The organism is Verrucomicrobium sp. BvORR106 (assembly GCF_000739655.1).
Classification (GTDB): Bacteria; Verrucomicrobiota; Verrucomicrobiia; order Verrucomicrobiales; family Verrucomicrobiaceae; genus Verrucomicrobium.
The window spans coordinates 115,343-173,013 of record NZ_BATR01000114.1; the positions used below are offsets into that span (position 1 = coordinate 115,343).

Genomic DNA, 57,671 nt, shown 5'->3' on the forward strand with positions numbered 1-57,671 from the left:
TTCGCCGTGCTCGTACGGGTTCATGGTGCCGGGATCCACGTTCAGATACGGATCGAACTTTTGCAGGATCACTTTCAATCCACGGTGCTCAAGCAGGGTGCCGAGCGAGGCGGCGGCCAGGCCTTTGCCCAGCGAACTGACGACGCCACCGGTGACGAAGATGTATTTCATTAAGGAGAGAGTGTGTGGGATGTGGGTGTTAAGAGGACTGTAAAGCTTTCTCGATGGCGATGGCCTGCTCAGGAGTATCTACGCCGGGAGAGGTCTCGTGGGTGAGCACGACCCGGATGGAGGCTCCGTTCTCCAGAGCGCGAAGCTGTTCGAGGGACTCGGTGCGCTCCAGCAGCGAGGGCGGCCAGTTCACGAATTGGAAGACGAAGTCGCGCTGGAAGCCGTAGATGCCGAGGTGACGGTAGTGGACGATGCCGGTATCGGGATTCCGCGGATAGGGAAGCAGCGAGCGGGAGAAGTACAGAGCATCGCGCCGGTTGTTGAGCACCACCTTCACGACATTGGCGTCTTGAAGCAGGGCTGCATCCTCGATGGGGGCGGCTGCGGTGATCATCGGCACGTTTGGCTCCTGCACCAGCGTCAGGGCCAGTTCATCGATGAGGGCAGGGGAGATCAAGGGCTCATCTCCCTGGACATTGATCACCACCTGATGATTGGGGAAGGAAGCGGCGGTCTCCGCGACCCGGTCGGTGCCGCTGGGATGGTCCGGATCCGTCATCACCACCAAGGCGTTGAAACGACGGGCCGCGTCAGCAATCCGCACGTCATCGGTCGCGATCACAACGCGATCCACCTGTTGGCACTGGAGACAGCGCTCCCAGACGTGCTGGACGAGCGGCTTTCCGGCGATGAGGTGCAAAGGCTTGCCAGGGAACCGGGTGGACCCCCAGCGCGCAGGAATGACAACGAGGACTTGCGGACGTGATGAGGACAAAGCAGGCGGCGCGGTTTCATGTTCATGGCGCGAAAGGAATGCAGAAGCAAACATTTTCCGCACCTTCCTCCCCGTGCCAATTCGGGGTGGACGGACATCCTGCTTGCGGGGAACGGTTTCCCCGGCAAACTCAGCGCATGTTTCGTGCGTGGCCTTGGTGGATCTCCCTCATTCTGATTGCGGTCAGCCTGGGATGGTTCTGGCTGCTCAGCCTTGATCTGCGGTTCGTCAGGGTGGAGCCTGATGTGCGCCCCGCGACCGCTGAGGCGAAAAAGTAATGGCTCTGTCAGCCCGGCTCTCCCTACTGGTCAAATGAATACCATTGCTTGACGTCGGGGGGAATCGGGTTAACGAAATGTTTAACCCCTCCCACTTTCCCCCCCTCCTTCTCTCATGGCTGACCACGGATATACCGAAGACTCCATTCGTTCACTCGACTGGCGGGAGCACATTCGTCTGCGCCCCGGCATGTACATCGGCAAGTTGGGTGACGGTTCCGCACCGGAAGACGGCATCTACGTGCTGCTCAAGGAGGTGATCGACAACACCATCGACGAGCACGTCATGGGTTACGGGAAGGAAGTTGAGATCACCATTGAGGACAACGTCTGCACCATCCGCGACTACGGCCGTGGGGTTCCGCTGGGCAAGTTGATGGAGTGCGCCGCGCAGATCAACACGGGTGCCAAGTACGACAGCGAAGTCTTCAAGCGGAGCGTGGGTCTGAACGGGGTGGGTATCAAGGCGGTGAACGCCTTGTCTGACCGCTTTGACATCCAGGCCTTCCGCGAAGGCAAGACTCGGGCCATCGAGTTCTCCCAGGGGCTGGTGGTGAAGGAGATGAAGAACCCGGTGGCCTCCACGGATCGTGACGGTACGAAGATCACGTTTCACCCGGACCCGACTTCATTCGCTGGCGACTATGCCTTCCGGCTGGATTTCATCCGGGAGATGCTGCGTTTCTATGCCTGGCTGAACCCGGGGCTTACGCTGACGCTCAATGGGGAGAAGTTCCGGAGCAAGGATGGTCTCATCGACCTGCTCAATGCCAAGCTGACGGAAGAGCCGCAGTATCCCATTATCTATCTCTCCTCGAAAGAGGTCGAGGTGGCCTTCACCCATGGCGTGGGCTACGGGGAAGAGTGCTACAGCTTCGTGAACGGTCAGCACACCACCCAGGGGGGCACGCACTTGGCGGCCTTCCGCGAAGCGCTGGTGGCGGAGGCCCGGGAGTTCTTCAAGAAGCAGTTCGATCCCAATGACGTGCGCGGCAGCCTGGTGGCGGCCGTCAGTGTGAAGGTGCAGGAACCGGTGTTTGAGTCTCAGACGAAGACCAAGTTGGGCAGCACCAGCATGGAGCCGAACGGTCGCAGCCTGCGCACCACGATCGTCAACTTCGTCACTTCGCAGCTGGACAATTACCTGCACAAGCACGGTGATGTGGCCAAAGCGATGCTGGAGAAGATCCAAGCCAACGAGAAGGAGCGCAAGGAGATCAGCGGCATCCAGAAAATTGCCCGCGAGAGCGCCCGCAAGGCCAAGGTGCACAACAAGAAGCTGCGCGACTGCCGCGTGCATCTGGACACCAAGCATGCCGACCGCGCAAAAAGCACCCTCTTCATCACGGAAGGGGACTCCGCGAGCGGCAGCATCACCAAGAGCCGGGATGTGAACTTCCAGGCTGTGTTCAGCCTGCGGGGCAAACCGCTCAACTGCTTCGGGCTTACCCGCAAAGTCTGCTATGAGAACGAGGAGTTCAACCTCCTGCAGAATGCCCTGAACATCGAGGAGGATCTTGAGGAGCTGCGCTATCAGAATGTGGTGATGGCCACCGATGCGGACGTGGACGGCATGCACATCCGGTTGCTCATGATCACCTTCTTCCTGCAGTTTTACCCGGAACTGATCCGGCGAGGGCACCTGTACATCCTGCAGACACCGCTGTTCCGCGTGCGCAACAAGAAGGAGACCTTCTACTGCTATAGCGACGAAGAGCGCTTCAAGGCGATCGCGAAGTGTGGCAAGGCCGCTGAGATCACCCGGTTCAAAGGTCTGGGCGAAATCTCGCCGGACGAGTTCAAGCATTTCATCGGTCCCAAGATGCGGCTGGAGCCCGTGCTGATGCCGGAGCACAAGAGCATCAAGGAGCTGCTGACCTTCTACATGGGGAAAAACACGCCTGACCGCCAGGAGTATATCGTGAAGAACCTGCGGGTGGAGCACGACATCGAGTTGGAAGACAAGGCTCGTGATGAGGAAGAGCGCAAGAAGAAGCAGAAGCAGGTAATCTCCCTGGAGGCTCCCTTTTGATCCTCGTTCTCCCCTTCATGCTGAAGTTTGCCCGTTGAGTATTGATTTTTGATTTCTGCCTTCTGTTCCGAGCGTGACTCCTGACTCCCTTCCTCCCACCTCCGGCCCCACCCATCCCGGAGAACTGCATACCAAGCTCGTGGATGAGCTCTACGGTGACTGGTTCCTGGACTACGCCTCGTACGTGATCCTGGAGCGCGCCGTGCCGCACATCAACGATGGGTTGAAGCCGGTGCAGCGCCGCATCCTGCACTCCATGCGTGAGCTGGAAGACGGCCGTTACAACAAGGTGGCGAACGTGGTGGGGAACACCATGAAGTACCACCCGCATGGTGATGCATCGATCGGGGATGCCATGGTCCAGCTGGGCCAGAAGGAACTGCTGGTGGACACGCAGGGGAACTGGGGGAACATCCTCACCGGCGACGGCGCGGCTGCCTCGCGTTACATTGAATCCAGGTTGACCAAGTTCGCGCTGGATGTGGTCTTCAGCCCCAAGGTCACAGACTGGGCTTCCAGTTATGACGGACGCAACAAGGAGCCGGTGACACTGCCCGTGAAGTTCCCGCTACTGCTGGCGCAGGGCGTGGAAGGCATCGCGGTGGGGCTCTCCTGCCGGGTGCTCCCGCATAATTTCAATGAACTGTGCGATGCCTGCATTGCGTCACTGCGTGGTGAACCGTTCCAGATCTTCCCGGACTTTCCCCAGGGCGGTACCATGGACGCGGCTGACTACAATGACGGTCAGCGCGGCGGCAAGGTGCGGGTGCGGGCGACGATCGAGACGGTGCCCAAGCGCAACATGGTGAGGATCACGGAGATTCCGTTTGGAACGACGGCGGGCAGCATCCAGGAGTCCATTGTTGCTGCCAACGAAAAGGGCAAGATCAAGATCCAGAAGGTGGAGGACAACACGGCGGAGTTCGTGGAAATCCTGGTGCACCTGCCCAGCGGCACCGATCCTGATCAGGCCATCCAGGCGCTCTATGCCTTCACGGATTGTGAAGTCAGCATCTCAGTCAATGCGGTGGTCATCAAGGATGACAAACCTCATTTCCTCTCGGTCACAGACATCCTCAAGGCCAATGCGGAGCACACCCGCGAGGTGCTCAAACGGGAGTTGGAGATCGAGCTCGGGGAACTGGAGGAGAAATGGCACTTCAGCTCGCTGGAGAAGATCTTTATCGAGAAGCGCATCTACCGCGACATTGAAGAGTGCACCACCTGGGATGGGGTGATCGGAGCAATCTGGAAAGGGTTGAATCCGTACTTGGGCCTGCTGAGGCGCGAGATCACGGAGGATGACATCACCAAGCTCACCGAGATCAAGATCAAGCGTATTTCCAAGTTCAACTCCTTCGAGGCGGACGAGATGATTCGCGAGCTGGAGAACGACATCGACCAGGTCCAGCGCTATCTCAAGGGGCTGACCAAGTATGCCACGGACTACTTCAAGAAGATCAGGGATACCTACGGCAAGGAGAAGAAGCGTCGCACTGTGAACACGGGCTTTGACCGGGTCGCGGCTTCTGATGTGGCCATTGCCAACGAGACGCTTTACCTTGATGCGAAGGAAGGCTTCGCTGGTTACGGTTTGAAGAAGGAAGGCGAGCCGGTGGGCAAGTGCTCTACCATGGACGAAGTGCTCTTCATCACCCGAGAGGGCGCGATGTGCGTCGTCAAAGTGGCCCCCAAGTTCCACGTGGGCAAGAACCCGGTCTATCTCGCGATCTTCAAGCGAGACGAGCAGGCGGTGTACTCCCTCATCTACCGCGATGGCAAGCAGGGGCGTGTGTACGCGAAAAGGTTCCGCGTGGGCGGCATCACCCGCGACAAGGAGTACCCACTCACGCAGGAGTCGCCGGGTACGAAAGTCATGTTCTTCTCCCGCCATGAGACGGAAGAGGAAAGCAATGCCCAGATTCTGAACATCAAGCTCAAGCACGAGCTTCGCATGCGGGTGGACGCCTTTCCCTACAAGTTTGGAGACCTCGCCATCAAGGGACGTGACTCCAAGGGCAATCTCGTTACCGAGAAGTCAGTGGAGAAGATCACCAGATTGCGCAAGAGCGCCACAGGGGAAGCGGAGGAAGAGGAAGTGGTGGAGTAGGATTTTGGGTGGGGTGCCTGCGGGTGAGATATCTCTGGCACCCTTTCAGGGTGCAAAATTTCCTATACCTTCCAGGGGCAGGGCTCGTTTAACTCGCCCGGCCCCTGGCTACCTTCTGAGATGCCTTCGGCATGGCTGGGTGCTGGTAGGTGGCGCGAAATTGGTGGGCCGGGCAATCGCCTTGGCCGTGATGGCTCGCGGTAGCTTCCCACACGCGTCGAAGTTCCATTCCGTGGATGAGTTCACCTTAAGGTGGTCAGGGGGCGTGGTTCGGCCGGTGCGTGGGAAGTGAAGTGGGGAGGCCATTTGGGCGCTTTCGCGTTTTGACAAACGCAGCCACGACTGAGGGGGGGACTGCGTTTGTGGGAACGAGGTTAGGGGCCTGGTTTGGTCGGAGCGTGGGAAGTGGAGCGTGCTGGCCATTTGGGCGCTTCCGCGTTTTGACAAACGCAGCCACAACTGAGGGAGACAGGGTGTGTGATTGAGGCGACGGCCCTTCTGCATTCGACGAATTCAAACACGTCCGTCTCTATGCCGAAGGCATTTCAGAGGGTAGCCAGGAGTGGGCGAGTTCTGCGAGCCCTACCCCTGGATGGCAAAGGAAATGTATGCATCCTGAAGGGATGCCAGGATGGTTGTTTCCTCTTTGGAAATGCAACCACGGCATTGGCTCTCGACTCATCTACCCTTTGCTGGATCCAGTTTCCGGCCCTGCCCTGAATTCCAAAGACAACGAATTCACGCAGTACCTCAATCCGGTGGGTTTAGGGCCATCGGGGAAAACGTGTCCCAGGTGAGCGCCGCACTTCCCGCAGACGATCTCGGTGCGGCTCATGCCGTGGCTTTCGTCCTCGTGCATGGAGACAGCTTCTTGGTTCACCTGACTCCAAAAGCTGGGCCAGCCGGAGCCTGAGTCGTACTTGGTCTCGGAGTCGAACAGGTCTTCACCACAACAGACGCAGATGTAGGTACCGTCTGCCTTGTGATTGCAGTATTTGCCGGTGAAGGGGTATTCGGTCCCTTGTTCCTGAGTCACGCGCCATTGTTCTGGGGAGAGGCGCTCTTGGAGATCAGCTTTGTTCATGCTGAAGGATACGAAGAAATCAGAAGGTTCAACGAAGCGACTTCTACTTCGTCAACTCGGGGTGCATTGGCTCGAGAAGGAGGCCTGGCATTACGCCTGGTTGCGTTCCATCAGCTCGCGAATCATGCGCAGCTGTTTCTTGTCGGGCTTGGCGGCCGCCGCGTGCGGTGTGAGCATGACTTTGTCCCGGCGCGCCTCGGCTGCCTTCTGGTAGTTTTGCACGGGTGTGAGGTCCTCCATATAGAGCTTCACCAGCGGTGCGCTTACGCGTGTGGCAGGGAAATCGAGCACGCGGACGACCAGGCTCAAATCGCCGCGCTGGATATCGAGGACTTCGCCCAGTTTCAGCTCGCGGGCCGGCTTCATGGGCTGGCCACCAATTTGCACCAAGCTACGAGTGCAAGCCTGCGTGGCGAGGGAGCGGGTCTTGAAGATGCGAACGTGGTGCAGGTAGAGATCGGCGCGCATGAAGGGGGAATTCAGGCGGAGAGAGAAGCTCCGCCTGATCCTATTCTACGTCAAACCGCCTCAACTTTTCAACAAAAGCGCTGCAAACGCGCCGTCGAATCCATCGCGCCAAGGCAGAGAACTCCGCGTTTCCACGAGTTTGAAATCCGGATGCTTAACCAAGAAGGCCGCAATGATGTCCTCGTTCTCCTCACGATCCAGGCTGCAAGTGCTGTAGACCAAGCTTCCTCCGGGTCTCAAAAGCGGGGCAAGGGTTGAAAGGATCTGGGTCTGTAACTGGGCCATCTCGACGAAGACCTCAGGATCGAGGCGCCAGCGGACGTCCACGCGGCGACGCATCACTCCCGTATTGCTACAGGGGGCATCGAGGAGGATGCGATCGACCTGGGTCTTGTTCCAAATCGACGGCAGGGGCTTGGTCCAATCCACCTGCCGGTTCTCGGCGATGGTCACGTTCAGGCGCTCCAGATTCTGCTGCATGCGCTGGAGGCGCCGTGCCACGGAGTCACAGGTCAGGATGCGACCCTGATTCTGCATCTTTTGCGCCAGATAGGCGGCCTTGCCTCCTGGAGCGGCGCAAGCATCAAGGATAGTCTCACCCGGCTGAGGAGCGAGGAGATCACAGGCGACTGCGGTGCTGGGATCCTGGGCGTAGCACCGGCCGCTGGCCAGCCACTCGCGCGGGAGGGTGTCGGCACGGTAGAACCCTGGGAAAGAGATGGGATCCAGGGGGAGCACCTCTTCAGGCTTGAGCGGCTGCGGGTGCAGCTGATTCACTCGCACATAGGTGGAAGCCGGTTGCTGGTCCCAGTCGCAAAGTGACTCGGCGGCAGACTTCCCGAATTGCTTGGTCCATCTGTCCACGAGCCACGCCGGGTGTGAGGTGCGCTCGGCAGGGGTGAGGCGATCCATGCGGGCGAGGAGCGGGATTCGCTCCCGGTCCACCCGGCGAAGCACCGCGTTAACGAGTCCTCGGGCTTTGCCGGCCTGGTTCACCGTCTCGTTGACCACTGCATGAGCTGGCATCTCCAGCAGCAGAAGCTGCGCGATGCCCAACCGGAGCAACCAATGGACGCCGGTCTCAAGGTGCCGGTTGTCGCAAACGCGCTCCAGCAAGATGTCCAGCAGGTCAATGTTGCGAAGCGTGCCCAGCACCAAAGTTTGGAGAAGGGCGGTGTCGCGATGATCGAGCCGGTGCGTGGCAGCGGCCTTTTCAATCAGCTCCGCTGCATAGACTTCACTGCGCTCCCAATCGACGAGGATCTGAAGCGCGAGTTGCCTGGAATTAAGGGCGATCACACTCATTCTGCTGCAAGGGTGCCGCGGCCGATACCACGATACTGGAAGCCATAGCTGGCTGCCGCGGTGGGGTCGAGCAGATTGCGGCCGTCAAAGATGAGCGGGGTGCGCATGGCGTCCCGAAGCTCCTGGAGATCTACCGTGGCGAATTCCGGCCATTCGGTGGCCACAATCAAGGCCTCGGCGTCACGAGCGGCTTCGATGGGGTTGTCGGTGAGCGTCACCTTGCTGGCGATGGGCAGTTCCCGGAACTTGTCCATGGCCTTTGGATCGTAGGCCGTGACTTCCGCGCCTTCTTTGACCAGAGTCTCCACCAGGTTGATGGCCACACTGGAGCGAACGTCGTCGGTGTTGGGCTTGAAGCTCAGGCCCCACACGGCAATCTTCTTGTCCTTCAGCACCCAGAGCGCTTCACGCACGCTGTCCAGGAACCGGTTAAGCTGGCGCGCATTGATCTTCTGAACCTCTTTGAGGAGATCAAAAGGGGTGCCAAGCTGATCTGCGATGGCGATGAAGGCGGCGATGTCCTTGGGGAAGCAGGAGCCGCCATAACCCAGACCGGCATTGAGGAAGCTGCGGCCGATGCGCTTGTCCATGCCAATGCCTTCGGCAACCTTCTCCACGTCTGCACCGCTGACTTCGCAGAGTTCAGACAGAGCGTTCACATAGGAGATCTTCAGGGCCAGGAAACTGTTCGCGGCGTGTTTGATGAGCTCGGCGCTGTTGATGTCGGTGACGAGCACGGGAGCAACAAAGGGCTCATAGACCTTCTGCATGACCGCCAGGGCGCGGTCGCTGTTGCCGCCGATGACAATGCGGTCGGGGCTCATCAGGTCCTCCACGGCGCTGCCTTCACGCAGGAACTCAGGATTGCTGACGACATCGAACTCGACGCCAGGCTTGGCATAACGGCGGATGGTCTGGGCGACGCGCTCTCCAGTCTTCACGGGCACCGTGCTCTTGTCCACGATCACCCGGTAACTGCCGAGGCAAACGGCGATTTCCCGGGCGACCTTCTCAATGAAGCTGAGATCCACGCTGCCATCAGCCTGAGGCGGGGTGGGGACGGCGATGAAGATCACTTCACCGTGATCCACGCCTTCTTCGGTGTTGGTCGTAAACTGCAAACGCTTGGAGACAACGTTCTTGCGGACGATCGTTTCCAGGCCGGGCTCATAGATCGGAATCTTGCCTTCCAGCAGGCTCTTGATTTTGCGTTCGTCATTGTCCACGCAAACAACGTGGTGGCCCACTTCTGCGAAGCAGGCGCCTGTGGTGAGTCCAACGTAACCGGAACCAATGATCGTGAGTTTCATGCAAAGAGTGGGAAAATGCATCCGGCCTTGGCCCGGAGCAGGACGGGACTAATGCGGAGGTTGGGAGAGGGCACAAGCGCGAAGGACGGGAGAAAAGATACCAAAACACGGTGCGGATGTCTGAATATCACAAATTGGCGGGGATTGCAGCGGTGCGATGATGTCATTTTTGCCGGAGGTTTCGCCCTGCCAAGGGTTCGAGCCGTGTGGACGAATGCGTGGGTGATTCGGTGAAGGGCGGCAAATGTATGAGCGGCGGGTTGATTTGAGTAAGCTACTGAATAGAAGCCAACAAAAAACCCGGCATCCGAAGATGCCGGGTTTGTAAGGTATTCGGTGTCAGGCAGCGGTTGGCCTATTCGCGTCCGCCTTGACCGGTCGGATTCGGGTCGAGGTCAAGCGGGATGCTGACCTGGGGGAAATCCTTGAGGGTGAGGGAGAGTACCAAGCCGTACTCGTTGTCCTTGCCGTTCTTCTGGCCGCGGTTTTCGCGGATCAGGCCGCCCAGAGACATCGTCCAGCTCGCAAGGTCGCGGTGGATGCTGTAGCTCTGGTACTGAAGCGTGCTGTCCTCCATCTCGTAGATGTGGTTCATGGAGAAGCCCCAGTTGGAGTTGATCTTGGTGTAGATGCGGGAGTAGATCAGGCTGCTGTCCACGAAGATCGGGTTGTCGGTCAGCAACTGGTGACCCAAAGACCAAGAGAAGTTCTTGGTGGGCATCCAGGTGATGTTCGAGTTGACCTCGGTGAAGTTGTAGTCGCTGCTGCCGATGGGGAGCTGGCTGTCGATCGAGAGGGCCAACCAAGGGAGGGGAGCCCAGAAGATATCGTTGTAAAGGTTGGATACATCACGATCAAACTCGGGGTCCTCAAGGAAGAGGTCCAGGTAGGTGTTGATGCCAGCGTAGTTGTGGGTGCCGCCGTCGCGCTTGGTCTGGAAGAGGTTGCGCACACCGATACGGGCGATGTTCCAGCTCTTCAGGTCGTCGATAGCGGTGAAGAAGGGAACGTCGATCGGACGGGGGCGGGTGGACGGGGTGAGGCGATCGATGGTGCCGAGGCCTTCGATGGAGTCAGCCTCAACATAGGAGTAGTTGAGGTAAGGCTGAATGATGTGACGGAGTCCATCCAGACCGATACGGCGGTTCTGCACATCTTCCCAAGTCTTGCTGAACTTCGCGGAGAGGTCGAAACCAGCGGCGAAGATCGGGCGGGTGTCGTTGCCGACATCCGAGACCCCACCTTCGACGTCGTTGTAGTAGGTCACGCCACCGCCGATGCGGGGAACGAAGTTGATCCAGTCACCCTGGCCGAAGCTGAGGGGATAGAGGAACTCGTGGTAGGTGTGGGCGCGAAGGAACTTGTTCTCGTTCAGTTCAGCCTGAAGGAGTTCAAGGTCGTTCTCAACGTCGTCACGAGTCAGCAGCTGCTTGGGAATGGCGCGAACGACGGCGGCGTCGTTGCTAACCAGCGTGGTGCCAGCGAGCCCGGTGGCGGTGGAGGGAAGGGCGTTGCCGTCTGAATCGAGCAGGCCGGTGGTGCCGCCGTTGGCACCGTAGGTGGTGCTGAGGTAGCTCTCCTGCTGTGCAATCTTGCTCTGAAGCCGGGCGCGCTCGCTGTCGGATAGCTTGTCACGGTAGGAGCCGAGGCTCGTCTCACCCTGATAGTAGATGTTCGTGTTCAGGATGCGGGAACGGGTGAAGTCGAAGGCCAGTTCGACGCGCTCGTCTGCATGGTAGAACTCGTTGAGCTGCATCCGGGCCAGAAGGGAGGCCGTGAAGCGGTCATCGCGTTTGACGAGATTGATGATGTTGTCCGGCTGGGGCTCAAGACGGAAGTCGTTGAGGAAATAATCCTCCAGCATGAATTCGTCGCTCAGCTTGGTGAGGTCGAAGTCGAGGTACCAGGTGCTTTCCTGGGGGCCGGGGATGTAGATGCGGTGCTGGAAGCCGATGCGATAGCGGTTCTCATCGACCAAGGCGTCCGAGCGGGTCGAGTCATTGACGCCGGTCAATGGGTCGGTGTCATAAGCATAGTAGAGCTTGAGTTGCCCGATATGCGGGTTTTTGCGCCACTTTTCCGAATAGAAGTCAGCACCGATGCCGACGCCGCGGGAGCTGCGGAGGTCCAGGTGGTACTTGGCGAGGGTGTGGTCGCCATGCATCACTCCGTACTGGTTGAGAAGGAAGGCGCCCCACTGGCTGGTGTAGCCGGGCTGGAAGAAGTAGCCAAGCTCGTCATCGAGCGGCTGGACGATGTAGGGGAACCAGAAGACGGGAGTCTTGCCAGCATAGACCTTCACGCCCTTCATGATGACGCGGTCACCAGGATAGATCGTGATGGACTTGGCGCGGACCCGGTAGTTCTGCACCTGGCTGTCGTGCGTGGTGAACCAGGCGTTGGTGCCGTCGATGCGCTCAACCTTGCCGGAGTTGGTCTTGAAACCTTCCGTCTGGTAGAAAATGGGGGGCAGGGAACTGCGGACGCTGTTGGCCTTCAGTTCTTCGGTCTTGACGTTATAGATGATGTTCTCACCGCGAAAGATCTCCCCGTCCTTCACGACTGTCACATTCTCCCGGGCTACGACGTCGCCAGTGTTGGCGTTGTACTCGGCGGAGCCTGCTTTGATTTCCACATCTTCATATTTGATGTGTACGTCTCCCTTGGCCGTGGCCACGCCCGTCATCGGGTCGAAGCCGGTTTCCATACCCTCAATGTTGATGTTGCTGGTCAGCGCGCCCAGCACATCGGCCTGGCCGTGGGCATTGGCGGAGAGCAGTAGGGCGCAACTGGCGAGAGATAGGGCTAGCTTCATGGCGCGGGGAGTCGTGAGAGGTCTCATGCGGGCGCTGGACAGGGGGAGTGGGAGAGGTTGTTAAAACGTATGAAATAGGCGATGCCAGCCGGGGCAGCAAGGAAAAGGAAAAGAAAAATCTGGGCCAACCACCCCGCCTCTTTGGCCGTTCTTGTAGGTAACCAGCCAGGCGGTGTTACTCTTTGACGCCGTTGCAGATTCGTCAGGGAGCCACCCTTGGTTTGGCACAAGGCATGCTTTACGTTTTCTCACATGTCCATTCACGTCGCCCTTCACCATCGCACGACCTATTCTTATGATCGTCCCATCTCCCTTGGGCCACAGACGATCCGGCTGCGACCGGCGCCGCATTGTCGGACCAAGGTTTTGAGCTACTCGCTCAAGGTTGAGCCCGCTGACCAGTTCCTCAACTGGCAGCAGGACTCTCATGCCAACTATCTGGCCAGGCTGGTCTTCCCTGAGAAGACGGAGAAACTCGACATCATCGTCGATCTGGTCGCCGAGATGGCGGTGTACAACCCCTTCGACTTTTTTCTGGAGCCCTCTGCGGAAAACTTTCCTTTCCAATATGAGCCGTGGTTGTTCCGTGACTTGTCCCCCTACTTGCAGACGGAGACCGTCAGCCCGGAGGTGCATCAATACGCCCTCGACTGGCAGGGCAAGCAGATGCGGATGATCGATTTCCTGGTCGCGCTGAACCTTCAGGTCAGCCAGGACGTGAGCTACACCATCCGGATGGAGCCGGGTGTACAGACGCCGGAGGAGACTTTGAAGATTCGGAGCGGGTCCTGTCGGGATACGGGATGGCTTCTGGTCAATGTGTTGCGGGCTCTCGGATTTGCGGCTCGGTTTGTGAGCGGCTATCTCATTCAGCTTAAGGCAGATGTTAAGGCTTTGGACGGCCCAAGTGGGGCGGAAAAGGACTTCACGGACCTGCACGCCTGGTGCGAAGTTTATCTCCCCGGGGCGGGGTGGATCGGGCTGGACCCGACATCAGGCCTCTTCGCCGGAGAGGGGCACCTGCCGGTGGCCTGCACACCGGAGCCAGGCACGGCCGCCCCGTTGACCGGGGCACTTGATGAGTGCGAAAGCACCCTTCATCACGAGATGGAGGTCACGCGCATCTATGAGTCTCCCCGGGTGACGAAGCCCTACTCTGAGGAGGAGTGGAAGAAGATCGTGGAGCTGGGTAGGTCAGTGGATGACAAGCTGCGCCGGGGCGATGTCCGCCTGACGATGGGGGGAGAGCCCACCTTTGTCTCGATTGACGATCCAGACGGTGACGAGTGGAACTTCACTGCCAACGGGATCCGCAAGCGGGAGCTGGCGGGTGAATTGCTGAAGCGGCTCCGGACGAAGTACGCCTCTGACGGCGGATTTTTGCATTACGGACAGGGCAAGTGGTACCCTGGGGAGAGCCTGCCGCGCTGGTCCTTGGGCTGCTGGTGGCGCAAGGATGGGGAGCCGATCTGGAAGGATCCGGCTCTGATTGCGGACGAATCCGTCAACTACGGTCACGGAGTGGAAGATGCGAAGAGGCTCTTCGACCGGATCATTGAAGGGCTGGGGGTGGATTCCCAGTGGCTTATACCGGCTCACGAGGATGTATACTACTACATCTGGCGGGAGCGCCGACTGCCCTCCAATGTGGATCCTCTGAAGACCAATCTGGCGGACAAGGAGGAACGGGAACGGATCCGTCGCATCTTTGAGCGCGGGCTGGGATCGGTCACAGGGTATGCCTTGCCGATCGAGCGTGCCAAAAAGAGTGGCGAGGCAAGCTGGGTCAGTGGCCCGTGGTTTCTCCGTCGGGAAACGCTCTATTTGACCCCTGGTGATTCGCCCATGGGGCTGCGGCTACCGTTGGATTCGCTCCCGTGGGTGGAAGAGCGGGAGTATCCCTGGGTTTACGAGAAGGATCCGATGGAGAAGCTGTCGCCGCTGCCGTCCCGGAAAGATCGTTCGGGGCAGATGTTCATCGGTCGCGACCCCGAAGTTTCCGCTGCATTGGGCAGCGGGCCGCAGTATCGGTTCCGCACCAACGTGTCTGACGCGACGCATCCAGCAAGCGTTTCCGGTGGCCCGGCAGGTGGGGCTGCAACTGGGGATGCTGCAGCCGGGAAAGAGTCCAGTCCAGGGGAGTTGGATGAGCTGGTGGCACGTCAGAAGGCGGCTGATCTGAAACATACCCGTCGTCCCGATGATCAGGAGAGTGCTCCATGGATCATTCGCACGGCCCTTTGCGTTGAGCCGCGCAACGGTCGTCTGCACATCTTCATGCCACCGGTGGAGACCACGGAGGATTATTTGGAACTCGTGGAGATCATTGAAGCGGCCGTGACGGATTTGGGCCTGCCCGTGATCTTTGAGGGCGCGCCGCCTTCCTATGACCCGCGGCTGCAGGTGCTAAAGGTCACACCTGACCCCGGGGTGATTGAGGTCAATCTGCACCCCTCCGCGACTTGGGATGAGCTGGTGGATAAGACGGAGACTCTCTATGAAGAAGCCCGGCTCACTCGACTGGGGACGGAGAAGTTCATGCTCGACGGTCGTCACACCGGGACTGGCGGGGGGAATCACATCATCATTGGTGGCGAAACCCCGGCGGACTCCCCGGTACTGCGTCGGCCAGACCTGTTGAAATCTCTGCTCGGTTACTGGCAGAATCACCCGTCGCTCAGTTACCTGTTCACGGGCCTGTTCATCGGTCCGACCAGCCAGGCTCCACGGGTGGACGAGGCGCGGAATGACTCCCTGTATGAATTGAACCTCGCCTTCCAGCAAGTGCCGGAGAAGGGGAAGGACCTGCCGCCGTGGCTGGTGGATCGTCTGTTCCGGAATCTGCTGATCGATTCCACGGGGAACACTCACCGGGCGGAGTTTTGCATCGACAAGCTCTTTAGCCCCGACAGCTCGACCGGAAGGCTGGGCTTGGTGGAGCTGCGCAGCTATGAGATGCCTCCGCACAGCCGCATGAGCCTGGCACAGCAGCTTCTGCTGCGGGCGCTGGTGGCGAAGTTTTGGGACAATCCGTACTCAAACGCTCCCGTCCGCTGGGGGACGGACATTCACGATCGCTGGATGCTCCCGCACTTCCTCTGGGACGACTTTGCGGATGTCATCAATGACCTGCGTGACGACGGGATCGAGATGAAGGCAGACTGGTTTGCGCCCCATCGTGAATTCCGGTTCCCGCTCATCGGGGAGTTCTCCCAGCGGAACGTTCACGTGGAGCTGCGTGCGGCCCTGGAGCCGTGGCATGTGCTGGGGGAGGAAGGTTCCGCAGGCGGGGCGGTCCGCTATGTGGACAGCTCCCTGGAGCGGCTTCAGGTGAAGGTCTCCGGCATGGTCGATGAGCGGCACATCGTGGCCGTGAATGGCCGGAAGCTGCCGCTGCATTCTACCGGGGTGAACGGTGAGTACGTGTGCGGGGTGCGGTATCGCGCCTGGCAGCCGCCAAACTGCCTGCAGCCGACCATCGGCGTGCATACGCCGCTGACCTTCGATCTGGTGGACACGTGGAATCAGCGTTCGCTGGGCGGATGCCGCTACCACGTGGTGCATCCGGGTGGTCGCAGCTACGAGACCCTCCCGGTGAATGCCTATGAGGCAGAGAGCCGCCGTCTCTCCCGGTTCGAATCCATCGGGCACACCTGGGGCATGTTGAATCTGCCAGAGCCACTTCGCTCGCGCGAGTTTCCATTCACGCTGGATTTGCGTACCCAAGGTTAGCGTTCTAGATACGGCGTGCCTCACGCCGTATCAACTGCCCCTATGGATTCCTCACCTGACAGCGTGAGCATTGCTGAAATGCTCGCGTCCGCCCGGGCGGCTGGCGACGGTTTTCACGAAGTCTGGCAACCGGACGGAGCCATGCGCCCCGCCTGGTCTGGATTTCTGGAAAGCGTGTCCCGATTGCAGACGGCTGATCTGGCGCAGAAGCGCGAGTCTGCCAATCAGCTGCTCCGGGATCACGGGGCAACCTACACCATCTACAACGACCAGCAGGCGCTGAGCCGGCTGTGGCAGCTGGACATCTTCCCCCACATCATCGGGGCGGAGGAGTGGCGCTTGCTGGAGGCGGGTCTGAAGCAGCGTTCCCGGCTGCTCCGGCAGGTGGTGAATGACCTGTACGGGGAGCAGCGTCTCCTCAAGCAGGGCTGGGTTCCTCCGGGGCTGGTGTTTGCCAACCCGGGCTTTTTGCGGGCGAGCCACGGCATCAAGCCGGCGGGTGGTTCGTTTCTCTTTCACCATGCGGTGGATCTGGCGCGGGGCGCAGACGGCCGCTGGATCGTGCTGGCGGATCGCACCCAGGCGCCTTCCGGAAAGGGGTATGCGCTGGAGAACCGCATCGTGCTGACCAGCCTGTTCCCAGATGAGTTTCGGGACATGAATGTGCAGCGGCTCGCCTCCTTCTTCCAGATGGAGCGGGATTCTCTGCGGGACCTGGCTCCCCAGCATCGGGGGGACCCCACGGTGGTGTTGCTCACGCCCGGGCCGCTCAATGAGACCTATTTCGAGCACGCTTACAAGGCGCGGTACCTGGGTTTCCCGCTGGTGGAAGGCGCGGACCTGACGGTGCGGGGGCGCAAGGTGTTCCTGAAGACCCTGGAAGGTCTGCGGCAGGTGGACGTGATTGTGCGTCGTGTCGATGACACGTTCTGTGATCCCCTCGAACTCCGCACGGACACGTGGTTGGGCGTGCCGGGGTTGATGGAGGCCTGGCGCGCGGGCACGGTGGCGATCGTCAATGGCATGGGGGCCGGGGTGGTGGAGACGCCTGCGCTGCTGCCCTTCCTGCCTGGTCTTTCCCGGCATCTGCTGGGTGAGGATCTGAAGCTTGCCAATGCGGTGACCTGGTGGTGCGGCCAGCCGAAGGAGCTGGCGCACGTCGAGAAGCATCTGGACCGCTTCGTGTTGAAGCGTGCCTTTGTCGGTGGCGCAGGGCAGCCTGTGTTCGGTGCCGATCTGACAGAGGCTGAGCGTGAGGCGCTGCTGGCAAAGGTGCGGATGGCCCCGCACGAGTACGCCGCCCAGGAGGTGCTCTCCCTGTCCTCGGCCCCGGTGTTTGACAAGGGGAAGATCGAGTCGCGTCCGCTGGTGCTGCGTTGTTACATTGTACCCTGCGGGAATGATTTTGCCGTGATGCCTGGCGGGTTGACCCGCGTGAGCCCGTCGCCCAAGGGGCTGGTCGTGTCCATGCAGTCCGGGGGCGTGAGCAAGGACACCTGGGTGCTGGCTGACGGCCCTGTGGAGCAGCTGACACTGTTGCTTTCACCCACGGTGGCCATCCGGCCAGAGCGTCAGGCGGGGGAGGTGCCCAGCCGAGTGGCCGACCATTTCTTCTGGCTGGGGCGCTATGTCGAACGTCTGGAAGACGGCGTGCGCGTGCTCCGTGCCGTGGTGCAGCGGTTCGCCGGGGAGGGGAGTGAGGAGCAGGCGCGGGAACTGGCTGCGCTGGTGCCGTGGATGGTTTCCCTGGGAAGGCTCCCAGACCGGTTTGGCAAGAAGGTGGTGCCGGGTGAACTGCGCGGTGAACTGCTGGCCCTGCTGGAAAATTCCCGCCGTGAAGACAGTGTGAGAGACCTGCTTAACCGGGTCCGGTACAATGCGACTGCGTTGCGCGACCGGCTCTCTGACGACACCTGGCGGCTGTTCAACCAGCTGGAGCGCCATACCCGGTCCCAAGCCACCCGCTTGAAGGTGCCCGAGGTGCTGGAGATGCTGAATGCCGTGGTACTAGACCTGGCGGCCTTCTCGGGCATGGAGATGGAGAACATGACTCGCGGGCACGGGTGGCGTTTCCTCGATCTCGGTCGACGTCTGGAGCGAGCCCGCGGCCTGGTCCGGCTCATTCACGCGACGATTCACCCCTCACCGCGGAATGATGCCGTGCTGAGTCCGCTGCTGGAGATCTGCGATAGCGCGATGACCTACCGGCGGCGGTACCACGCCCGTCCCCAGCTGGGTCCGGTGCTGGATCTGCTGATTGCCGATGATTCCAACCCGCGTTCCCTGATCTGGCAGCTTTACCAGCTCACCCGGCATGCGTCCCAGCTTCCCCGCGACGGAATGGAAGGCATGACGGGAAGTGAGAAGAAGCAGGTGGACATGATGCTCTCCGAGCTGGCGGGCGTGGATCTGAACGCGCTGGCGGGCGCTGAGGATCGCAGCCCTGGCCTGCTGGTCCGTCTCTGCACCCGCCTGCAAGCTGGCCTGGAGTCTCTCTCTGACACCATCAGCCAGCATTACTTCAGCCACGCTCTCCGTCGTGTCAGCTGACCCGCGGTCGACCACCCGGGTGGCACTTGTGCATTCCTAGTTCCCCATCCTTTCTTCATCCCAACCACCAGAGCTTTGCGCTACGAAATCCACCATCGTTCCACTTACACCTACGATGAGTCCGTCAGCATCGGGCACCATCTGGCGCGTCTCGCCCCCAGGGAGCTGCTGCATCAGCATTGTGAGTGGCACGGCGTGGATGTGGAGCCGGAGCCGATGAGTCTGGCGGGTCATCGGGACTACTTTGGCAACCAGTGTCTGTTCTTTGCGCTGCATGGGGCGCACAAGACCCTGACCGTGACGGCACACAGCTTCGTGGTGGTGCATCCGCCCGTGCTGGCGGCACCAGAGGAGACTCCTGCATGGGAGACGCTGCGGGAGGCTGTGCGAGGTGATTTCCTGACGCCTGATGTGGCGGCGGGGGAGTATGCGTTCGCCTCGGCGATGGTGAAGCCGGGAAAGCAGTTCGCGGAGTATGCTCTGGAGTCTTTCAAGCCCGGGGTGACGGTGCTCAAGGCGGCGCTGGATCTCAATGAGCGGATCTTCCGCGACTTCAAGTTCGATCCGGCAGCCACCGATGTGGCGACGCCGGTGCACGAGGCGTTCGAGAAACGTCGCGGGGTGTGTCAGGATTTTGCCCACATCCTGATCGCCTGCATTCGCTCTCTAGGGATCCCGGCCCGCTATGTGTCGGGCTATCTGGAGACTCTGCCTCCTCCCGGGAAACCCAAGATGGTGGGGGCGGATGCCTCCCACGCCTGGGTGAGTGTGTGGTGTGGACCGGTGCATCAGTGGCAGGACCTGGATCCTACCAACAAATGTCGGCCTCAAGAGCGCCACATCACCGTCGCCTATGGGCGGGACTTCGCCGATGTGTCGCCGCTGCGCGGGGTGGTCTATGGCAGCGGGGAGCAGAGCCTGAAGGTCGCGGTGGATGTGACGCCGCGGTAGGCCCGGGCTGGCGCGGTGACGCGCTGGATTACTCGTCGTCGGCCTCGGAGCGCACACGCAGGGTGCCCACGCCCTTTTTGCTGGGGGCCTCAAAGAACTGGAGGAATCTTTCGGCGTGGTCGGGCCAGGTACGGGTGCGAGCCTCCGCCACTGCCTGCTTGAGGTTCCGTCCGCTCCGGTATATGAGATCGAAGAGCTCCTTGATGTGCTTCCGGTCTTCGGTAGTGAACCCCTGGCGCCGGAGGCCGATGACGTTCATCCCCGTGATCAGGTTGGTACGGCCGGCTGAGCAGTAGTGGGGAATGTCCTTGCTGAAGGAACTGTTCCCCTGCACGACGCAGTAGTCGCCGATCCGGAGGAACTGGTGAAAGACGGCACCGCCGCCGAGGAAAGTGTTGTTTCCCAGATGGACGTGCCCGGCGATCAGGGCCGCATTGGCGATGATGTTTTTGTTCCCGAGCTTCACGTCGTGGCCCAGATGTGCGCCCACCATGATGAAGTTGCCATCGCCCACCTCTGTGAGGCCGCCGTCCTTGGAGCCGCGGTGGATGGTGACGTGCTCGCGGATGACGTTGTTCCGACCGATGCGGACTCCGCTCTGAATGGCGGGGGTGAATCCGATGTCCTGGGGGAATTCCCCAATGACAGCGGCCCGGCCGATGGAGGTGCCCTCGCTAATCACGGTGTCACCGACGATTTGGGCGTGCGGGGCGATCCGGCAGGCGGCTCCGATCTGGACGGGACCCTCAATGATCACGTAAGCCCCAATTTCCGCGCTCGGGTCAATTTTGGCTTCAGCGGAAACGAGGGCAGTCGGGTGGATCATGGTTGGCGGATGAGTCGGAAACAGCGACTAAAAGTTTAGGCGGGAGCGCTGGGAGCGCAACCTCGAGGTGCTCCCGGGCAGGGGAGGCGTTCCAGGTGATTGAGGCCGGGGTGATCTTGGTCACATGGCAACGGTGGGCGGTTTTGTCGGAACTTTTGCGGAAATTGGATAGAAATCTGGCTCATGGTTGGGATATGATTCATAAATTGAAGCAACCCTAAATGTGCATCGGGGGAGCTTCTGGCCCGTCTCAGCCAAATGAATGCGGAAAAACAGATTGCCAGGGGAGCGGGCTTGGGGGTGCCCGTGCGGCAGACGATGCCTGGAGATCCAGGTCTTTTGGGAGGGCTCTTTGAGCGCCTCCAACTGCTAGGGGCAAGCGGGAGTGTGTCTCTCTGTCGGCTTGATCGGCAGGGGAATGTCAGGAGATAAACTCAAGACGTCAACGTAAACTAAAAACCATAGAGAAAGGAACTCAACTCATGTCCATTGCGAAGAAAGCCATCGTGGAATTTCTGGGCACCTTCTGGCTCGTGCTGGGAGGCTGCGGTAGTGCAGTGCTGGCTGCTGCCTTCCCAGAGGTGGGGATCGGGCTGGTAGGGGTGTCGTTTGCCTTCGGGTTGACGGTCTTGACGATGGCCTACAGCATCGGGCACATCTCCGGTTGTCACCTGAACCCGGCCGTGTCCATCGGCCTGCTGGTCGGGGGGCGTTTTCCGGCCAAGGATCTGATCCCCTACGTGGTGGCCCAGGTCGCTGGGGGGATTGTGGCAGGCTTCACGCTCTACACGATCGCCAATGGCAAGGCTGGCTTCAGCCTGGAAGGCGGATTCGCCTCCAACGGTTTCGCGGAACATTCTCCCGGGGGCTACAGCCTCGCCGCGGGATTCCTGACTGAGTTCGTGATGACCTTCATGTTCTTGATCATCATCCTGGGGTCCACAGATGAGCGGGCTCCGGCCGGGTTTGCGCCCATCGCCATCGGCCTGGGCTTGACGCTGATTCACCTGATCAGCATTCCGGTCACGAACACATCCGTGAATCCCGCCCGCAGCACCGGCACGGCCGTGGTGGTGGGTGGCTGGGCTCTTTCACAGCTCTGGGTTTTCTGGCTGGCTCCCATTCTCGGGGCGGCAGCGGCAGGCATCTTCCACAAGGTGGTTTGCGCCAAAAACTAGCAATCGAAGTCTGGCATGAGGGACCGCGTTCGTGAGAGCGCGGTCCCTTTTCGTTTCGGCAAGGGGGCCGAGACTCAGATCATGCCGCTCTCTTTGAAGCTGAAGTAGGGCTTGGCCCCGGGTCTGGGGGCGCCGATGATGACGTGGTCGAGGAGCTCGATCTGCATGAGCTGTGCGGCCTCATTGATGCGACGGGTGAAACGGCGATCTGCATCGCTGGGGGCTGGGTCACCGCTTGGGTGGTTGTGCGCGAGGATAAAAGCGTGAGCGCGGTGGATGAGGGCGGCACGAATAATTTCACGAGGGTGCGCGGGGCTTTCGTTGAGCGTGCCTTGAAAGACCACCTCGTCATGCACCAGGCAAAGTTTGGTATTGAGCACCAGGATGCGAAGGGTTTCATAGCCCTGTCGTGCCATGTCGGCACCGAGGTAGCGGTACACCAGCTCTGGAGAGTCCATCTTGTCCTCCAGCACCTCTTCCTGCGCGGCGCGGCGCCCCAGCTCGAAGGCGGCCACGAGATGGGCCGTCTTGGCGGGTCCCAGGCCCTTGAACTCTTTCTGCAATTCTTTGGCAGAGCGCCGGGACAAATTGCGCAACGTGCGGTAAGTCTTCAGCAGCCTCTGCGCGACCTGAACAGCATTCTCCCCCGGAAGACCCGTATTGATGAAGATCGCCAGAAGCTCAGCATTGGTGAGGGAGTCCGCCCCGGTGTTGAGGAGGCGCTCGCGAGGGCGGTCGTTTACGGGGAGGTCCTGGATGCGCAATTGCATCGGACAAACAACGCCGGGAGGACTGGCCCGGTCAAGCGGCACCTTACCTCAACTTTTGCCTAGCTTTATATTATCATGAGCCGATTCAACGTCGCCAGCGAGCTGGAATACACTGCCACCCAACCCGTCACGTTTCTGCTGAACATCCGGGCAGGCGAATGTGAGCGCCAGCGGGTGGAGCAGGAACGGTTTGTGATCACCGGGGGCATCCCTTTTGAAACGCAGGTCTGTGCCAGCACCGGCAACCGGTTCGATCTCATCACGCTGGAGGTTCCGGGAATCTACCAGATCCGGTACGAAGCCACGGTGGAGGTGTCTGTGGAGCGGCTGGACGGTCGGGTGCTTCCTGAAACCGACCCAGGGCATTTTGATCTTGAGCTGCTGAATTACCTTTATCCCAGCCGGTACTGCCAATCTGACCGGCTGGGTGATTTGACCGCCAGTGAATTCGATGGGGCGGCTACTCCGTACGAGAAGGTTCTGGCCGTCTGTGACTGGATCCGAAATCATGTGAGCTACACCAGTGGCTCCACTCACGCCAGCACCTCGGCGGTGGACACGCTCGTGGAGCGGGCAGGGGTGTGCCGGGACTTTGCGCATCTGGGGATTGCTCTGTGTCGGGCCATGAACATCCCCTCACGGTATTTCACCGGGTATGCGTATGAGCTGGAGCCGCCGGACTTCCACGCCTGTTTTGAGACCTGGATCGGAGGTCACTGGTTGGTGTGGGATGCCACGGGACTGGCCTCCCCGGACGGGATGGTGCGGATCGGCACCGGGCGCGATGCGGCGGACGTTTCCATTTCCACCTCCTTCGGCCCGCTCCAGCTCAACCACCAAAAGGTGAGCTGTCTGGCTGTAGACGACCTTTACCAGAAGATGAGTCCGTCAGAGATCCGGGAGCAGGCAATCTCGCTCACCTCGGCCGAACCGGGTAGGGGACCGCGCAGCGTGGCCGCTTAGGTGGCTGCAATCCGGGCAGGTTTGCCGCTGGCCCATCGATCCTTCAAGTCAATGCCATGACGAGGTTTCACATCGTTCACCGCACGGAGTACCGCTACTCCGCCCCGGTGAAGTTTGGCATCCACCGGCTGGTGCTCAGGCCCAGGGAGGGGCACCGCACGACCGTGCTTCAGCATCAACTGGCGCTCACACCCAAGGCGCGGTTCTTCTGGATGAATGACCTGTATGGGAACCATGTGGCCTTGGCTGAGATCGAGGAGGAGTCTGACAGGCTGGAGATTGTGAGTGAGGTGAAGATGGATGTCGTGGATGCCCTCAGTGACGAGGCACCGATGGAGGGCAGTCGTTGTTCCATGGTGGCGCTGCCGGTGGTGTATCCGCTCATTGAAACCGCTGTGGTGGACGGCTATCTGAAGCTGACCTATCCCGACGAGTCTGAGGCGGTCAGAGGGTGGGTCAACGAGGTGTTGAGAGTGTCTCCGGCGGCATCCGCGATGGGGGCAGTGGTGCAGATCAACCAGGCCATTCATTCGGGAACGGGATATCGACGCCGTGAAGAAGCGGGCGTGCAGAGTCCTTCCCAGACCTTGTCGCTCCGTACCGGGTCATGTCGAGACATGGCCACCCTGATGATGGAGGCCTGTCGCACGCTGGGCATCGCTGCCCGGTTCACCAGCGGGTACCTCGATACCCGGGCATCCACGGCGGGACACGGAGCCACGCACGCCTGGATTGAGGTGTATTTGCCGGACTGCGGTTGGTGCGGGTTCGATCCCACACTTGGAGAGCAGGTTTCCAGCAAGCATATTGCGCTGGGCGCGAGCGCCCACCCCCGCGGGGTGATGCCGGTAAGCGGCATTTTCTCCGGTCCTCCCGGCAGCTACGCTGGCATGAAGGTCAGCGTGCTGATTCAGCGGGAGGTCCTGGGCACGGCGCAAGAACTGAAGCCGAGTGAGGTGCCGGCGCCGGCGGGAGTTGTTTCCTGAACGAATCGACGGTCATCGCCTGGTGCGGCGAGAGCAGCGATCAGACAGAGGTACGGCACTGGTCCAGAAGTCCGTCGAGGTACTGGGTGATCGTGACCAGGGCTTCCTTGTGCGGGGAGGCGTCGAGGCAGATGAGGTCTTTCCTCGCTTCTTCCAGCATGTCCTTGGCGGTATTTACCGCATGCTCGATGGCTCCGGCGTAGTCGGCAATGCTGGCGAGGATGGTGGTGTCCATGGGCTCGCCTTTGAGCACCATCCGCTGCAACTTCGTGCGCTGGGCCTCCGTGGCGTCGCGCATGAGGAAGAGCATGGGAAGGGTCAGCTTCCCCTTGGCGAGGTCTGTGCCGAGCGTCTTGCCGATTTCCTTCTCGTCGCCGACGAGGTCAATGCAGTCGTCGTAGATCTGGTATGCCGTGCCCAGACGATTGCCGTAGTTGTACATGGAGGTCACGACGGAATCGCTGCATCCGTTGAGGCGGGCTCCAAGCTCCGTGGCGCTGGCGAACAGGGCCGCCGTCTTCATCTCGATGATCTTGAAGTACTCCTCCATCGAGAGGCTGAAATCAAAGCGCCGCTGGGTCTGGAGGATCTCGCCGCAGGCGACATCGCGGGAAGCGCGGGCAATCTTCCGGCAGATGGAGGATTCATCAAACTGGGTGGCCAGTTCCAAGGCGTAGGCGAAGAGGCTGTCGCCGAGCAGAACGCTGAGAGCATTGCCCCACTTCGCTGCAGCGGTGGGCATCTCACGGCGGATGGTGGCACCGTCCATGATGTCATCATGCACCAGGGAGGCGATGTGGATCATTTCCAGAATGATCGACAACTGGCGATGCTCGTGAGTCACGCCGCCAGTGGCGCCGCCTGCCAGCACGGTCAGGGCGGGGCGGATGCGCTTGCCTGAAGTGTTGCAGACATAGGAGATGTAACCTTCGACATTGGGATCGAAGGCGCGGGCCTGCTCCATCAGGAGTTCCTCGACCCGTTCGATCTCCGGTTTGACAAGCTCAAATGGAAACGCCGGGCGGGGTTTCAAGAACGAGGGAAGCTTCATTTTTCCGGCGTAAGAATCTGATTGTGAAAACTTTCACAAGGAGCGCGAGGCTCGCTCGAAGTCAACTTTCGCGGCAAGGAAAGTTTGGTTCATTTTACCACGGGCTGGTCGAGGTGTCCCACCTGTGCGTCCCTTCAACTTCAGTACGCTTGGACTGGGCCAATGAGCCCCTAAAAGCGAATTGATCGCGCGAGCGGGGAGGTAGTCGCCACAAAAAAGCCGGTCTGGCGTGAGCCGGACCGGCTTGTGGGATTCTGAAAGACCAGCGCTACTACTGGGGAGTCGGGGCCGGAGTGGCCGGGGCTTCCGGAGCAGGAGCGGGGGCAGGTGCCGGAGCCGCGGGCGCTTCCTGAGCGGGAGCCGGGGCGGGTGCCGCCGGGGTCGGGGCAGCTGGAGCCTCCGTTGCTGGTGCTGGTGCCGGGGTTGCAGGGGCTGGCGCTGGAGTCGGAGCCGGAGTGGCTGGAGCTTCAGGGGCAGGTGCTGGCGTCGGGGCTGGAACCGGAGCGGGGAGCGCAGGGGAGGCGGAAGCCTCTGGAGCGGGAGCCGGTGCCGGGGTGGGAAGGCTGGGGACCGCAGGAGGCGCGGAGAGAGAAGGCACGGAAAGCGGACCGCCAGGCAGGCCGGGGAGACCTGGGATGGTGGGCATCGGGAGGCCAGGAATCTCAGGTGTCTTGGGTGCTGGCGGTGGGTCCACCTCGGTCTGAGGAAGGCCGGCGTCGATCATCTTGACGCGCTCGTCCACCTGGTTGGTGAAGGCGGTCATCTTGCCGGGGTAGCGGCTCAGCATGCCTTCCAGGAGGGCCTTGGCTTCGGCGGACTTGCCATCCGCCCAAAGGATGTCGGCGTTGTAGATGTCAGCAGCCGGCAGCAGTTCGGTATCGGGGTGGGACTTCTTCAGGGTCTCGAAGGACTGGGTCGCGCCGGCCTTGTCGCCCAAGGTCATCTGCTTGCTGCCGAGAGCAAGCAGGGCGTTGGCGTGCAACGGGTGCTGGGCGTGGGATTTGACGAACTCGTTGAGGGCTTCCGTGGAAGACTCTTTCTTGCCTTCCTTCCAGAGCAGCTCGGCCTTCAGCAGCAGGGCATTGCCTGCTGCTGTGGAGCCGGGATACTTGGCAATTACCACGTCGCAGTCCTCAATCGTCGAGGCGGAGGTGAACCGCTCGGCTGCTTCCAACTCGGTCTTGTGTTTGAAATGACGCGAGATGGCGACAGTCGAAAGGACCACAGCCCCCAAGGCCACGCCCACGAGGATCTTCTTGATATGTTGCTCCAGGAACTCTTCAACCTTGCCTTGAGGAGGAGGGTTGAGATCAATCTCGGGAGCCGGTTTGGGCGTGAATTCTGACATGTTGAGGTGACTGGCTGGGGATGCGTGCGGCGGACTGAAAAAAGAGCGGGGAAGCGGATCAAGCGCCCACTTTGGCGCGAGCCTCGTCCGCCAGAGCGGTGGAGAGGTAGCGCTCGCCGGTGGAGCAGGCAACTGTGACGATCAGTTTGCCCTTGTTTTCGGGGCGCTTGGCGAGCTCGATGGCGGCGACGACGTTGGCACCGGTGGAGATGCCGACGAGGATGCCTTCTTCCTTGGCAAGACGGCGGGCCATGGCAAAAGCGTCGTCGTTGGACACTTTCAAGCACTCAACGATCTGGGGATTGCCAGCGCTGTCCTTGAGGTGGAGGTTCTTGGGGACGAAGCCTGCGCCGGTGCCCTGGATCTTGTGCGGGCCGGGCTGGAGGGGCTCTCCTGCGAGAGTCTGGTTGATGACCGGGGAGGCCTCGGGTTCCACGGCGATGGCCTGGAAGGATTCCTTACGGGGCTTGATCACTTCCACGCAGCCGGAGATGGTGCCGCCGGTGCCCACTGCGGACACGAGGATGTCCACTTTGCCGTCCGTGTCGGCCCAGATTTCTTCGGCCGTCGTTTTCTGGTGGATGGCGGGGTTGGCCGGGTTTTCGAACTGCTGGGGCATCCAGGCGTTCGGCGTGGAGCTCACGATTTCCTCAGCCTTGGCGATCGCGCCCTTCATGCCTTGCGGGCCAGGGGTCAGCACGAGGTCCGCGCCAAGCAGGGCGAGAAGCGTGCGGCGCTCCAGAGACATGGTCTCGGGCATCGTCAGGATGAGCTTGTAGCCCTTGGCGGCGGCCACGAAAGCGAGGGCGATGCCGGTGTTGCCGCTGGTGGGCTCAACGATCACCGTGTCCTTGGTGAGGACGCCGCGATTTTCGGCGTCTTCAATCATCGCCATGCCGATACGGTCCTTCACGGAACCCAGCGGGTTGAAGAATTCGCATTTCAGAGCAATCGTGGCGTCAAGACCTTCGGTGACCCGGTTGAGCTTAACAAGCGGGGTGCGGCCGACGGTTTCTACGATGTTGTTGTAAATCTGACCCATAGGATTTATGCAGCAGGTGATGGTTGCAGATAAGTCCGGCGTGCGGACCACGGCGAGGGGTTTGTTTATAGGTGAGGCAAAGTACCTTGCAAGGCAAAAAGGATGCACGTCTGGAAAAGCGTGCCATGGTCAAAAATGCCTGAATTGCTCGATGAGTCCTCGCTGGAGACTGAACTGGCCACTGTGCCAGAATGGAAAAAGGAGGGGTCCGAAATTTCCCGCACGTTTTCGTTCCCGTACTATCTGGCGGGGATCAGCTTCGTGAACGAGGTGGCCACCCGGGCGGAGGCTCTGAACCACCATCCGGACATTCAGATCGGCTGGAGAAAGGTGACGCTCCGCCTCAGCACCCATAGCAAAAGCGGTCTCACCGAGCTGGATTTCTCCCTCGCTCGCGAGGTGGATCAAATTGCCAGCTGATCTGCTGGAGGAGGTGGCTAGGCACCGACGAGGCGCAGCCACTCCTGGAGGTTGTAGTAGTTGGTGATGCGGTCCACCTTGCCGTCCGCCACCTCAAAGAACGCGCCGACCCGCAGGTAGTACTTCTGCCCTGTCGCCTCGGGCAGGCCTTCGTCGGTGGACACGTAGGTGCCATCAATGAAGAACTCTGCGGCGGCGCGGGTGCCGTCGTCACTGGCGAAGACCTGCAGTTCCTTGACCTGTTCTGCATAGCAGCGATCCATGCGATCCAGGAAGGTGCGGAACTTGTCCAGGCCGACTTCCTGCCCGCCTTGATTGGTATCGTGCCGTACTCCGTCGGTGAGCAGGGCCAAAAAGGCCCCACGGTCGCCCGAGTTGAAGGTTTCGTAGTAGGTGGAGACGAGGGCGGCAGTGGATTCGCGGGCGGTGGACATCGTAATTAGGTAAGGGAAAATGGAGTGGCGCGACGCGGTGCGTCCCGGGTGTTTTGATAGAGCGCAGGGGCGGCGGCTGCAAGTGGCGCGCACCAAGGATTCGCTCTGAGGGGGCCTCTCATGATTGAATTTCGAGAATCAATGGTGGCCGGGAGCAACCAAGAACCCTTGACCCTTCCGCCATGCCCGCTAGTGTGCCGCTCCCATGTTTCACCCCAACCATGTGTACGACAAGATGCGTCGCTCTTTTGCAGGATTGTTAGGTCTCGCCGTTTTCGCCTGTTTCGCAGGCGCTGGCATGGTGCACGCCCAGTCGAGCGTCATCGCGGTGGACGTGTACAACAAGAAGATCCACGTCGAAGCGGGCGGGAACCTGAAGCGCCCAGTGGGTGGATTGACCAAGATGGCGACGGCCCTGGTCGCCCTGGACTGGTCTGAAGCCACCAAGGTGCCGCTGAACACACTGGCCACTGTCTCCCCTGAGGCGCTGCAGATCGCTGGGATGAACCCTTTGCAGCTGGTTCCCGGAGATCAGATCACCCTGCGTGACCTGCTTTACGCCTCTATGATGTCCTCAGACAACGTCGCGGCGACGACTCTGGCGCTCTTTGTCGGACAGGACGTCAACTACCGCCGGGGACGGACCGGGGATGCGCTGGCAGCTTTTGTGACGGAGATGAACAATCTGGCGGCCCGCGAGGGGATGGTGAACACGAAATTCACCAATCCGCATGGGCTGGAGAACAGCCGGTCCGTGCCGTACTCCACGGCCGCAGATATGGCACGGCTCAGCATGTACGCCATCTCCCGTGCTCCCTTCCGTTTCTACACCAACCAAAAGACCCGCAACATCACGGTGCTTCGCGGGGGGCAGCCGGTGAGCGTGCCCATGCAGAACACCAACGCTCTTCTGGGCGTGGGCATGATCGATGGCATCAAGACGGGCAATACGCCGCGCTCTGGTGGCTGCGTGATCGTCTCTGAGGAGCGTCGCGGCACGGTGATGAAGGAAAACGGCCGGGAAGTCCTCTACCGTCACCGCATGGTGACTGTGGTCTTGGGCTCGGCGGATCCCTTCGCTGAAACTCAGGGACTCCTTCAGCAGGCTTGGGGCGTATATGACGGCTGGCTTCAGTCTGGACGTCCGGTAACGGATGCCAAGCAGCTGTTGTCTGGCTTCTAAAAAACTCTCATTTCGGCGACTCCCGCTGTAATCCTCCTCACTACAGCAACCCGTTCAAAATCAACACCAACACGTACACTCCCTAAACTATGCGCATCGGCATCCTCAACAGCGGCGGCGATTGCCCCGGACTCAACGCAGTGATTCACGGAGTGGTCGGCGCGGCCACGGAACTCGGCTGGGAGGTCATCGGATTCCGCGACGGATTTGAGGGGCTGCTGCCCAATGGCCCTGGGCACATCAAGCTGGATGTGGATCGTACGGTGGGGATTCTCAAGCTGGGTGGCACCATTCTGGGCACCACGAACAAGGGCAACTTCGCCGCCAAGATCGGCGTGGACAACGTGGCGCTGGTGCCTGCGGAGATCATGGACCAGGCCAAGGCCACGATCAAATACCTCGGCATTGAGGCTCTGATCATCGTGGGTGGCGACGGCTCTCTGACGACCGCGCTGCAGCTCTGCAACGAGGGCGTGCCTGCCGTGGGTGTGCCGAAGACGATCGACAACGACCTTCAGGCGACGGCGATGACCTTCGGATTTGACTCCGCGGTCGCGACTGTGGTGGACGCTCTGGACCGCCTGCATACGACCGCAGACAGTCACCAGCGTGTGATGGTGGTGGAGGTGATGGGCCGTCACGCAGGATGGATCGCCCTCTGGGGTGGCATCGGCGGTGGCGCGGACATCGTGCTGCTCCCGGAAATTAAATTCAACATCGACAACGTCGCTCGCCAGGTGAACCACCTGTATGCGACCGGTCACCGCTCCGTGCTGATCGTGGTGGCGGAAGGTGCCGAGCTGGAGGACGGCAGTTTGATGACGCGCGAGCAGATGGACGCTGAGCGTCGCCAGGTGAAGCTGGGCGGCATCGGTGAATACGTTGGCCGCAAGGTTGAGCAGCTCACGGGCAAGGAAACTCGCGACGTGCGCCTGGGTCACCTTCAGCGTGGCGGCTCGCCGACTCCTCTGGACCGCATTCTTGGCACCCGCTTCGGTGTGAAGGCCGTGAACTTGATCCGTGAGAAGAAGTTCGGCCGCATGGTCAGCTACCAGAGCTATCACGTGGGTGATGTCTCCATCGAGGAAGCCGTGAACCAGCTCCGTCTGGTGCAGCCAGACAGCGAAGTGGTGCAGGCGGCCCGCTCGGTGGGAATCAGCTTCGGCGATCGTTGATTTTGCGATGAGATTCAAAGGGCGCAGGCTCCGGGTTTGTCCGGCCTGCGCCTTTTTTTGTGGGCGGGAGAGGGGGCGGGGTGGAGGCGTATCTCGTTGGGGGCGAGGTGGGTGAGGGCTCGCCCTGCCCGCTGTGAACTGTATTCCAACACAGTCACAATTGCATCGAAACGGGGCCGTGAATCCTCTCGCAAGCTGTAAAACCTAGGTTAGGTTTGCCGTCCCTATGGAACGTCTATTGGAACTCCTAAAAGAAAATGCACGCCTCAGCGCGGGCGATATCGCTACGCGTTTGGGCATCACTGAAGCCGAAGTCGCCGCCCGAATCGCCGCCCTTGAGAAGGAAGGCGTCATTCTGGGGTACCATGCCGTGGTGGACCGTGAGAAGACGGATCACTCCGGAGTGACGGCTTTTATCGAGGTGCGCATCACCCCGGAAAGCGGCGGCGGTTTCGACCGCTTTGCCCGCCGGGTGTCGCAGTATGAGCAGGTGCGTGGTTGCTACCTGATGAGCGGTGCCTATGACCTGGCGGTGGTGGTGGAGGGCAAGGACCTCTACGATGTGGCCCGTTTTGTGGCCGAAAAGCTGAGCACCCTGGATGTGGTGCTGTCCACCGCCACGCACTTCCAGTTGCGCACGTACAAGCATGACGGCTTCATGCTCAACACGCCGCCCACCGACGGCCCTCTTCTTGTGTCGCCATGAGCCATCCTCGAAAACTGGATTTGGAGAGCAAGCTGTCCACCCAACTCAGCGGGATTCCCCGCTCGGGCATTCGTGACTTCTTTGAGCTCGTCATCGGTCGCAGTGACGTCATCTCCCTCGGGGTGGGGGAGCCGGACAAGCCGACCCCCTGGCCCATTCGCGAGGCCGCGATCCGCTCCCTGGAAAAGGGGCAGACCAGCTATACCTCGAACCTGGGGCTGGAGTCCCTCCGCATCGGGATCAGCAAGTACGTGGAGGAGCACTTCCGCGTTTCCTATGACCCCAAGACGGAGATTCTGGTCACCGTCGGGGTCAGTGAGGCGCTGGATCTGGCCTTCCGTGCCGTGCTCAATCCGGGTGATGAGGTGATCTATCACCAGCCCTGTTATGTGTCCTACGGACCGAGCATCACCATGGCGTATGGCGTGCCGGTGCCGGTGAACACGCGGCTGGAGGACAACTTTGCCCTCAAGGCCTCCGATGTGGAGAAGGCGATCACGCCGCGCACGAAGGTTATCGCCTTGAACTTTCCTACGAACCCTACGGGAGCTGTGGAGCCCCCGGAGGAACTGGAGAAGATCGCCGCCCTCTGTGTGAAGCATGACCTGCTCTGCTTCACGGATGAGATCTACAGCGAGCTGCTCTATGACGGGGCTCAGCACAAGAGCATCGTGGAGTATCCCGGCATGCGGGAGCGCACGGTGCTGCTGCATGGGTTCTCCAAGGCGTTCGCGATGACGGGTTGGCGCTTGGGTTATGCCTGCGCTCCGGCTCCGTTGCGGGAGGCAATGATGAAGATCCACCAGTACTGCATGCTCTGTGCTCCGATCACGAGTCAGGTGGCAGGGGTGGAGGCGTTGCGTCTGGGTGCGGAAGCCTATGAAGGCATGCGCCAGAGCTACGAGGAGCGCCGCAATTTTGTGGTCAAACGGCTCAATGAAATGGGCCTGCATTGCTTCAACCCGGGCGGGGCGTTTTACGTCTTCCCGGATGTGAGCTCGACGGGCCTCACAGGCCGCGAGTTTGCGCTGAAGCTGCTGGAAGAGCAGAGCGTGGCCGTGGTGCCGGGTGATGCCTTTGGCCCGAGCGGCGAGTCGTGTGTACGGTGTTGCTACGCCACTGCGCCGGATCTGCTGGTGAAAGCCATGGACGGGATGGAGGCGTTCGTCGCCAAGTACCGCAAGGCCGCCGGAGCCTGATGCTATTGACGCCGGCATCTCTGATGCAGCCCCACTGATCTGCATGCCCCGTTGGACCGACATTCGCCGCTCTCCTGTGGCGGCGCATGTCGTGCCTCTCGCGGTGTTCATGCTGATCGGGGCGCTGCAGCCGCTGGTGGGAGTGGAGAATCTCCAACTCCCCTGGTGGAGGCACGCGGCGGAGCATTGGATCTACCCGCTGCAGACGCTGGTGGCGGGGGGCTTTTACTGGCCTTCCGGTCACACTATCAGCTGGCTCCCTGGCGTGGCCTGGGGTGGGCGGTGGTTCTGGGCACGCTGGGCATTGTCTGGTGGTGTGCCCCAGCGCTGCTTTATCAGAATCTTGAGGCTGCGGGTACAAAAGTGCCCGAGTGGATGGAATGGCTGGGGCTGGCTGAGAGGAAGGACGGGTTTGATCCGACTCTGTTTGAGGCAAACGGTGCTGCCTATGCGCTGGTGGTCGTGATGCGGTTCATCCGCATGGTGGTCGTGGTGCCTCTGATCGAAGAGATCTTCTGGCGCGGTTTCCTCATGCGCTATGTGCAGGCAGACGGTGACGATTTCAGGAAAGTACCCTTTGGCCGGCATGACTGGCGGACGTTCGCCATTGTCACGGGTTGTTTCATGGCGGCCCATGCCCCGGTGGATTGGACTGGAGCCTTGGGCTTTGGGGCCTTGATGTACTGGCTGACGGTGAAGTCCCGGAGTTTGGGAGCCTGTGTGGTGATGCATGCAGTGGCGAATTTGCTGTTGGGGGTTTATGTGATGTGGACGCGGCAGTGGGGTTTTTGGTGAGGTTGGGTCGGGTGGAGTGGTGGAGTGGTGGAGTGGTGGAGTGGTGGAGTGGTGGAGTGGTGGAGTGGTGGAGTGGTGGAGTGGTGGAGTGGTGGAGTGGTGGAGTGGTGGAGTGGTGGAGTGGTGGAGAGATGGAGAGATGGAGTGGTGGAGAGATGGAGAGATGGAGAGATGGAGTGCGCGGTGACTTGAGCGGGAGCACCGCGGCAGGCCTCTTGGGTTGGCGGGACGCGGTCTAACAGTTCTCAGAACGGCCTGTGCCTGGGAAGTTCGGGGAGCGCACGCATCTTGCGTGCTGTTCACGGCATCTTGCCGGGAACGTCAGTCAGCGGGTGGCCTCGCGAGGTCAAACCAAACATACGTGCCGCATAGCATTCGAGCGACATGGAGGCGTTGAAGATGGTGGGAGAGAAAGCGGAAGCTGTCGGCCTTCCCACCTGAGTATCATCGTTGGACGGTACCCAACGTAGACTCGCTGGAAGCTCGTCAACGTTGGGCTTGTAGCTCCATCCGAGGAAGAACTTCGACCGCTTCGCTGACGTTTGTAGGTTCTGGAGCTAGGGGTGCTCAATAAAGGCATGGTCGTCCTACGCGCCAGCGTCTTGGAGTGCTGGTGGCTTGACACCGCTTTGGCGGAGCTTGTGATTTCCTGAAATATAGAGACCCTCAGCAGGGGTGATGACGGACTCCCACTTGACGTTCCCTCTGCCATTCGACGTCGGCCCGTTTGGGGGCGAGGCGCGGGAAGGCAGGCTGGCGGAGATGAGGGGGAGTTGGAGGCGTATCCGGCAGGCGAAAGCGGCGTCGAGCCGCACGCACTCCAAGATGCTTCGCGACGTTTGTGCGTTCTGAAGCAAAGAGGGGTCCCATCTGGCATGGGCGTCCTACGCGCCAGCGTCTTGGCACCGTCGCTTTGGCGGTGCTTGTGATTTCCTGAAATCTCAGGAGGTCAGCAGGGGTGGGTGCGCTGCTCGATTCGGACGGCTTCGCTTCAAGGCCGCTCCAGCACTCTTACGACGGCAGAGCCGGAGGGGGGCTTGAGGAATGTTTGTCCAACACGCTGCGGACAGTGCCGGTCAGTTCTCCCACTTCGTAGGGCTTGTAGAGACTGGCATCGGGGAGCATGCCGTGGGCGTCCCGGAAGGCGGCGGGGTCGAAGAGGAATCCACTGCACAGCACCACAGGCTGGGACGGGATCATCTTGCGGATCTCCACCATGGCGTCGGGGCCGGAAAGGCGGGGCATGGCGACGTCCAGAAGGACGAGGTCGGCGACGTTGCCGGGGGTCTTCATCCAGTCCACGGCTTCCTGACCGTCGCTGGCGGTGAAGACCTGATAGCCTGCGCCACTCAGGAGTCGCTTGCTGACGTTCCGGACGAGCGGGTCATCGTCCACGACGAGAATTACTTCGGTGCCGGAAGGTTTGGGTGGGATGGGGCTGGCCACTGCCACGGAGGTCGTGGTCGTATCCGGAGCGGAGGTGCTGCGTGGCAGGAAGACGGAGAACACGGCGCCCTGACCCAGATGGGATTCGCACTCGATCCAACCGCCCAGTTTTTCGACAATGTCACGGGAGGAGGAGAGCCCCAGGCCGGTGCCTTCACCACGTGGTTTGGTCGTGAAGAAGGGTTCGAACAATCGGCTCATGACGTCCGACGGGATGCCAGGTCCGTTGTCCTGAACCTCGATGCAGACGTAGTCGCCGAGCTTGGCTCCGTTGGACAGGCCTTCGGGAGGGGCGGTGCGGGCGCGATTGGATGCGGTGATGAGGAGCTCGCTGTGGCTGCGGTTCTTCATGGCGTCCACGCCATTGACACACAGGTTCATGAGCACCTGCTGGAGATCGCTCCGGTCTGCCATGGCGGGCCAGAGGGTGCGGGGCGTCTGGACCTCCACCTGGACGAGGGCGGAGATGGAGTGCTTCAAGAGATCCCGCACCTCCGTGACGATGGAGCGGATGTCGGTGCTCTCCACGGAGTGCTTGTTATGCCGGGCGTGGCAGAGGAGCTGCTTTACCAGCTCACGACCGCCAGCGGCGGCCTTGAAGGCATCCGCCAGCAAGGAGACGACTTCCGCAGTGGAGTGGCCGCTGGGGTTGGTATTGAGCTGCTGCAGGGCGATGCCGAGATTGCCGGTGATAGCGGTCAGCAGGTTGTTGAAGTTGTGAGCGATCCCACCTGCGAGAATGCCGATGGCCTCCATCTTCTGGGCCTGCTGAAGTGCGCTCTCCAGATTCCGGACGTCTGTGCGATCTTTCCAGAAGACGACGCGTTCCGTGGCCGGCGCGCCGGGGACAGGGCTAACGAGGATGGTGGAGAGCTTGAGGACCTTCGGGGCTGGCTTGATCAGCTCCCATTCCTGATTGTAGAGGGAGGCGGGATCGTTGAGGAGGATCTGCCACTTCTTTTCAAACGCTTCTGGTGAGGCGAAGCAGCTCTCCAGCTGGGATTGGAGGCCTTTCAGTCCGGCCTGGCAAGGGAGCTCCGGGGCGAGACCAAAAATCTCCAGGAACTTTGCGTTGGTCGCCAGAATATGGTTGTCTGAGTCCAGCACCAGAAAGGCGTCAGGGATCAGGTCGGCGAGGGCGTGAAATCGAGCCAGATTGTGGGGCGGGGAGGGGGAAGGGTCGGTCGAAAACTCCCCAGCGGGAGTATTCGGCGTGCCGGTACTGTCATCTGAGCTTTCCCTCATGTGAGACTCTCGACCCATAATTAGGAAATATAACCATACTATTGTGGATACAAAACATAATTTTCATAATTATTTGCATATAGTTTAGATTTACTGAGTTTTTGAGGATGCGGAATATTGAGGGTTTTGGGGTGAGGAAATGCGGGGCGGATGTGTGAGGATGGGGTGGGTTGTGGGGGTGAGTCTGGGCTGGGAGCGTTCGGTCCGGCGTCCCTCCGGGACGCGATCGCCGGGGGAGATGGTGATCCGGTGGTTGGCACCACCGGCTACAGTCCGGCGTCCCTCCGGGACGAATGAGGTGACGGAGGTGGGGGCGGCCCGAACGAGGTTCAAGGTCAGATGGCTGCGGAGTACAGGAGGCGGGGTCTCTGGCCCCGCTGCGCGGGAGACGCCAGACTAGAAGACGCCAGACACAAGACCTGAGCTGGCGCTGGGTTTGGGGGGGCAGGGGGGAGACCGCCTAGGGACGCCTGAAAGCGAGCGGGACACGAATGTCCCTTGCTCCTTTTGGTGAGATCGGCACCCGGCTCTCTGCCGGGCACCAGCTCAGGTCTTGTGTCTTGTGTCTTGTGTCTCCGCGAAGCGGTACTACTGCCCGATGCCTTCCATCACTTTCTCGATGACGTCCATGGAGACCTTGCTTCCACGGCAGCCGGAGGAGTTCACGGGGAGGCAGAGTTCTACCACGGTGCCCCGGGAGGCGTCGTTGAAGGCGCGGGCCCAGCCGCCCTGATTGTGCAGGGTGACGTAGCAGGTCGCCAGATTCATGCCCAGATACTGGGGGTTCTCCTGCCGCATGAAGAACGGCGTGAAGACGGTGGAGAGCTTGTTGGCGGGAATGTTAGTGCCGGAGTCGGTCACTTCCATGGCCACGTGCTCCGGTGTCTCGCCTGAGCCTTGGGCATGGCGGACGGCGATGTTGATGACGCTGTTGGGCGGGAGGTGGTCCAGCTCATCCTCCAACACCAGGCGCAGGATGTGGCTGAGACGGTTCCGGTTGCACTGGATGGCAGGCAGATCCGGCGGTGAGGTGTAGGAAATGGCGATGTGCTTGTCCTCGAAGAGCCCGCTGAGTTGCTCGATGACGGCGTACCAGAGCTGGTTGAGGTCCAGATATTCGCCTTCAACCATCTCCTGCAGGCTCGGGACGGAGGCTAGCCGGGTCAGCGTATCGGTGATGCGGCGCAGCTGGGTCTTGGCGGACTCATGCAGCTCAGAGAGGAAGCTCTCGTCCATGCCAGCGGGGAGCTTGGCCCCTTTTCCATGCGAATCGACCGCAAGTTGCAGGTAGGTCTGCACGGGGACCAGTGCGTTGCGCAGATGGTGATTCATGCCTTCCGCCAGGGCGCCAAACCCTGCGAGGCGGTCAGAAGCGATGAGCTGGCGCATCAGGGCGGACCGCTCCTGCAAGAGCCGGTCTTTTTCTGCGCGCAGCTGGTGGTACTCCATGGCGCGACGCAGGGTCTGCACCAGGGCTTCAGGTTCCCACGGCTTGCTGATGTAGTGATAGATGGCCCCGTCGTTGATGGCGGCGATGGCAGTCGCGATATCCGCATAGGCGGTGGCCAGAATGCGGACGATGTCGGGAAACTTCTCACGCAACTGCGTCAGGAAGGTCGTTCCCTGAAGACCGCGAAGACGTTGGTCGGAAACGACGACGGCAATGGACTGATGGTGACGCTCGACAATGCGCAGCCCTTCCTCGGCGCTGGGGGCGGTGATGACCTCAAAGTCTTCACCTACGATTTGCTCGAAGTACTTTAGGGAGAGCAATTCATCGTCAACATAGAGAATCTTGCAGGAACTCTTGCCAGGGGTGGGGGGCGTTGACATTGGTCCATGTGTCACCCCATTTGCAAAATTATCAAGTGGTCAAAACATGCTCCCTGAATGCAACTGACTCTACAGAAGGGGTAGGCTCTTCATTTTCCACAATGGCGCGCGGCATGCGGATGGTGAAGACGGTGCCCCCGCCGGGGGCGGCGTCGGCAGAGATATTTCCTCCATGAGCCGTGATAATACGGTAGCAGACGGAGAGGCCGAGTCCGGTGCCTTCTCCCGCGGGCTTCGTAGTGAAGAAGGGGTCGAAGATTTTGGAAAGGTTGGTTTCAGGGATGCCGGGGCCGTTGTCGCGGATGAGGATGTCCGTGACGGTCCCTTCACTGCGGGTCGAAATCCAGATCTGCGGCGGCTCCGAGTCTGGCGTCATGTGGGAGGCCAGGGCATCGATGGCGTTCTTGAGCAGGTTCAGCAGCACCAGGGTGAGCTGATTGCGGTCTCCCCGCACCACGATGTCCGCGGGCACATCCTCATGCAGCTGAATGTGGAATTCCTTGAGGGGAGAGGAAAGAATTCGAATGGCGCTCTGGATGGGTTCGGAAATTGGACAGGCTGCGGCCATGACCGTCTCCGGATGGCAGAAGGTGCGCAGATCCGAGATGATGGTGGAGATGCGGTTGATGCCTTCCCGGATATCGGAAACCACTTCCTTAAGGGTGCCCTTGGATTCATCAGGGAGCTTTCCGGTGCGGCGATCGAGGATAAACAGGGCGCTGCGTGCGAAGTTCAACGGGTTGTTGATCTCGTGCATGATGCCGCCGGTGAGGATGCCCAGGGCAGCCATCTTCTCGGACTGAATGAGGTCTCTTTCCGCAGCGCGGAGTTCGGCCAGCGTTTGCTCGAGCTCGGCGTTGCGCAGAGCGACTTCCTTCTGGAGGAGGCTGGCGTGGACGAGGTTGTGCACCCGGGTGTGGAACTCTGTGAGGGAAAAAGGTTTTACCATTACATCGTTGGCGCCGTTGCGCAGGGCGGTGAGGCGCACATCCTCATCCGAGCGGGCGGTGACCAGCATGATAGGCAGCATGAGCGTGACCTGGCGGTCGCGCAGCTCGCGGCAGAGGGAGAGGCCGTCGAGGTTCGGCATCATGTAGTCTGCCACGATGAGGTCGGGGACATGCTTGACTGCGAGTTCGAGACCGGCGGCGCCATCGGTGGCCTGGATGACCCGGTAGCGGGGTTCGAGCTCAGAGTGCATGAACCGGAGCATGCCCGGCTCGTCATCGATGATGAGCACCAGCGGAAGCTCGGCGCGATCTCCTTGAACCTCAAGGTCAACAAGGGCCGGAGTGGATGACCTGGCAGACTCGTCCTCAGACTCGTCGGCAATCTGCAGCTCTTCCGCCTCGCGGTACACGGACTTGATCCACTGGGCTGCATCGGAGTCACCAGGGGCTTCCTTCGCTTCCTCAGCTTTGGCAGGTGGGAGGGCGGCAGCGGTGCCGGATTCCGTCGGTGCGTCATCTTCACGAGGTGCGTGACCCACCACCAGGATGTCGCCGTTGGCCGTATAGGGAATGAGCACCCGCATGGTGGTGCCGGTGCCCTGGATGCTCTCTGCCTCGACGCGGCCGCCCATACGGGTGGCCAGCTCTTTGACGAGGGCAAGGCCGAGGCCGGTGCCTGGGTGGCGGCGAGTGACAGATGAATCCGCCTGCCAGAAGCGGTCGAAGATGAAGGGAAGGTTCTGTTGGGAGATGCCGATGCCGGTATCGATCACCTCGAACACGAGGAAGCCGTTCACGGTATTCGTCACGAGGGTGACGCTGCCCCCCTTGGGGGTGAACTTGACGGCGTTGAACAGGAGGTTGAGGAGGATCTTCTCGAGCTTCTCCTGATCACTGTCCACCATCTCCAGCTGCTCAGGCATCTGCTGGAGCACGGCCACATCTCCCTGGCGGGCCATGTTGGTGACGGATTGCAGAAGCCTCCCGGTGAACAAGCGGAGTGAGAAGCGCTGATGCGAGATGCGCATGCGGCCGACATTGGCGCTGGCGAGATCAAGCAAGTCATTGATGAGCTTCAGGAGGCGCAGGGCATTCTGATAGATGCCTGTCAGCTCATCATGCAACATGGAGGATGGCGCGCCGCCGTTGCTGCTCTGTGGAGAGCCTGCGGGATAGAGCCTTTGCAGCCTCTGTAGAGGTGCGATCATCAGGGTGAGCGGCGTGCGCAGCTCATGCGTGATGTTGGAGAAGAAGTCTGTCTTGAGGCGATCCATCTCCACGAGCTGGAGATTCTTCTGCTCCAGCTCAGCCTGGTTGTCGGCGAGACTGTAGCGGGAGATCACTTCATTGCGCCGGATGCGCTGATGCACGTGGCTGCCGGAGATGACGACCACGCTGTTCATGATGAGGAAGACGCCGTTGCTGAAGAACTGGCCGAAGGACCCCTCAGGTGCGGTGGCGCTACCGATGTGCGGCAGCGTGGCCGCAAAGTAGATAGTCATCGTGATGGCCACGGCCAGCACGCTCTCCCGGAAGCCCCATTGGAAGAGGAAGGCAAAACCGACGAGACAAAGTGTGAGCCCTGAGTAGTAGGGCGACCCGGGATCACCCGAGCAGAAGATCATGTAGGCGATGCCCACTGCGGGAAGCAGCGGGACCAGCAACATGAGCGCCGGATAATGACGCCGGCCAAACTCGGTGTTGCTGGTGAACATGAGCCCGATCTCCAGCAGGGCCACCGCGCTCCGCAGGACGAAGAAGTGATGCCAGAGATGCGGGTAGGTGAAGTGGTCCAGAGTGGAGGCACCCATCATCAAGACCATGGCGATCCATGCCAGGGTCTTGACGTTCTTAAGGGTTACCTTCTGGTTTTCCTCCTGCCAACGGGCTTCCCATGCGGGTCGCATTGTTTCCCCATTGGGCGTCGTGGGCGTGGCAATGTCACTCAAGGTCGGGCTCGGGTGGCACCACCGTCCTTTTAGGAGGGGAGTGGTGCGGGTGAAGACTGACGATCATCAGGGATGAATGGAGCGTCAACCGGTTTGCGCATGGTAAGGAAAATCTCCACCCCATCAGGAGAGTACTCCGTATGGCTTACGGCTCCATAGGATTCATCCACGGCGAGTGAGGCCACCGTCGGTTCATCACGATAGATGAGCCGCCAGTCGAGGACATAATCCATGAAGCCCTTGATGGGGTTCGACGGCGCGAAGTTGCTGATCACGATGACGGCACCGGGTGCGGCCATGTGCCAGAAGATCTCCAGCAGACGCTTGCACACGCGATCGGAGAGGTAATCGAAGAGACCTGCGCAGTAGATCACATCATAGTGCCCACGCTGGAGGAAGCCGGACCTCATCAAACGAGGTTGGCTGACCAGGCGGCTGCCGTGAGCGAGCATCTGGTGCACGGAGAACTCCCGCACATTCGCATTCACATGGCGGCCGCCAGCTGTCATCGCCTGGTCGATCTGGCTCTGGGCATGGCGGACGGTGTCGGCATTGAAGTCGAGCAAGGTGAACTCGGTCAGTTCGCTCAGGGGATCGTGGCGGACGAAGTGCTGTGTCTCCCGTGCCGCGCCGCAGCCGAGGCTCAGGACTCGGGCAGGTTGCTCAGACTGGCTGGAGACGCGGGTGACCTCGCGGCGCAGGACCCCGACGAGGTGGGACACGCGGTTGCGATAGGCATCACCCGCAGCGCTCCGGATGACCCAAGCGTTGATCATCTTGGCAAAAAGCGATTTCCCTTCAAAGGGATCATCCAGCATGCGGTTCATGACCCCGAAGTCACCCGGATAACCCAACGGCTTGGTAAAGCAACGGTGGATGAACGGCGCGCAGAGCATGATGGGGTGGAGGCTGGCGCGTGCATACTCGGCATGCAGGCTCATCAACTCCTCTGATACGGTCCCGGCTTGAGACTCGAAGGCCTCAAAGGCACGGTTCATCGCGGGGGTCAGCACACGCAGCAGGCGCTCCAGCGTCTCGCGGCTGACGGTATGCCCGTGTCCGGTGGTGTGGTGCCAGGAGAGTTCCAGACCGTCCAGCCATCCGGAGAGTTCGCCAAGGAACGCCGTCGCATCGGCGACCGCCAGGCGGAACTCTGAAGTGATGTTCCGCGTGGCGCGCCAGCGGTCGATGAAACCTTGTGCGGCCTCATCCAAGGCCTGCGGTTGGGAAGCCTGGGGGGTGAGCCCGCTTTTGATCCAGTCTCCGTGGAGGTCGATTTCACCGACCCGGTTGGATCCCGTCGAGATCACGCTGTTGAGCCTGCCGGGGCCGTCATAGGCCAGCTGCTCGCCGACCCAGACTTGCACCGTCTTGAGCGTGAGTCCGGAATCCAGCTCCTGTGTGGGATCGTAGAGCTCCACCTGCACGAGGTGGCGGCTCAGGCGCAGGACCTTAGCCTCGATGCGCTGCCCGGACTCCAGGTTGAGGACCATCCGGTTCTCCGCATGGACGGTGGGGCTGCCCCCACGCCAGAGGTCCACCAACTCCTGGTGGCGCCGGGTGAAGTGCGGGGTGGGCTCCAGGGCGGCCAGCTGATGGCGGGGGAGGTGGGAGTAGTCAGCAATCTGGATATTGCGGCTGACGACGCTGATTAAATCATTCAGTTCGAAGGGCTTGAGCATGTATTCCACGGCACCCAAGTGAATCGCCTTGCGGGCGATTTCCAGATCGGCATGCCCGGTGAGGATGACGACGGGCAGGGCGGGATAGAGTTCTCTCAGCTTCTGGAGCCCTTCGATGCCGTTCGTCTGGGGCATCTCGTAGTCCAGGATGACGGTGGCAGGCGGGGTGCGACGCGCTTCGGCCAGGGCCTCGTCGACGGAGGCGACTGCAAGGACGCGGCAGGTGCCTGCGAGCGCTTTGCTCAGGAGGTCCCGGTGGGATTTCTCGTCGTCCACCACCAGAACGAGGCTGGAGGAGGGAGTGGTGGACCCGCTCTTGGCGGCCAGAGGCGCGTGTTGGGGCTGGATTCTCATGGCGGTGCTGGATGCTCCGATAAAAGAACCACAATCGAAATAATTTAGCAAACCTTATATTCTAGTTTTGTGTAATACTTATATAGCTAAACTATACGGATTAGTTAACAAATTATAGTCAGTCAGATCCGTTCACATTCCGCTCGCAAGGACCCCGGCTGCTTGCATGGTGATGGCTCAATGAAAATTGGCCTTGCCCAGATCAACACGACGGTTGGCGACTTCGCGGGGAACTCCGCACTCATCCTGGAGGCCTACCGCCAGGCGGTGGCTCAAGGGGCGCAGATGGTGATCACGCCTGAGCTGGCGATGACGGGATACCCGCCGCGGGACCTGGTGCACCGGTCCCGATTCGTGCCGGGTAATATAGAGGCGCTGCGACTGCTGGCTGGCAACGTGGGTACTGTCCCGCTGATCGTTGGCTTCGTGGATGTGAACGAAGGGGCCGGGAAACCGTTCCGTAACGCGGCGGCCGTTTTGCAGGCCGGGCAGATCCAGCAGGTGGTGGCCAAGACACTTCTGCCTACCTACGACGTCTTCGACGAGGATCGCTACTTCGAGCCGGAAGAGAACTTGGCCCCGGTGCTGATCGACGGCGTCCGCGTGGGCGTGACCATCTGTGAGGACATCTGGACGGACGACTACCTGCCGCGCCGTCTCTATGATGTGGAGCCGCCGATGGAGCTGGCCAAGCAAGGGGTGGACCTGCTGGTCAACCTGAGCGCATCGCCTTTCAGCCTGGGGAAGCCGGCCATCCGGGAGAAGATGCTGGGTGAGCTGGCGGCGGAGACCGGGGTGCCGGTGGTGTACTGCAACGCCGTGGGCGGCAATGACCAACTGGTGTTCGACGGGAACTCTCTGGTGATCGGGAAGGACGGCGGCGTCCTGACGCGGATGGCGGCCTTTGCCGAAGAAGTGGCCGTGGTGGATGTGGTGACTGGGGTCGGGGGGCGGGAAGCCGCGCCCATGGAGGTCGCGGAGGAGCTCTACCATGCGCTCGTACTGGGCCTGCGTGACTATGTGACCAAGTGCGGCTTCAAGTCGTGTGTCTTGGGCTTGAGCGGCGGCATTGACTCTGCCCTGGTGGCCGTGCTGGCGGCGGAAGCACTGGGCCCCGCGAACGTGCTGGGGGTATCGCTTCCCAGTGTCTATTCCTCAGAGGGCAGCAAGGACGACGCCCGGGAGCTCGCGGAGAAGCTGGGAATCCAGTTTGAGACCATCCCCATTCAGCCTGTCTTTGAGGCGCTGAAGGGGCAGACCAGGGAGGTCTTCGCCGGGAAGCCGGAGGATGTGACGGAGGAGAATATGCAGTCCCGCATCCGTGGGGTGATCCTCATGTCCCTCTCGAACAAGTTTGGCCACCTGCTGCTGACGACGGGCAACAAAAGTGAGATGGCGGTGGGCTACTGCACCATCTATGGCGACATGTGCGGTGGCCTCTCGGTGATCAGTGATCTGCCCAAGATCAAGGTCTATGAGGTGTCACGCTGGATCAATCGCGAGCGGGAGATCATCCCCTGGGCGACGATTGAGAAGCCACCGAGTGCTGAGCTGCGGCCGGATCAGAAAGATCAGGACACCCTGCCGGAGTATGACATCCTGGATGGCATCCTGGAGTTGTTCCTCGAGCAGGGCCGCTCCATCTCCGAGATCGTGGCCCGCGGCTATGACGAGGAACTGGTGCGCTGGATCCTGCGCCGGGTGGATCTCAATGAGTGGAAGCGCCACCAGGCGGCTCCGGGGCTGAAGGTCACCTCCAAGGCGTTCGGCATGGGGCGGCGGATTCCCATTGTGCAGCGGTTTAGGGAGTAGTTTCAGTGGGCGGTGCGTCGGTGCGTCGGTGCGTCGGTGCGTCGGTGCGTCGGTGCGTCGGTGCGTCGGTGTTTGGGTTCGAGGTAAGTTGGAGGGGCGCGGCTCAGTAAAGGGAGCGAGGGACATTCCTGTCCCGGTTCGTTCCAAACGTCCCATGAGATCGCCTTGCTCCCCAGCTTCCAAAACGCGCTGAGTTGTGGGGCGATCGCGTTGGTTGCATCCAGTCAGGAGACGCTCGCGGCAAGCGGGGCGCTTGCCCTACAGCGTCAACAACCGATCGAAATCGGAGCTGTGTGGCGGGGAAGTTGCATGCCGGAGGCGACGTCGCTGGCATCCACTCCGGGATGCAATACTGAGTCTGATCTTCCGGAGGTATCAGTCGCTACGCTCCTTCAACCCTCCGGCTGATAGCTTTGATGCCTCCGGCATCGGGCCCTCCGGGCTGGGACACCATCAAATCGTCAAAGTCGACAAGCCAACTTCCCGATGATGGGCGCACTGGGGGCGAGGCTCAGTAACAGGAGCGAGGGACATTCCTGTCCCGGTTCGCTCCAAGCGTCCCATGAGATTGCCTCACGCCCCAGCTTCCAATCGATCCGGGGCTACAGGGCATCCCGACATGACGGGCTCGCCTCACTCACTGCTTCGGGAGCTTCAACAGACGCTTGGACTCCTCGAGCAGGAACTTGGTGTTCGTGAAGGGATCTGGGCCGACATCGAGCCAGCGGATCTGACCGGCTCCGTCCACGAGGAAGGCGCCGTGGAGGGGCATACCTTCGAAGTCGTCGTAGCAGCGCCACTTGCGGAAGACCAACTGCTCGGGGTCGGCCAAGAGATGAATCGCGTTCTGCTTGGTGGCATTTCCCGGGCGGCAGGTGTCGGCGGTGGCGGTGAGGTCGACGGCCTCTTCACTGCCGATCGCGACGATCTCCAGGCCGGCCTTCTTGAAGTCCTCTGAGGCGGCGGAGAAGGCTTTGAGCTGCTCCATGCAATGGGTGCAGTGGCGGCTCAGGTAGAATAAAACGACCACCGGTTTGCCGGAGAAGTCAGACAGGGAAACGGGATAGTTGGACTCGTCCGGCAGCGTGAAGGGGGTGGCGGGGAAGGGGTGCCAGTGCACGGGGCCCAGGGACTCCATGGCGGGGCGCTTGCCGGAATCGGTGCGCGGTGCCTCGGGGCGACGCCAGGGCAGGGGAGCACCAAACTCTTTGGCGATGGCATCGATGCGCTGGCTGATCGGGACATTGGTGTCCAGACTGCCTGCCGTGACGCGCAGGGCTTCGAAGTGCTTCTTGGCTTCGTCGGGCTTGCCCGCGAGCATGAGGGCATCCACCCGGAGGGCCAGGTTGGGGGCGTCCATGGGCAGCTGCTGGGCGGCGGCCACGGCCTTTTCCTTATCACCCACGGCCAGATGGTAACGGATCATGCGCTCCTTGGGCGTGTCCTTCAGCGCGGTGAGCTTCTTCTGGAGTTCAGCGGTGGGTTGCTTGTCCAGGATGGCGAGCAGAGCGCTGAGCTCAGCTTTCGCATTGCCCACAGCGGAGTCTCCCTTGCCGCCTCGGGCTGGCTTTTCCCCGGGCTTTTTATCCTCGGAGGGTTTGCTTTCAGCAGGCTTGTTTTCGGCGTCCTTGTTCGAGGCTTCCGGCTCGGTGGTTTCCTCGACCTTGGCGGGTGCGGGTGATGGTGCAGGTGCCGATGCTGACACCGGGGATGGTTCCGTGGTCTTGGCGACGGGTTTGACCTTGCTGGAATCTACTGAGGCGGGCGTGTCCTTCTTTGGCGCGGGGAGCTTCTCCAGCTGATCCAGGCGGGCGGCAACCGCGGCGCGATCTCCCTTGAAGTAGGCGGCCACGCCCAGGGCGCGGATGCGGGCGGCCTCCATGCTGGGATTGGGCGTGATGTCGAGGTAAGGGGAGCCGTCGAGTTCGAGGAGCTCATCCCACAGCTCATAGGTGAGGAGGGTGTCCAGCAGGCGGGTCCGGCCGTAGGCGGCGCTCTTGCTCTTGTTGTCCGTCGTGTTGTACTCCGGATGCCGGGGGATCTCGATGAGATTGCGGGCGAGCGCGGCGGCGTCATGGGCGCGGCCGAGCTGGTTATAGGTGCGAACCAGCCACTCCGTGTTGTGGGCGTAGTTGTGGATCTGGTCCGGCAGCACCTGGGTCTGGATCATGTAGGCGTGATCCACGCGGGTGGCGGCCTCCTGCTGCCAGGCGGCATCCGGCAGGCGGTTCACCTTGCTGAAGGTGTGGCCGGGCATGTGCCACATGTGGGCGATGGCGGGAGCACTCTGGCCACAGAGCGTGGCGGCCTCGACCGCGCGGGCTGGCTTGCTGTCATCCCAGAGATGGATACGGTAGTGCTGCGCGGGGTGGAGGGGCTCCTTGGCAAACACCTGGGAGAGAATGGCGTCCACAGACTCCCGGCTCACCATGGTGACGCCGTCGCCCTTGCCTTCCCAGATCGCCCAGGCGAGAAAGGCTTTGGCCTCGAGGTCATCGGGGTTCTCGTGGATGATGTCTTCGATCCCCTTGATGAAATCGAGCTGGCGCTGCTTCTTGTCTTTCTTCGGGTCCTTGTAGTAGTCCTCCAGGAGGGTGATCCATGCTTTCTCGCGGGCGGATGCGGATGCCTTCTTGGCCCCGGCTTTTTTGATGAACTCGGCCGCACGTTTTTCGTTGTTCACATTGGCCATGGCGCAGCCCCAGTAGGCCATGGCACAGTCGGGATCGAGATCGGCTGCCTGCCGGAAGGAGCGTTCCGCTTCATAGTACCAGAAGCCATGGATCTGACCGATGCCCTGGGTGAAGAACTTCTGGGCGAGCTCGTTCTTGGTCGTGACGGGGAAGTTGACCTTCCCGCAGCCCTCCATGAGCACGGCCGCCTGGCGCGGACCATCGTCGAAGGCTTCCCCGTGAATGGAGTGGCCCGGCAAGGGATCGGCGGCTGCGGCGGGAAGGGCCGCAGCCAGTGCGAGCAGGAGGAAGCGCATGAAAGGAAAACGAGCGAAGGGCGGGAATTCTGAAATCAGAATGCCGAATTCTCCAAATCGTGAGCTTCTGTAGGAGTAAAAAGGGGGGCACGCATATCGCCGGGAACGTCAGGCGGCATGTGGCATCGCATCCGACTGACGTGGGGGCGTTGATGGCGGTGGGGAGGGAGAGGATGGTGGCGGCTTTCCCACCTGATCATTCTTTCCGGAGGTACCCAGGGTCTCCGTCCACTTCGTGGCCTTTGCCCCTGGGCTGGGCTCTGTGGGCCTTTCAGGCCCAAATCTTCTGAGGAGACTTGCTGAGGGCTGAGCCAGACTCTGTTCCTTGGCATCTGTCCCAAACGCTCGCGATTGAGGTGGACGCCAAGGAACCACCTTGAGGTGCCCGCCTCAGACTGAAGTTGATCCCAGTATGGGATCTGTAGCACAGCCCAAGGTTGGACGAGCCCTAAGCGAGTCAACCTTGGGTGCCATCTCGCGAGATACTCAGGTGGGAAGGCCGACAGCACCCGCTATCGGTCCATCGCTATCAACACCTCCACGTCGATTGGACCTGATGTCATACGCTGACTGACGTTCGCGGCAAGATGCCGCAAACAGCACGCAGGATGCGTGCGCTCCCCTGGCTTCTCCTTCTCGCGCAGGACGCTGGAGGAGCATATTCGTCGCGGGCAGGCCTGATGAGGCCGGGCCTTCAGCCCTCAATAGGTATTTTGTCTCTCAAACCTTGGGCGTCGCCCAAGGCTGAAATGACGCCGGACCTTCGGTCCTCATGAACGTGTGCTCTCGTCGGATCTCACGCAGCCTTGGGTGAACAGCGATCCCGTCACTGTTCACCCAAGGCTTTGCTCCAGTTCTCTAGAGCAGCGACTGATAGAGCTCGAGGGTCTTCTCGGCGATGGCGCGCCAGGAGAAATGATCGACCGCCCGCTGGCGACCGGCCTTGGCCATGCGATCGCGGAGGCCCTGGTCTGCCATGAGGCGGTTCACGGCCTCGGCCAGATCCTTGGCGTACTGGGCGGGGTGCTCGGCCTCATAGGGGCTCTCGCATTGCTGGAGGAGGGGGACGAGGATGCCCGTCTCACCGGGGAGCACGACCTCCTTGATGCCGCCCACGGCGCTGGCGACGACGGCGGTCTCACACGCCATGGCCTCCAGATTGATGATGCCGAAGGGCTCGTAAATGGAGGGACAGCAGAAGAGGTCGGCGTGGGAGTAGAGGGCGATCTTCTCCTCCACCGGCAGCATGGCCTGGATCCAGATGACGCCGTCCCGCTTGGCCTGGGCATCGGCCACGGCCTGCTTCATCTCGGCGGCGATTTCCGGGGTATCCGGGGCACCGGCGCACAGCACCACCTGGAAGCCGGGGTCCATCTTCTCAATGGCGCGCACGAGGTGGATGATGCCCTTCTGCCGCGTGATGCGGCCGACGAAAAGGAGGATGGGTTTGTCGGGATCGACGCCGTGTTTGCGCAGGGTGTCGGGGGCGTGGACCTTTTGGTACTCCTGGGGATCGATGCCGTTGTGGATGACGTGGATCTTCTTGGCATCCGCATCAAAGAAGCGGAGCACGTCCACCTTGGTCTCCTGGGAGACAGCGATGACGGCGTCGGCCATCTCAATGGCGGTCTTTTCCACCCAGACGCTGAAGTCATAACCACCAGCGAGCTGCTCGCGCTTCCAGGGGCGCAGGGGCTCCAGGGAGTGGGTGGTGAGCACCATGGGGATGCCGTAGTTCAGCTTGGCCACGATGCCGCCGAAGTGGGAGTACCAGGTGTGGAGATGGACGAGGTTCGCATCCACATCCGTCGTATTGAAGTCGAGCCCGCGCTGGAGGGCGCCGAAGACGCTGGCCAGGGGCTTGGGGCAGGTCCACTTGCTGCTGTCCAGCCCGTACCCACGGGCGCTGAGGCGCGGATTGAGGGTGTCATTCTGATCGCCGAAGCAGCGCACTTCCACATCGCACAGGCGGGAGAGCTCGCGGGTCAGGTACTGCACGTGGATGCCTGCGCCGCCGTAGATGTGCGGCGGGTATTCGTTGGTCAGAAATAGAGCTTTCATGTTGGAGTCAAAATCGGGAGTGGTTGCAGGATGGGTGCCGGACGGGCCAGAGATGCCGAAGGATGGTGAACTCGGGCACTTTGCCGGATGATCACAAGTGAACTTCTTGATGCAGGTGGGCGATCTCCGTCTGGCTCTGGGGGTGAGCCGTGGCGAGGGCGGCCTGAAGGGCGCTGGCCCGCTCACGCTCGCCATGCACCAGGAAGACCCGCGTCTTCGGCCCGCTCATTCTGTCGAACCAAGCCAGCAACTCGTCGTGGTCGGCGTGACCGGAGAAGGAGTCCAGGATCTCGATGCGGGCCCGCACGTTAAACTCATCGCCCAGGATGCTCACCTTGCGGGCACCGTTGCGCAGCTTCCAGCCCAGGGTGTCCTCGGCACAATACCCGACAAAGAGGATGGTGGTGGACGGGTGCTCGATGTGCGTGCGCAGATGATGCAGGATGCGGCCGGACTCACACATGCCGGAGGCGGCGATGATGACGGCGGGCTCCTTCACTTGATTCAGCGCCTTGGACTCGGTCGCCTCACGGATGAAGCGCAGGCCTTCGAAGCCAAAGGGGTTGCGCTTTTCAAAGAGGAACTTGTACACCTCCTCATTGAAGCACTCCGGGTGCAGGCGGAAGACCTCCGTGGCACTGACGGCCAGAGGGCTGTCCACAAAGGTGGGCAGGGCGGGGAAGCAGTTCTGCTCCCGCAGCTTGTTCATGGAATAGAGGAGCTGCTGGGTGCGCTCCACGGCGAAGGCGGGGATGAGGACCTTCCCATCGCGGGCCACGGTCTCATTGATGATGCGGCAGATGTGGTCATCGCTGGCCATCTCCATCTCGTGCTTCCGCCCGCCGTAGGTGCTCTCCATGATGACGTAGTCCACGTCCTGGGCAGCGGTCGGGGGATTGAGGAGATCACTCTTCGGCCTGCCTACGTCTCCCGAGAAGAGCAGGCGGGATTTGCGCCCCGTCTCCCGGTCGTCGATGTCCAGGATCACCTGGGCGGCACCGAGGATGTGGCCAGCATCGATGAAGGTGAGCTTCACGCCATCTGCGATGAGCATGGGGCGCTCATAGCCGATGGTGACGAACTGCCGGAGGCACAGCTCGGCGTCCATCCGGTTGTACATGGGCTCCAGAGGCGGCAGGCCGCGGGGTTCGCGTTTGCGATTGAGCCAGCGCACGTCTGACTCCTGAATGTGGGCGGAGTCCGGCAGCATCACCGCGCAGAGATCGCGCGTGGCATCGGTGGAGAAGATGTTCCCGCGGTAGCCCTGGCGGGTGAGATTGGGCAGGTTCCCGCTGTGGTCGATGTGGGCGTGGGAAAGGACCACGGCATCGATCGTCTTGGGATCGAAGGGGAAGTGCTGGTTCCGCTCGAAGGCCTCCTGACGGCGGCCTTGATAAAGACCGCAGTCCAGGAGGATGCGCTGCCCGTTGATCTCGAGCAGATGCTGGGAGCCCGTCGTGGTCTCCGCCGCGCCGTGAAAGGTGATTTTCATGAGGAAGGAGGGACTGGACGGGCTCGATGTGGGGCAGAGAAGGGGATGGAGGGGAGAATCGAACTCCCGACCAAGGGCTATGCGGCCATCACTTGCTTGAGGTAGGCGATGCTCTTCTCGGCGATCACCTTGGGCCCCATCGTATAGTCGAAGACCTCGGTGCTCAGCCAGCCATTGTAGCCGACCTCGCGCAGGGCGGCGATGATGGGCTCATACTTCACCTCGCCCATGCCGGGGCCGAGGAGGTTGGGATCATTGGTGTGGAAGTGAATGAACCAGTCCTTGCTCTGGCGGATGATGTCCGGGATCGGGGTGCTCTCATCGCTCATGGCCTTCACATCCAGGTGCAGCTTGCAGCCCGGGTGATCCACGGCCTTGCAGAAGTCGATGCCCTCTGCGGCGGTGTTCATGAAGTTGGTCTCCTTCCGGCCCAGCGGCTCCATGGCCAGGACGGCACCGTTTTCCCAGGCGACCTCAGCCACCCCGCGAACGACGTCCACGGCGCGCTTGAAGGACTCCTGCGCGTCCCAGTCCGGCTGCAGGTTGCGGGCCTTGGGGCTGCCCCAGACCATCACCTTGCCACCCAGCGCTCCGCAGAAGCGGCCCAGATGCTGGCCGAACTTGAGCACGTCCTTGCGCAGCATCGCATCCGGCGTGGTCATGCTGAACCACGTGGGGCGGGTGAGGAGCCAGTGCAGGCCGATGATTTCCAGCCCAAAGGACTGGGCGATCCGCACCAGCCGGGTGGCATCCGCCAGGGTCAGGTCGCGAGGGTCTTCCTTCAGAGTGAAAGGGGCCAGTTCCAGCCCCTGGTAGCCACAGGCTGCCGCATCTTCACACACCTTTTCAAAAGGTGCATTGCCCCAGTGTTCATTGCAGATCGCAAAACGCATGGAACTGCTTCTATACGAGCGCGGGAGGGAAGGCAACTGTTCCCCATGATGAATGCACCAAAGGTCCGGCTCACGGAGGGGCGGGAAGCAGAAACTTTTGAGCAAAAAACATGTCGGATTGGTTGACAATTCCGGCCGCCTGCATAACCTCACACTCCCGCGAATAACCAATACTCATGGCAGGGTAGCTCAGCGGTAGAGCAGGGGACTCATAAGCCCTTGGTCGGGAGTTCGATTCTCCCCTCTGCCACCACTTTTTTCATAAGTGGGAAGGCGCCGGAATGGCGATGAAAAAATCCCGCGCGATAGATTTGGCCTGAAGGCTGAAGCTGCCGGAAGTTTTGCGATGTGCCAGACGCTGAGACAGGTATAGTGCTGGGCTGCCAAGGAACCCAAGGGGATCACCTTGGAGGTGTTGATGGCGGTGAGGAGGAAGCGGATGCTGTCGGCCTTCCCACCTGATTGTCCTCTGCGGAGGTACCCAACGTTGACTCGCTTAGGGCTCGTCCAACGTTGGGCTGTGTTAGAGATCCCCGCTGGGGATCAGCTTCGAACTGGGGCGGGCATTTCCAGGTGGTTCCTTGGCGCCCACCCCAAAAAGCGCGTGAATGGTCTGTTGTCTCTACTGCGGCGCGTTGTGCCGGGCGATTTCATAGACCCGCAGGGTGCGCTTGCCGCCATCTGAGGAGTCGTACTTGCGGGTGCCGTCGCGATTGGCCTGAATGCAGAACTCGTCCTGATCGGCCACGTCTTTGGGGAGATTGCCAGTGAGGACCACAAGGGTGCCGGTGGGCCACATGCCCGCGGCGGACATAACCACGGGTACAGCCGCTCCGGCTGCGATAGACTGGGGGTCGAGGGTGGGCGGGCGTTCGGACATCTTTTCGGCCACGAGGAAGTCTTCCTCGACCGAGACAACGCGCACGTTGATGATCTCGGTGTCCACTTTCATGGCCTCACGGCTGATCCAGGTCATGCCGACGGGGCGCAGCTTGGGGCGGCTCTTTTCCAGGCGGGCCATTTCTGCGTCGTAGAGGAGCTTGCGATCCTTTTCCGCCCGGGCGGTGGCATCGAGTGAGGCGGAGTCCTGCGAGTTCCGGTAAGCCTGGGCCGCAGTGGCATCGTAGTTGATCGCCTTCTGCCAATCCTCTGGCATGTGCTCGTACGGGACCTTGGCCGTGCCCGCGGAGTGGGAGACCCTGACGCCATCCGGTTCGATCTTGGTGACCGTGCAGTTCAGCAGGGTGATGGTGCCCCCTGGTTTGGGGAAGGTGATAGAAGCCGCCGTGGCTCCCTCCTGGGCTTGGGCCATGCCAGCGGCTGAGAGGCAGGCGATGGTGACGGTGAAGACAACGGGCACCAAGAGACGGTGAAGAGACTTCATGGGAGTTTGGGGGAGAGGCCGGAGTGTGCGGTTACGCCTTTGGACGCAGTTCAGCCTGTGGGTATTCAGGTGATTTTACGTCATTTTTTGACCCGCTCTGCGGGAGACGCAAGCCCGCTTCGCGGGAGACACAAGACTGGAAGACACAAGACGCAAGACTTGAGCTGGCGCATGGGAGGGTAGGCCGGGCTTTGGGACACCATGCACACCCTTTTTGGTAGTTTGCCGATATAGGGGCCTCGCGAGCACGGTTTCATGCGGGGGCAGAATGAGGCTGGAGACGTGGCGCGAGGGTGGAGATGGCAGACGCTTTGGTTAGTGCCTGCCAGGGAACCTTGGGGGGCGAAATGCCGTCTGGGGATTTCTCAAAACAGCCTTGTCCAGAGGAGCTTGGGGAGCGCACGCATCTTGCGTGCTGTTCGCGGCATCTTGCCGGGAACGTCAGGCAGCGTGGGGCCTCGTGAGGCGCAACCAAGAAGTCGTGCCACATCGCATTCGAGAGACGTGGAGGTGTTGGTGGCGGTGGGAGGGAGAGGATGATGGCGGCCTCTACACCTGAGTAGCATCGCTGGACGGCACCCAACGTAGACTCGCTGGAAGCTCGTCAACGTTGGGCTTGTAGCCCCATCCTCTTCGAGGAAGAGCTTCGACTGAGTGCGTGGAGGGCGTCGGTTCCTTGGCGGCCACCCCCCAAAGAGAGCGCGATTGGGATAGGTGGCAAGGAACCGCCTCTGGCTCAGCCCTCAGTAAGTCCCCTCAGAGGATTTGGGCCTGAAAGGCCCACAGAGCCCAGCCCAGGGGCAAAGGCCACGAAGTGGACGGAGACCCTGGGTGCCTCCAAAGAGGATGATCAGGTGGGAAGGCCGACAGCATCTGCTTCCTCCCCGCCGCTATCAACATCTCCACGTCGGTTGGACCTGATGTCATGCGCTGACTGACGTTCGCGGCAAGATGCCGCGAACAGCACGCAGGGATGCGTGCGCTCCCCGAGCTTCCCAGGCACTTGCCCAAGTGGGTCGATGGCCGCAAGGCCGTAGCCTGTACGATTCCTTCAAGTGAATGGCTCAGACGGGTACTTTGCGACACCATCGACACCCTTTTTGGTAGTTCACCGAAATAGAGAGGGGGTGCTTTTTTGGCGTAACTCGGAAATATGGTGTCGATGGTGTCGCAAAGCGGGATCTGAGTTGCCCTGTGCAGTAAGCCGCCAGCAGCGTGATGAGGAGTCAGTGGGTCTGGGGTGATTGTCATCAATCCCTCCGGCCACTGACCGACGGGGACCGTCGGACTACTCCTGCAGCGTCGCTATGGGTGTAGTCCGGATGTGCCATCCGGCTCAGTCGCTGCGGGTAGGTAGGAGCAAGTGGCCGATAGGTCGGATTTGCAAGCAGCGTGTCAGCTTGGGTGAATGGCTCAGACGGGTACTTTGCGACACCATCGACACCCTTTTTGGTAGTTCACAGAAATAGAGAGGGGGTGCTTTTTTGGTGTAACTTGGAAATATGGTGTCGATGGTGTCGCAGAGAGGGATAGCTTGCCCCGTGCAATCAGCCGTCAGCAGCGTGATGAGGAGTCAGTGGGTGTGGGATGATTGCCATCAATCCCTCCGCTTACTGACCGACGGGGACCGTCGGACTACTCCTGCAGCGCCGCTATGGGTGTAGTCCGGATGTGCCATCCGGCTCAGTCGCTGGGCGTAGGGAGGGATCAGCTCTCAGACGGGGTGCTTTGCGACACCATCGACACCTTTTTTGGTAGTTCACCGAGATAGAGAGGGGGTGCTTTTTTGGCGTAACTTGGAAAAAGGGTGTCGATGGTGTCGCAGAGGGGGATTGTTTGCCTCGTGCAGTAAGCCGCCAGCGGCGTGATGAGGAGTCAGTGGGTGTGGGATGATTGCCATCAATCCCTCCGCTTACTGACCGACGGGGACCGTCGGACTACTCCTGCAGCGCCGCTATGGGTGTAGTCCGGATGTGCCATCCGGCTCAGTCGCCGCGGGTAGGTGGGAGCAAGTGGCCAGTCTGTAGGATTTGCAGGCAACGCGTCAGCTTGGGTGAATGGCTCAGACGGGTACTCCATAACACCATCAACACCCTTTTTGGTAGTTCACAGGAATAGAGAGGGGGTCTTTTTTGGCGTAAGTTGGAAATATGGTGTTGATGGTGATATGGAGAGGGTGCTCAACACGACCTCATGGGACGTTTGTACGGGACCGGGACAAGAATGTCCCTTCCTCCTTTTACCGAGTCGTTTTGACTGCCCAGCCCCTCCCAGATGCCAGCTCCAGTCTTGCGTCTTGTCTCCAGCGAAGCGTGTGAACTAAAGATTGAATCGCATCGGGTTACCAAGTCTCATGAGGTTGGAGCAAATCGATGGGTTCCACCTTGTCGTCGTTCATGGGCTACGCCATTTCACAACTCAAAGGTCGATGGATCGGCGCGGTTCTTTGGCTCTGCTGCCTGCCAGCATTCGCACAGGAGGTGCCGCAGGTGCTCACTGAGTGCGCGGCCATCCGGTCTCTGCCACGGGAGGTGGCGGCGCAGGGGCGTCCGGTGCAGCTGCGGGGTGTGGTGATGTTTTGCTACCGGAAGAAGGACGGGGCGATGGTGGTGCAGAATGGGGGCGTGGGCATCTATGTGCACGGCCTGAGGGTGCCGGATGCATCCTTGCCGGGCTGGCTGGCGCGGGGCACGGTGATCGAGCTGACGGGCGTGACGGAGGCGGGGAATTTCGCGCCCGTAATTCAGGCGCAGAAGATTCGTGTGCTGGGCACGGAGCCCCTGCCGGTGCCTGCGCCAGTTAGTTTCTCTGAACTGCTGGACGGGAAATGGGACTGCCAGTTGGTCCGGCTGCGCGGGGTGGTGCAATCTGTGGAGGAGCGACCGAATGACGCTGAGCGCGTGCGGCTGGAGCTCACGGCCAATGGCGGACGCATCACGGTGAATGTGCTGGAGTCCCTGCCCGATTTGCCTCGGCTCGTGGATGCGGAGGTGGAGGTGGAGGGCGTGAACTTCACGTACTTCAACAACCGGAGGGAACTGGTGGGAGCTCGCGTGCAGGTGATGAATGCAGGCGATGTGCGCGTGCTGAAGCGCGGGCCGGAGGATCCGTTTGCGGTGCCGGAGCTGCACCTTTCCACCCTGCGACCCTTCTCGCCCAGCGGGGTGACGTATCATCGACGTCGCTGCACCGGTACGGTGACGCTGGCGCGGCCGGGGCAGTTTTTCTATCTGCAGGAGGGTGGGCGCGGCGTGCGGGTAGAGACGCGTGATCAGACCCCGCTCCAGCCTGGCGACCGTGTGGAGGCGTCAGGGTTCGTCGAGGTGGGGGATCACTTTGGCAAGTTGCGGGAGGCAGTGGTGCGGAAGGTGGGAGTCGCCCCGCGACCTGAGCCCCTTCAGATCCAGCGCAAGCGGGTACTTGGCACGAACCTGCCGGGCAGCGAAACGGACGCAGACGATGTGGATGGGCTCTATGCAACACTGCAAGGGCGGCTGGAGAAGGTGGACCTCTCTGACGCTGAAGGGCCGCGACTGCTGGTGGAAAGCGAAGGGCGATTGGTCTCGGCGACGCTCGGCAGAGACACGCCACCGGCGGCGCTGGGGCGGTTCGAGCCCGGGAGCGAAGTGCGGATCGATGGGGTGATCCGCGTCGAGCTGGCGTCAGGATGGCCGGCACAGGATTTTCCGCGCCCGGTGAACTTCCGCCTCTATGTCCACGGGCCGGGGGACGTCCAGCTTGTGCGTGCTGCGCCGTGGTGGACGCCACAACGGCTCTGGTTGCTGCTGGGAGGCATCTGCACGGTGTTGGCGGTAACTCTGGGGTGGAACTGGCTGCTGCGCCGCCGCGTGGAGCAGCGGGGCTCCCAGCTGGCTCAGGAGATGAGCGCCCGGCGTGAGGCGGCGGTGGAGTTCGATGCGACCC

Annotated in this window: 39 protein-coding genes and 1 tRNA gene (2 of these 40 running past the window's edge); 18 read left to right on the forward strand and 22 right to left on the reverse strand. The window is 61.1% G+C overall.

Annotation, left to right across the window (positions count from 1 at the left end; all coding sequences use genetic code 11):
• Both BV106_RS20925 and kdsB read right to left on the reverse strand, forming a co-directional pair.
• A protein-coding gene (locus BV106_RS20925; RefSeq protein WP_038167843.1) for a CTP synthase crosses the window boundary here: on the reverse strand, nucleotides 1-171 show its start. 1,440 nt of this gene lie to the left of the window's left edge; only the first 171 of its 1,611 coding nucleotides appear in the window; it begins with the start codon at nucleotides 169-171; its stop codon lies beyond the left edge, outside the window.
• A gap of 28 nt (nucleotides 172-199) precedes the next feature.
• On the reverse strand, nucleotides 200-946 hold the full coding sequence (gene kdsB / locus BV106_RS20930) for a 3-deoxy-manno-octulosonate cytidylyltransferase (protein ID WP_038167945.1): 747 nt from the start codon (nucleotides 944-946) through the stop codon (nucleotides 200-202).
• 137 nt (nucleotides 947-1,083) lie between these two features.
• Between kdsB and BV106_RS38745 the strand changes: the two genes are divergently transcribed.
• From BV106_RS38745 to BV106_RS20940, 3 genes are all read left to right on the forward strand, one after another.
• Nucleotides 1,084-1,224: a hypothetical protein gene (locus BV106_RS38745; protein WP_009961479.1), complete on the forward strand. Its 141-nt coding sequence runs from the start codon at nucleotides 1,084-1,086 to the stop codon at nucleotides 1,222-1,224.
• 115 nt (nucleotides 1,225-1,339) lie between these two features.
• Nucleotides 1,340-3,256, forward strand: a complete 1,917-nt coding sequence (locus tag BV106_RS20935) for a DNA topoisomerase IV subunit B (protein ID WP_038167844.1) — start codon at nucleotides 1,340-1,342, stop codon at nucleotides 3,254-3,256.
• Between the two features lie 73 nt (nucleotides 3,257-3,329).
• Nucleotides 3,330-5,366 carry a DNA gyrase/topoisomerase IV subunit A gene (locus BV106_RS20940; RefSeq protein ID WP_081892040.1) on the forward strand — a complete coding sequence of 679 codons (2,037 nt, stop codon included), beginning with the start codon at nucleotides 3,330-3,332 and terminating at the stop codon, nucleotides 5,364-5,366.
• A gap of 682 nt (nucleotides 5,367-6,048) precedes the next feature.
• Here BV106_RS20940 and msrB read toward each other — a convergent pair.
• The 5 genes from msrB to BV106_RS20965 all read right to left on the reverse strand — a co-directional run bounded on the left by msrB (nucleotide 6,049) and on the right by BV106_RS20965 (nucleotide 12,348).
• Nucleotides 6,049-6,450, reverse strand: a complete 402-nt coding sequence (msrB, locus tag BV106_RS20945) for a peptide-methionine (R)-S-oxide reductase MsrB (RefSeq protein WP_038167847.1) — start codon at nucleotides 6,448-6,450, stop codon at nucleotides 6,049-6,051.
• Between the two features lie 90 nt (nucleotides 6,451-6,540).
• Nucleotides 6,541-6,918, reverse strand: coding sequence for a hypothetical protein (locus BV106_RS20950; RefSeq protein WP_051946125.1), 378 nt, complete (start codon nucleotides 6,916-6,918; stop codon nucleotides 6,541-6,543).
• 60 nt (nucleotides 6,919-6,978) lie between these two features.
• Nucleotides 6,979-8,223 carry a 16S rRNA (cytosine(967)-C(5))-methyltransferase RsmB gene (gene rsmB / locus BV106_RS20955; protein ID WP_051946126.1) on the reverse strand — a complete coding sequence of 415 codons (1,245 nt, stop codon included), beginning with the start codon at nucleotides 8,221-8,223 and terminating at the stop codon, nucleotides 6,979-6,981.
• Nucleotides 8,220-9,533 (reverse strand): UDP-glucose/GDP-mannose dehydrogenase family protein, encoded by a 1,314-nt coding sequence (locus tag BV106_RS20960; protein WP_038167850.1) that lies wholly within the window; start codon nucleotides 9,531-9,533, stop codon nucleotides 8,220-8,222. The genes rsmB and BV106_RS20960 overlap by 4 nt, the downstream gene beginning before the upstream one ends.
• A gap of 355 nt (nucleotides 9,534-9,888) precedes the next feature.
• Nucleotides 9,889-12,348, reverse strand: coding sequence for an LPS-assembly protein LptD (locus BV106_RS20965; RefSeq protein ID WP_038167852.1), 2,460 nt, complete (start codon nucleotides 12,346-12,348; stop codon nucleotides 9,889-9,891).
• Nucleotides 12,349-12,600: 252 nt separating this feature from the next.
• Here BV106_RS20965 and BV106_RS20970 point away from each other — a divergent pair, with 252 nt between their 5' ends.
• The 3 genes from BV106_RS20970 to BV106_RS20980 all read left to right on the forward strand — a co-directional run bounded on the left by BV106_RS20970 (nucleotide 12,601) and on the right by BV106_RS20980 (nucleotide 19,581).
• On the forward strand, nucleotides 12,601-16,080 hold the full coding sequence (locus BV106_RS20970; protein ID WP_038167854.1) for a transglutaminase family protein: 3,480 nt from the start codon (nucleotides 12,601-12,603) through the stop codon (nucleotides 16,078-16,080).
• Between the two features lie 42 nt (nucleotides 16,081-16,122).
• Nucleotides 16,123-18,630: a circularly permuted type 2 ATP-grasp protein gene (locus tag BV106_RS20975; RefSeq protein ID WP_051946127.1), complete on the forward strand. Its 2,508-nt coding sequence runs from the start codon at nucleotides 16,123-16,125 to the stop codon at nucleotides 18,628-18,630.
• A 75-nt stretch (nucleotides 18,631-18,705) separates the two neighbouring features.
• Entirely contained in the window at nucleotides 18,706-19,581 is an 876-nt protein-coding gene (locus tag BV106_RS20980; RefSeq protein ID WP_038167856.1) for a transglutaminase family protein, read from the forward strand.
• 28 nt (nucleotides 19,582-19,609) lie between these two features.
• On the opposite strand, the gene lpxA is transcribed toward BV106_RS20980, so the two are convergent.
• Nucleotides 19,610-20,407 (reverse strand): acyl-ACP--UDP-N-acetylglucosamine O-acyltransferase, encoded by a 798-nt coding sequence (gene lpxA, locus BV106_RS20985; protein ID WP_038167858.1) that lies wholly within the window; start codon nucleotides 20,405-20,407, stop codon nucleotides 19,610-19,612.
• A gap of 482 nt (nucleotides 20,408-20,889) precedes the next feature.
• Here lpxA and aqpZ point away from each other — a divergent pair, with 482 nt between their 5' ends.
• Nucleotides 20,890-21,585 (forward strand): aquaporin Z, encoded by a 696-nt coding sequence (gene aqpZ, locus BV106_RS20995; protein ID WP_343123379.1) that lies wholly within the window; start codon nucleotides 20,890-20,892, stop codon nucleotides 21,583-21,585.
• A gap of 74 nt (nucleotides 21,586-21,659) precedes the next feature.
• Here aqpZ and radC read toward each other — a convergent pair whose 3' ends face one another.
• Nucleotides 21,660-22,355 carry a DNA repair protein RadC gene (gene radC, locus BV106_RS21000; RefSeq protein WP_051946128.1) on the reverse strand — a complete coding sequence of 232 codons (696 nt, stop codon included), beginning with the start codon at nucleotides 22,353-22,355 and terminating at the stop codon, nucleotides 21,660-21,662.
• A gap of 75 nt (nucleotides 22,356-22,430) precedes the next feature.
• Here radC and BV106_RS21005 point away from each other — a divergent pair, with 75 nt between their 5' ends.
• Nucleotides 22,431-23,318, forward strand: a complete 888-nt coding sequence (locus tag BV106_RS21005; protein WP_051946129.1) for a transglutaminase family protein — start codon at nucleotides 22,431-22,433, stop codon at nucleotides 23,316-23,318.
• 56 nt (nucleotides 23,319-23,374) lie between these two features.
• Complete coding sequence (locus tag BV106_RS21010) at nucleotides 23,375-24,304, forward strand: transglutaminase family protein (RefSeq protein ID WP_051946130.1); 930 nt, start codon at nucleotides 23,375-23,377, stop codon at nucleotides 24,302-24,304.
• A gap of 40 nt (nucleotides 24,305-24,344) precedes the next feature.
• Here the strand turns inward: BV106_RS21010 and BV106_RS21015 are convergent, their stop codons facing one another.
• The 3 genes from BV106_RS21015 to cysK form a co-directional block, all read right to left on the reverse strand.
• Nucleotides 24,345-25,355, reverse strand: coding sequence for a polyprenyl synthetase family protein (locus BV106_RS21015; protein ID WP_038167865.1), 1,011 nt, complete (start codon nucleotides 25,353-25,355; stop codon nucleotides 24,345-24,347).
• Nucleotides 25,356-25,626: 271 nt separating this feature from the next.
• Entirely contained in the window at nucleotides 25,627-26,703 is a 1,077-nt protein-coding gene (locus tag BV106_RS21020; protein ID WP_038167867.1) for a tetratricopeptide repeat protein, read from the reverse strand.
• Nucleotides 26,704-26,761: 58 nt separating this feature from the next.
• Nucleotides 26,762-27,745 carry a cysteine synthase A gene (gene cysK / locus BV106_RS21025; protein WP_038167868.1) on the reverse strand — a complete coding sequence of 328 codons (984 nt, stop codon included), beginning with the start codon at nucleotides 27,743-27,745 and terminating at the stop codon, nucleotides 26,762-26,764.
• A 135-nt stretch (nucleotides 27,746-27,880) separates the two neighbouring features.
• On the opposite strand from cysK, the gene BV106_RS21030 reads away from it, so the two are divergent.
• Entirely contained in the window at nucleotides 27,881-28,165 is a 285-nt protein-coding gene (locus BV106_RS21030; protein WP_038167964.1) for a 4a-hydroxytetrahydrobiopterin dehydratase, read from the forward strand.
• 17 nt (nucleotides 28,166-28,182) lie between these two features.
• Here the strand turns inward: BV106_RS21030 and BV106_RS21035 are convergent, their stop codons facing one another.
• Entirely contained in the window at nucleotides 28,183-28,599 is a 417-nt protein-coding gene (locus tag BV106_RS21035) for a ketosteroid isomerase-related protein (RefSeq protein WP_038167870.1), read from the reverse strand.
• A gap of 205 nt (nucleotides 28,600-28,804) precedes the next feature.
• Here BV106_RS21035 and BV106_RS35980 point away from each other — a divergent pair, with 205 nt between their 5' ends.
• The 5 genes from BV106_RS35980 (at nucleotide 28,805) to BV106_RS35985 (ending at nucleotide 33,657) form a co-directional block, all read left to right on the forward strand.
• A complete protein-coding gene (locus BV106_RS35980) occupies nucleotides 28,805-29,782 on the forward strand; it encodes a serine hydrolase (protein ID WP_051946131.1) in 978 nt (325 codons plus the stop codon).
• A gap of 89 nt (nucleotides 29,783-29,871) precedes the next feature.
• Entirely contained in the window at nucleotides 29,872-30,957 is a 1,086-nt protein-coding gene (locus BV106_RS21045; protein ID WP_009961506.1) for an ATP-dependent 6-phosphofructokinase, read from the forward strand.
• A 226-nt stretch (nucleotides 30,958-31,183) separates the two neighbouring features.
• Nucleotides 31,184-31,663, forward strand: coding sequence for an Lrp/AsnC family transcriptional regulator (locus BV106_RS21050; RefSeq protein WP_009961507.1), 480 nt, complete (start codon nucleotides 31,184-31,186; stop codon nucleotides 31,661-31,663).
• On the forward strand, nucleotides 31,660-32,862 hold the full coding sequence (locus BV106_RS21055) for an aminotransferase class I/II-fold pyridoxal phosphate-dependent enzyme (protein WP_038167872.1): 1,203 nt from the start codon (nucleotides 31,660-31,662) through the stop codon (nucleotides 32,860-32,862). Before BV106_RS21050 ends, BV106_RS21055 begins: the two co-directional genes overlap by 4 nt.
• Nucleotides 32,863-33,027: 165 nt before the next feature.
• Nucleotides 33,028-33,657, forward strand: coding sequence for a CAAX prenyl protease-related protein (locus BV106_RS35985; RefSeq protein ID WP_265595911.1), 630 nt, complete (start codon nucleotides 33,028-33,030; stop codon nucleotides 33,655-33,657).
• A 1,011-nt stretch (nucleotides 33,658-34,668) separates the two neighbouring features.
• On the opposite strand, the gene BV106_RS21070 is transcribed toward BV106_RS35985, so the two are convergent.
• From BV106_RS21070 to BV106_RS21085, 4 genes are all read right to left on the reverse strand, one after another.
• A complete protein-coding gene (locus BV106_RS21070; protein WP_038167874.1) occupies nucleotides 34,669-36,348 on the reverse strand; it encodes an ATP-binding protein in 1,680 nt (559 codons plus the stop codon).
• 588 nt (nucleotides 36,349-36,936) lie between these two features.
• Nucleotides 36,937-38,181, reverse strand: a complete 1,245-nt coding sequence (locus BV106_RS35990; protein ID WP_051946134.1) for a hybrid sensor histidine kinase/response regulator — start codon at nucleotides 38,179-38,181, stop codon at nucleotides 36,937-36,939.
• 31 nt (nucleotides 38,182-38,212) lie between these two features.
• Nucleotides 38,213-41,080, reverse strand: a complete 2,868-nt coding sequence (locus tag BV106_RS21080) for an ATP-binding protein (protein ID WP_265595912.1) — start codon at nucleotides 41,078-41,080, stop codon at nucleotides 38,213-38,215.
• A 29-nt stretch (nucleotides 41,081-41,109) separates the two neighbouring features.
• Nucleotides 41,110-43,116, reverse strand: coding sequence for a response regulator (locus tag BV106_RS21085; RefSeq protein WP_038167879.1), 2,007 nt, complete (start codon nucleotides 43,114-43,116; stop codon nucleotides 41,110-41,112).
• A gap of 180 nt (nucleotides 43,117-43,296) precedes the next feature.
• Here BV106_RS21085 and BV106_RS21090 point away from each other — a divergent pair, with 180 nt between their 5' ends.
• Entirely contained in the window at nucleotides 43,297-44,928 is a 1,632-nt protein-coding gene (locus tag BV106_RS21090) for an NAD+ synthase (protein WP_038167880.1), read from the forward strand.
• Between the two features lie 637 nt (nucleotides 44,929-45,565).
• On the opposite strand, the gene BV106_RS21095 is transcribed toward BV106_RS21090, so the two are convergent.
• The 4 genes from BV106_RS21095 to BV106_RS21110 form a co-directional block, all read right to left on the reverse strand.
• The gene (locus BV106_RS21095; RefSeq protein ID WP_051946135.1) at nucleotides 45,566-47,917 is read right to left on the reverse strand and encodes a redoxin domain-containing protein; all 2,352 of its coding nucleotides are present in this window, start codon (nucleotides 47,915-47,917) and stop codon (nucleotides 45,566-45,568) included.
• 858 nt (nucleotides 47,918-48,775) lie between these two features.
• On the reverse strand, nucleotides 48,776-49,978 hold the full coding sequence (glgA, locus tag BV106_RS21100; RefSeq protein ID WP_038167882.1) for a glycogen synthase: 1,203 nt from the start codon (nucleotides 49,976-49,978) through the stop codon (nucleotides 48,776-48,778).
• A 91-nt stretch (nucleotides 49,979-50,069) separates the two neighbouring features.
• Complete coding sequence (locus BV106_RS21105; protein ID WP_038167885.1) at nucleotides 50,070-51,470, reverse strand: MBL fold metallo-hydrolase; 1,401 nt, start codon at nucleotides 51,468-51,470, stop codon at nucleotides 50,070-50,072.
• A 77-nt stretch (nucleotides 51,471-51,547) separates the two neighbouring features.
• On the reverse strand, nucleotides 51,548-52,363 hold the full coding sequence (locus tag BV106_RS21110; protein ID WP_038167887.1) for a sugar phosphate isomerase/epimerase family protein: 816 nt from the start codon (nucleotides 52,361-52,363) through the stop codon (nucleotides 51,548-51,550).
• A 178-nt stretch (nucleotides 52,364-52,541) separates the two neighbouring features.
• Here BV106_RS21110 and BV106_RS21115 point away from each other — a divergent pair.
• Nucleotides 52,542-52,616, forward strand: a tRNA-Met gene (locus BV106_RS21115).
• A 369-nt stretch (nucleotides 52,617-52,985) separates the two neighbouring features.
• Here the strand turns inward: BV106_RS21115 and BV106_RS21120 are convergent.
• The gene (locus BV106_RS21120; RefSeq protein WP_038167889.1) at nucleotides 52,986-53,747 is read right to left on the reverse strand and encodes a hypothetical protein; all 762 of its coding nucleotides are present in this window, start codon (nucleotides 53,745-53,747) and stop codon (nucleotides 52,986-52,988) included.
• 2,396 nt (nucleotides 53,748-56,143) lie between these two features.
• Here BV106_RS21120 and BV106_RS35995 point away from each other — a divergent pair.
• Nucleotides 56,144-57,671: the 5' portion of a sensor histidine kinase gene (locus BV106_RS35995; protein WP_051946136.1), read on the forward strand. Its footprint extends 614 nt past the window's final position; only the first 1,528 of its 2,142 coding nucleotides appear in the window; its start codon is at nucleotides 56,144-56,146; the stop codon falls past the right edge of the window.

Coding starts and splice junctions, on each gene's coding strand:
- BV106_RS21085 (WP_038167879.1), bottom strand. CDS start 43,116: ATGAGAATCCAGCCCCAACACGCGCCTCTGGCCGCCAAGAGCGGGTCC.
- BV106_RS21110 (WP_038167887.1), bottom strand. CDS start 52,363: ATGCGTTTTGCGATCTGCAATGAACACTGGGGCAATGCACCTTTTGAA.
- BV106_RS21120 (WP_038167889.1), bottom strand. CDS start 53,747: ATGAAGTCTCTTCACCGTCTCTTGGTGCCCGTTGTCTTCACCGTCACC.
- BV106_RS20965 (WP_038167852.1), bottom strand. CDS start 12,348: ATGAAGCTAGCCCTATCTCTCGCCAGTTGCGCCCTACTGCTCTCCGCC.
- aqpZ (WP_343123379.1), top strand. CDS start 20,890: ATGTCCATTGCGAAGAAAGCCATCGTGGAATTTCTGGGCACCTTCTGG.
- BV106_RS21020 (WP_038167867.1), bottom strand. CDS start 26,703: ATGTCAGAATTCACGCCCAAACCGGCTCCCGAGATTGATCTCAACCCT.
- radC (WP_051946128.1), bottom strand. CDS start 22,355: ATGCAATTGCGCATCCAGGACCTCCCCGTAAACGACCGCCCTCGCGAG.
- BV106_RS21055 (WP_038167872.1), top strand. CDS start 31,660: ATGAGCCATCCTCGAAAACTGGATTTGGAGAGCAAGCTGTCCACCCAA.
- BV106_RS21045 (WP_009961506.1), top strand. CDS start 29,872: ATGCGCATCGGCATCCTCAACAGCGGCGGCGATTGCCCCGGACTCAAC.
- msrB (WP_038167847.1), bottom strand. CDS start 6,450: ATGAACAAAGCTGATCTCCAAGAGCGCCTCTCCCCAGAACAATGGCGC.
- BV106_RS21005 (WP_051946129.1), top strand. CDS start 22,431: ATGAGCCGATTCAACGTCGCCAGCGAGCTGGAATACACTGCCACCCAA.
- lpxA (WP_038167858.1), bottom strand. CDS start 20,407: ATGATCCACCCGACTGCCCTCGTTTCCGCTGAAGCCAAAATTGACCCG.
- BV106_RS21050 (WP_009961507.1), top strand. CDS start 31,184: ATGGAACGTCTATTGGAACTCCTAAAAGAAAATGCACGCCTCAGCGCG.
- BV106_RS35990 (WP_051946134.1), bottom strand. CDS start 38,181: ATGTCAACGCCCCCCACCCCTGGCAAGAGTTCCTGCAAGATTCTCTAT.
- BV106_RS21105 (WP_038167885.1), bottom strand. CDS start 51,470: ATGAAAATCACCTTTCACGGCGCGGCGGAGACCACGACGGGCTCCCAG.
- BV106_RS21010 (WP_051946130.1), top strand. CDS start 23,375: ATGACGAGGTTTCACATCGTTCACCGCACGGAGTACCGCTACTCCGCC.
- BV106_RS38745 (WP_009961479.1), top strand. CDS start 1,084: ATGTTTCGTGCGTGGCCTTGGTGGATCTCCCTCATTCTGATTGCGGTC.
- BV106_RS20960 (WP_038167850.1), bottom strand. CDS start 9,533: ATGAAACTCACGATCATTGGTTCCGGTTACGTTGGACTCACCACAGGC.
- BV106_RS21090 (WP_038167880.1), top strand. CDS start 43,297: ATGAAAATTGGCCTTGCCCAGATCAACACGACGGTTGGCGACTTCGCG.
- rsmB (WP_051946126.1), bottom strand. CDS start 8,223: ATGAGTGTGATCGCCCTTAATTCCAGGCAACTCGCGCTTCAGATCCTC.
- BV106_RS21070 (WP_038167874.1), bottom strand. CDS start 36,348: ATGAGGGAAAGCTCAGATGACAGTACCGGCACGCCGAATACTCCCGCT.
- BV106_RS20970 (WP_038167854.1), top strand. CDS start 12,601: ATGTCCATTCACGTCGCCCTTCACCATCGCACGACCTATTCTTATGAT.
- BV106_RS21030 (WP_038167964.1), top strand. CDS start 27,881: ATGCCTGAATTGCTCGATGAGTCCTCGCTGGAGACTGAACTGGCCACT.
- BV106_RS35980 (WP_051946131.1), top strand. CDS start 28,805: ATGTTTCACCCCAACCATGTGTACGACAAGATGCGTCGCTCTTTTGCA.
- BV106_RS21035 (WP_038167870.1), bottom strand. CDS start 28,599: ATGTCCACCGCCCGCGAATCCACTGCCGCCCTCGTCTCCACCTACTAC.
- BV106_RS21095 (WP_051946135.1), bottom strand. CDS start 47,917: ATGCGCTTCCTCCTGCTCGCACTGGCTGCGGCCCTTCCCGCCGCAGCC.
- cysK (WP_038167868.1), bottom strand. CDS start 27,745: ATGGGTCAGATTTACAACAACATCGTAGAAACCGTCGGCCGCACCCCG.
- glgA (WP_038167882.1), bottom strand. CDS start 49,978: ATGAAAGCTCTATTTCTGACCAACGAATACCCGCCGCACATCTACGGC.
- BV106_RS20935 (WP_038167844.1), top strand. CDS start 1,340: ATGGCTGACCACGGATATACCGAAGACTCCATTCGTTCACTCGACTGG.
- BV106_RS20950 (WP_051946125.1), bottom strand. CDS start 6,918: ATGCGCGCCGATCTCTACCTGCACCACGTTCGCATCTTCAAGACCCGC.
- BV106_RS20975 (WP_051946127.1), top strand. CDS start 16,123: ATGGATTCCTCACCTGACAGCGTGAGCATTGCTGAAATGCTCGCGTCC.
- BV106_RS21015 (WP_038167865.1), bottom strand. CDS start 25,355: ATGAAGCTTCCCTCGTTCTTGAAACCCCGCCCGGCGTTTCCATTTGAG.